We start from the raw sequence: 47,744 nt of genomic DNA, 5'->3' as shown, positions 1-47,744 counted from the left end.
CGACTGGACTGGACCCGATTTAAGTAGCCGTAGATGTAGATCTTCAGCAGCACAGCCGGGTGATACGACGGGCGGCCGGTAGCTGCTGGCGCCGCCTTCTCAAATCCGAGCAATGCCAGGTTGAGCTCGTCGACGAATGCGTCGATTATGCGCACCGGGTTGTCGTCGGCGATGAAGTCATCCAGGCATTCCGGGATCAACGCTACCTGCTGCCGGTCCTGACCTTCGATGAATCGGGGCATGTCGACTCCCGGGATCGAGATACCAAACTCTATCTAGATCACCGTAGCGGCGTCAAAGAGTTTTCACACAGCCTCGGTCGTAAGCGGCCATCGATGCCGCACAGCTTCCGACCGAAAGCTGCCGGTCAGCGGCGCCAAACAAGCTTTGTGAATGTGCCCCACGCTTCGTTATCTGTGCAGGGGACGGATGTACCGCCAATAAGCAAAACTTCTTGGCCGACGAACACGCGCTACCCTCATGCGCCGAACAGCTTACTTTGCGGCAACCAAGGGAGTGCCCAATGCTGCTACACCCAGCTCGACTGGCATGGAGAAGAGCGGGTAGGCTGGACGAAGCTCCACCCGCGCTCTTGAGTCGGCGATCACCGCTAGGACTTTGAAGACTTATGCTCGGGCTTCCCCTTGGTTTTCGTGCCTGCAAAGTCGTGTAGTTCTTTCTGGCTCATTGACTCATACATCGACTTGGCAGGTCCTTTAAGTTCTCCGACTTTCTTGTCGCCGCGCTTAGCAGCGAGCGCGATGCCGGCTGCCTGTTGCTGGGATTTTGATTTTGCTGGCATAAACTTTTCTCCGAAGGAAAATACCGGTTCACTTAACGCAATTGGTGGTCCGCAAATCTCGTGCCGATAACTGACATAGGTGCGAGACGATTTCACGTTCCCTCGACTCGTTTGACCGCGACACCATGAAGTCCGAACTCATGACGGCGCTGCGGCGAGTGACGCATTCCGTCGCAAATTCGCCACTTTTGGCGGGTGAGGCGTGCCAGGACGCGGTAGCGCCGTCATGCCGCCATCTTGTCACACAGGTTGGCGCACTCTTTACAAGCGCGCGCACAATCTTCCATTCCGTCGAGGCCTTCACAGCTGCGGGCGCAGTCTCGGCACAGGCGGGCGCATGGGCCACAGACCGCTTTATGGTTTTCCACCCGGGCCAGCATGACATGGGCGGCCGTGACGAGTCGGGCAGCGAGATGGCGACTGGAAAAGTCGAAGAACCCCGAGGTCGAGCACTTCACGCAGAAGACGATTGACGACCATACCCAGGGTAGGTCAGCAGCTCGAATCCCTGGCCAAGAGCGAGGGCCTTGAGCCGCCGAAGAATCCGCCCATGTACACCGCCAAGCTTAAGGCCCTGGGCCTGCGCGGATGAGATTGGCGCGGACGCGCATGAGGCAGTGGTAAAGCTATTTGAAGAGGTCTCGCCGCAAGTGCAGGATCCCGAGCCAAGCAGTTCGCGACCGAGACACTGCCTAACCTGCAGAACTATCTGCAGGCCGGCAAGGCGCTGCAGCAAAGCGTCTATGCGAAGAAGTAAGGGACTCTTCAGAGCCCGATCTGGCGCCGGCGTCCGCACCGGCGCCTGACCACTCAAGCAGGCCGGCCCGGCCGCCATTGGCGCAAGGCTGTCCGGCATGCCCCTTGCTGTACACCGGGTGGGCATGGCCCGCTTCCCCCTCGATCCGCATATTGGAGTGATCATGAGCCAGAAGACTTTGAAAGAACTGTTTATTCACGAACTGTCGGATGTCTACAGCGCCGAAAAGCAATTGACCCGTGCGTTGCCGAAGATGGCCCGCGCCGCTTCCGACCAGGCGCTGGCGGAAGCATTTACCACGCACCTTGAAGAGACGCGCGGACAGATCGAGCGTATCGACAAAATCGTTGAGGGCGCCGAGTTCCGTCTAAAGCGCATCAAGTGCGCCGCCATGGAAGGCTTGGTGGAGGAAGGCAAGGACGTCATAGAAGAGGTCGAAGAAGGGCCGGTGCGCGATGCCGCGCTGATTGCGGCGGCGCAGAAAGTGGAGCATTACGAAATCGCCAGCTATGGCACGCTTTGCACCTTTGCCAAGCAGTTGGGCGAGGCCGAGGCCTTGACGCTGTTGAAAGAAACCCTCGCTGAAGAAAAGGCCACCGACGAGAAACTGAGCATGCTAGCGCTACAGCAGACCAATGCCGAAGCGGTCAAGGCGGGCAAGGGCAAGTAATGCACTTCGCCTGCAGCCTTCCGGGCCGATATCGGCTCTGCGTCCCTTGGGGCGCAGTGCAGCTATCCAAAACGCGTGCCGCGGGCGGGTATTCGGGATCGCAGCATGAAACTTGCTGAAGAAACTTCTTCCCGCGCCCGCCCGGCTCGGTGAACCCACGCTGTGGGATCGCCCCTGCCGACCCGAAGCGCGCCGTCGCCGGCCGCCAGTTTCCTCCCGGCACGAACCCGAGGCTGTCAGGGGATCCCGACAACGCGACGACTGACTCACCGCCCGTCGACGTCCGGTCCTGAATAGCGTAACTGTCCCGGCGCATCCCAAAAAAAAGCCCGCCTTGCAGCGGGTGCATGAGCGGGGATCGCAGGCGACAGAGAGCCGCGTCTTATTACGGCTTCTGCACGTCATCGGCCGCATTCACCTGGCCGAGTTCCGTGCCCGTCACCGGATCACTGCTCGGATCAGAGGCGGTCCGTGCCGCCATCGCTTGCAGCGCCAGCACTTCGTCCTCCGTCAGGTTGACGTTTGGCATGCCGTCACCGTCGACGGACCCCTGTTCCTCGCGATCGGAGATGTACTCGAAGTTGGCGTCGCTGTTCCACGGACCGCGCATGTCGCCTTCGCCCTGTGACATGTTGAAGTACACCGAGGAAAAACGCGGGTCGCCAGGCAGCTTGCCGGGCGGGAAGTTCGGCTCCATCGAGTACAGCGCCTTTTCGAATGAGCGCTGGTGCGACACCTCGCGGGTCATCAGGAAGCCCAGCGCGTCCTTCACGCCGGGATCGTCGGTGGCGTTGATCAACCGTTCATAGATGATCTTGGCGCGCGCCTCGGCGGCGATGTTCGACCGCAGGTCCGCCGACGGATCGCCGATGGTATCGATATAGCCGGCAGTCCACAATTGGCCGCCCGAATTGACCAGTGCGGGTCCGCCACCGTAGAGCACCTGCGTGACGTGCGAGTCGTTGCCCGGACCGTTCAGGCGCCGGTAGATCTCGGCCTCGGATTCCGTGGCCTCGGACAATACGCCCTTGGCGCCCTTGTTCAGCATCGCTACCAGCGTGCCAATCACTTCCAGATGGCTCAGCTCTTCGGTCGCAATGTCCAGCAGCATGTCCTTGCGTCCGGGATCGTCCTCGGCAAGCGCCTGGGTGAAATAGCGACAGGCCGCCGCGAGTTCGCCCTGCGGGCCGCCAAACTGCTCCAGCAGCAGATTGGCAAGGCCTGGGTTGGTCTCGCTGACGCGAACCGTATATTGCAGTCGTTTGTTGTGTGCAAACATAACGTTCTCCTGATACCCGGTGCTCCACCGGGGTGCGTGGTGCGCGGCGCGTTCGCCTACGTGCCGTGCGGGGTGTGATTCAACGTTTGGCCTGGCTTTCCGGGTCCTCGGCGCGAAAGAGAAACTGACGCATGAGGCCCGGCATGTTGTGCTCAATCCACTCGGCCATGACGCGCATTTCCTGCAGGATGCATTCGCAGACAGCAGCCGTCTCCGCATCGCCGACGAACTTGGCGGCCTCCACCAGCTGGCTGTACGCCGCGATCTCGAGGTTCTCGAACGCGTAACTAAACATCGCGCCCGCCAAGATCTCGTCGCTGGCGAAGGCGCCCGAAAACCCCCTGGACCGTCGCCATCATCTTGCCGGTCAGATCCTTGAACATCGGCGTGTCGCCACAGAGCCGTTCGATGCAACTGCGTATCAGGCGTTGCTGCTCGCGCGTTTCGACGATGTGACGCTCGATCCGCCGCTCGACCTCGGGATAGGTCTCGATGCGGCCGGCCAGACGGTCAGCATAGGTTCTGCCTGCTCTTCCATCGCGTGTGCGTCGCGCAGCCAGTCCAATAGATGCTCGGCCGCGCTACTGGTATCACTTTTTTTCCATTGCATTCTCCTGAGAGTGTCGTCCTGATATGCGGTGGACGGCGAACCGACGCCGCAACAAACGTTCCTGGCGGGCATCGCGCGCGAGGCGTCATGCCGGCTTGAACACCATCAGGTAGAAGATGGCCAGAAACGCAACGAAGGCGACCGCGCCCAGTGCCACCCACCAGGCAAACCAGCGCCAGAACGGCGCGCGCAGTGGCGTGCCTGATTGGTCTGCCGCCGCGGCGGCATCGCGCATCAGCAACTGCAAACGCACCACGGGCAGCCAGCATGCGATGGCGACGACATACAGCCCCAACGACCAACCGACCCAAGGTGTGGACAGCGGCATCTGCATGAGGTGAACCAGATACAGGCCCGTGAGAGGTTGCAGCACGGCCGTGGTTGCGGTGAAGAGCCAGTCGGCCACCACCACCAGACGCGCCACGACGGCGATCACGTGAACGTCCCGACGCAGCACCACGCACAGCAGGTAAAACGCCGAGCCGATGCCTGTGCCGAACAGCAGCGTCGACGAAAGCACATGAATGAGCTTGAAGGTCAGGTATTCCATTCGCGTTTCCTGGACGTGACGGGTTCATGCACATACAGCAGCGCCAACGTTGCCAGCATCGGTAAATTTTTCGACAAAGGGCCGAAGGGATGCATCCAGAACTCGGGCAGCCGCACGGTGATGATCGCGGTGTAGCCCGCGATGAGAGTTGCCTGGGCAATCCACAGCCACTGCCGGGCGCGCCCGTGCAGCACGAGCGTCATCACGCCGAACGCCAGATCGAGCGTTGCGGCGCAGTACAGCGCGATGGGCGCAAGGATGACCGGCACGCCGGTCCGATGCAGCAGATCCAAGCTGGCCGCCACCGGATACAGGCCGAAGGAGACCGCGGCCGTCCACAGCCACACCAGCGCGATGCTGAATCGCAGCAGCGGCAGCGTGACAGCCAGACGCGCGCTCGCGCGTTCGCCGTCCAGGGCTGCGCGCGCGACGAAGCCGTCCGGCGCGCGAGGCGGGCGGCCGATCAGCGCGGAAAAGGGCGACGGGTCGGCGGTGTTGCCGCGCTCCAGCATGGACAAGGCCGTGGGATCGATCAGGGTGCCGGGCAGCATCGACGCCGCGGCGGCCAGGCCCTTCGCCATGAACATGGGGATCGGAACGATGCGTTGACGGGTGCTGATGCCCAATGCCCGCCGCAGCGCGGCCAGATAGTCGCGCAGCGTGATCGGCGCCGGTCCGCAGAATGAGATCGTGATGGGCGCTTGCGGCGGGTTGCGCAACAGCGCCAGCACGCCGGCGATCACATCGTCCAGATGCACGGGCTGCACCGCCTGGCGTCCGCCTCCGGCCAGCGGCAGCGCCGGCAGCACGCTAAGGCGATTGAATAGCGCGGCGCTCGCGCCGCCCGGGCCGTAAACCAGGGACGGCTGAACTATTGCCGCCGGCATGTTTGACAGCCGCAAAGCATCGTCCGCGGCGCGCTTGCTCAGGTGAAAGCCACTGGTTGCTCTAGCATCCGACCCCAACGCCGAGAACTGGATCACGAACTTGACGGCTTGCCGCTGCGCGGCGCGGAACAGGGCCTGCGGCGCGCATGTGTGGACGGCGGCAAAATCCCCGGTCCGCCGCTCGCGGAATATGCCGACGGTATTGATGACCGCGTCCACATCTTCAAGCAGCGACATCCAGTCGTCCTCGGACTGGGCTCGCCCGAAGTCCATGGGTATGAAAGTTGCGTCGGTTCCCGCGTTGGGAGGCGGCGGGTGCCGCACCGGGCACAGCAGCGTGTGTCCCTCGGCCAGCAAGGCGGGGACGAGGCTGCCCCCGATAAAACCGCTTGCGCCCGTCAACAAGATTTTCACGCCGATCCTCCCTGGCGTACGCGCACGTTCGCGCCGCCGTAGCGCTGCGGGGCGCCGCAAGCTCCGTGCCCGTCTCCTTCGATAAGGAATGCTCATGAACCTATGGCTCACTGCGTTGCGGGAGGGCGCCGTCAGTGGATCCGCCGCCAGCGTGCTGTCAACGCTGGTATTGGCGCTCGCCGGCCGCAGGCAAACCGCAAGCTGGACGGCGCCCACCAATTCGACCAGCCACTGGATATGGGGACGGCCGGCGTTGCACGCCGATGCGCCCACCTGGCGGCATACGGCCCTTGGCTATGCCATTCACCATTCCGCGGCGGTTTTCTGGGGCGTGCTGCACGCGCGTAGCACGCTAGGGATGCCCGCCACCTACCGGCCGGGGCCGGCGATCGTGGCCGGCCTGGCCGGTGCGGCGGTGGCCTGCTTTGTGGACTACCGCGCGACGCCGCAGCGCTTGACGCCGGGTTTCGAGCATCGCCTGAGCACCATGGACCTTGTGCTTGTCTATGGGGCGTTCGGCCTGGGGATTGCGCTGGGATCGCTGGCGTGGCGCGCACGCGAACGCCGCCGGGCGGGGACGGCCGACGCCCACGCCGCCGCGGGAGGGGCCAGGAATGGGGATTGCTGGCCATTCCCACAGCGCGATCCTCGCGTTGCCGACCGGGAGCACTCAATGAAACTGAAACTGAAACCGCTACGTGACCAGGTCATGGTCATCACCGGCGCGAGCAGCGGCATTGGCGCCGCAACGGCCAGGATGGCCGCGGAGCGCGGCGCGAAAGTCGTGCTGGTCGGACGTCAGCAGAACGCACTCAACGACGTGTTGAACGACATCGTGCGCGCGGGCGGCTCGGCGGTCAGCGTGACGGCCGACGTCGGTGTGCAGGACGATCACAACCGTATTCTCGAGCGCGCCATCGACAGCTACGGACGCGTCGACACCTGGGTCAACAACGCGGGCGTCTCGATCTTCGGCACGCTTGAATCGGTGCCCCTCGAAGACCAGCGCAAGCTGTTCGATACGGACTACTGGGGCGTGGTGTACGGATCCATGGTGGCGGTGCGGCATATGAAATCGTCCGGCGGCGCACTGATCAACGTGGGCAGCGAGGTGTCGGATCGTGCCGTGCCGCTGCAAGGGGCTTATTCGGCCGCCAAGCATGCGGTCAAGGGTTTCACGGACGCGCTGCGCATGGAGTTGCGGGAGGAAGGTGCGCCGGTCTCGGTCACGCTCATCAAGCCCGCCTCGGTAGCCACCGGCTTCACGTCGCACGCGCGCAACTACATGGACGTCCAGCCGGCCCTGCCGCCGCCGGTCTATGCGCCGGAAGCCGTGGCCGACGCCATTCTGCATGCGGCTGTACATCCGACGCGGGATTTGTACGTGGGCAGCGCCTCACGCGCCATTTCGACGCTGGGCCAGAACATGCCGTCGCTTGCAGATCGCATGGCGGGCTGGCTGTTCCGCCAGCAGCGCGGCGAGGCGGTGGCCGACGGTGGTTCGGACTCGCTGTATGAAGGCGGCGGATCGCATGCCGCTGAACCTCAATCCGGCCGCAAGAGTGTGTACACGAAGATGGCCATGCACCAGCCCAGCACTTCGCTCGTGGCGGCCGCCGTGGTGATAGGCGGCGCGGCGTGCTGGCTGTTGCGCGGGCGCCGCTGAGTTTCGAAGCGCGCACGGGTCCGGCGTCGGCCCCCTGCGCCGCGACATGGATAAAAACGTGACGGCGACATCAGCTCGACGCGCCGGCCTTCAACCACGCCGAGCATCCTGCCGGCACCACAGACCCGCTTACATACATGGCGCCAGAGGCGAAGAGGCCCAGCTTCTGCGCAGTCGGGATGGCGGTCATGACCCAGACTAGCCCTTGCGGGTCCGACCAGACGACACGTGCGTCCGTGTCGGCGAGCGCCTGGAACATCGCGCCGGCCGAGGCGCCCGGCCGCAGCGCGATCACGGTGGTGTCGGCGTCCGAGCGCAGCGGAAACAGGTTGACCATCCCGCCGGCCAGGACGGCGACGGCGAACAGGCTGGCGATGGTCTTGCCCGCGCCGCCATTGGGCGGCGGACGACGATGATGGCGGGTCCGCCAGCCGTACAGCAGAGGCGCCACGCCAAAGACGACAAACCACGCAAGATCCCAGACCAGAAGATTCTCGGCGTCCATCTTGATGCGATGGATGCCGGTGATCCAGTGCGAGAGCAGCGCGTCGGTGATGTGCCAGACGCCGAAGCCGATCCAGAAGTGGCCCCAGCGCGGACGGATCGGCGCACTGGACGACACGGCCGACCGGGCGCGAAAGAGCTCGATGAGTCCGGCGGCGGCAATGACGTACATGATGGCATGAAAGACCCCGTCCATGGCGACCTGGGCGCTCAGGGATCCGAGCGCCCCGGTCTGCACACCCGAGAGCAGGTGGTGCCATTGCAGGATCTGGTGAAGCAGGATGCCATCGAAGAAGCCGCCCATGGAAAAGCCCAGCAGGAAGCTGGCGCGCCGCAGGCGGCGGGGGGCGGCGGGGTCATCGGGCGGGCGAACGAGTTCCATGAGGGTTCCTTGTAGGGCGCCGCAATGGAGGCGGCTTGGCCGCGCGCAGGGACTTGCGTCCAGCCGCCGCACCCTCCGCATGTCCCATTCCTGCGGGGGGCGGCGGGAAAGACCGGCAAGGCCATCGCGCGAGCCAAGCGCGCGCGACAACCTCCAAGGCGCAACCCCGCCAGGCGGCTCCGCTTCGCGCTCAGGCGGGGGTGGGAACCGGATGCACGCCGTCCTGGCCACTGCGTTGGCCGTGGCCCACCTGCAGATCCCACAGCGCGCGCAGCGGCCCCCGCGCCGACAGCAGCTCGTCCAACGGGCCGTCCTCCACGATGCGGCCTGCGTCCACGACCACGATCCGGTCATACCGGGTGAGGGACGACAAGCGGTGCGCCACGGCCACGACTGTGCGGCTGCGCATCAGTTCGGCCAGCGCTTCCTTGATGAGCTGTTCGGAATAGCTGTCTAGCGCGGACGTGGCTTCGTCCAGCAGCAGGATGGGGGCGTCCTTCAGGAACGCGCGGGCGATGCCGATGCGCTGCCGTTCGCCGCCGGACAGCAGCGCGCCGCGCTCGCCGACGATGCTGGCGTAGCCTTCCGGCAGACGCTGGATGAACGGATCGCAATGGGCTTGGCGCGCGGCCGCGACGACCTCTTCCTCGGTGGCCTCGGGGCGGCCATAGCGGATGTTCTCCATGATGGTGCGGCGAAACAGGCTCACGTCCTGCGGCACAACCGAGATCGCGTCCTTCAGACTTTCAAGCGTGACCTCGCGGATGTCCTGGCCGCCGATCAGGATCCGGCCCTGCTGCGGCTCGTCCGAGCGCTGCAACAGCGACAGCAGCGTCGACTTTCCCGCGCCGGACGCGCCGACCAGCCCCACCTTCATGCCTGGCCGGATGGACAGCGTGACGCCGCGCAGCGCATGGCAGCCGTCCGGGTAGGAGTACTGGACGCCCTCGAAGACGATGGCGCCGGCGGGATCGCGCAGGGGCTGGGCACGGGGCACATCCGGCACAGAATGCGGCTGGCCCACCATCCGCAGCATTTCGGCAATCACGCCAAATTGCTGCGCGGTGCCCACCAGCGCCAGCGCCAGGTCGCGCGAGCCGTGCAGGATACGGAATGTCAATGCGCTCACCACCACGACGTCGCCGGGACTGGCGCGGCCCAGCTCCCACGCCCGCAGCACCCAGAACAGCATGGCGCCCGCCACGAGCCACAGGCAGGCGTCATGGATAACGCGCGCCTTTTCAACATACATCCAGCTTCTGCGCTGCGCGCGCGCTTCCTCGCCCAGCGCCTTTTCAAGCCGGGCGCGCTCGCGGGCCTGCGCGGAAAATGCCTGCACGGCCCAGATGTTCGAGATCGCGTCCACGATTTCCCCGCCCACATGGGCGGCCTGCTCGCCGTACTGCTGGTGCAAGCTGCGCCCGCGCGCGCCGAATGAGATGATGACGGCGGCCAATACCAGGACGAAACCCAGCAGCGCGGCCGCCATGCGCCAGTCCACGGTGCTGAGCACCACGACCGCGCCCAGGAAGTCGACGCAGGGCGGCACGATGCTCCAGACCATGGATCCGTAGATCGCGCCGGCGGCGCCCGCGGTCGCCGAGATGCGGTTGGCCAGTGCGCCCGAGTGATGCTGGCGGAAATAGCGGGTGGAATGGTGGCTGAGGTGCTCGAAGACTTCGACCCTGAGCGTGGCGCAGGCGGCAACGATGTTGCGGCAGCCCAGCCATCCGCCGCAACGCCACAGCGCGGCCTCGACGGCGATCAGCGCCAGGAACAGGCCAAGCGCCCACCACACCTGCACGGACGCGGCGGCGCCGACAGCCATGGCGTCCACGATGAGCTTCATGGCGTACTGCACGGTCACCGAGCACACGCCGGCCAGGCCGACAATCAGCCCCAGCAGGCCAAACGCCCATGGCCGCTGGCGCACATAGCGCCAGAGAAAGGCCGTGGGATGCGAGGGCAGGGCGGGCAGGTCGCGCATGGTCAATCTCCGTTGGCGGCCAGGGGCGCGGCAAGCAGACCGGCGGGGCCGCTGCCGGCGCGGGCGGCCTGCGCGCGCAGTTCGATTTCCAGCGGCGCGTAGACGCTGCGCCGGCCGTCCGCGGCAGGCGCGCTCAGCAGGCCGGTCGGGCAGTGGCGGTCGTCTTCCCAGCCGGGATAATCCGTGACGGGATACAGGCAGATCCCCCCCACGTCGACGCCGCGCGCCTGGGCCAGCGCCACCTGGCCGGCGACATAGCGCACCCAGCGCGTGCGCGCCACGCCTTCGGCGCCGGTCTCAGCGATGAATAGCGGTTTGCCGTAGCGGTGCGCGCAACCCTGCAGCAGCTGCGCCAGCGGCGTGTAGCGGGGGTCGGTCCAGTGCAGCGGCGCACTGCGGTGCAGCCACTGGTTGTGCGGGTAGTAGTTCAGGCCGATGACGTCCACATAGCGCTCGTCGCCGCCCAGGCCGGTGTGCGCCCGTCCGCACAGCATGTCGAGCGCCTCGAATTGCGCCTCGCTGGCCGCGGTCGCTTCATGGATGTCGCCCCGACTCGCGGGCCGGATGGCGATTAGCGGTTCCGCGCAGACCAGCCGCGCGCACGGTTCGGCTTCCAGGATCGCGTCGCTGGCCTGGATCGCCGCGCGCGCGAGCTGCCGCTTCAATTCGGGCCCGCGCCCCAGCGCGCACGGTCCGAAATGCGCCATGTCGCCGCCGGCCCAGCTCCAGTACGAGATTTCGTTGATCGGGCAGTACCAGGACGGCATATCGGTCTCTCCGGCAATCAACCGTGCGGCGGCGGCGGCGTATCGGGCGAACGCCTCGGGAAAGGCCGGCGACCAGATGTCCAGCCATGGCGGCCAGCCGTAATGGCACAGATCCCAGATCACCTCCACCCTGCTGTCGCGTGCCGCGCGCAGCAGCGGTAGGAGCGGGGACCAGTCGTAAACGTTGGCGGCCGGGCAGACGAGGTGCCAACGCACCCCGTCCCGCGCCGTCCGCAGCCCCAGCGCCGCGATCGCGGCGTAGTCCTGCGCCGCCCACTTCGCATGGCCCGTGGACTCAAGCAGGTCAAGCTGCCGGCCGTCCGGAAATCGATGGCAGGAGCATTCGAACCCCGCCTGCAGAAAGCTCTGAAAGCCCATGCGTCGATTCATTCGTCCACAAGCTCGCTGCGCGGTTCTGCCTGCCGGCTTGCCACCTCCTCGTAGGTGGTCAGCGCCTGCGCCACGACCTGGTCCATGTTGTAGTAGCGGTAGGTCGCCAGGCGGCCGACAAAGTGCACCCCCTCGCAAGCGTCCGCTAAGGCCTGATACCGGCGGAACAGCGCGGTGTTCTCGGGCCGCGGCACGGGGTAGTAGGGATCGCCCTGCGCGCTAGGGTACTCGTAGGTCACTGCCGTTTTCGCATGGTGCTGACCCGTCAGGTGCTTGTATTCAGTGATGCGGGTGTACGGCACGTCCTCTGCCGGGTAGTTGACCACGCCAACGGGTTGGTGCCATTCCTCGTCCAGCGTTTCGTGCCGGAACTTCAGCGACCGGTAGGGCAGGGGGCCGAAGCAGTAGCCGAAGTACTCGTCGATGGGCCCGGTGTAGATCAGTTCGTCGTAGATGAATGCCGATTTGGCCTCCTCGAAGTCCATGCCGAGCGCGAGCGAGATGTTCGGGTGATCCAGCATGCGCTCGAACATGTGCGTATACCCCTTGAGCGGCATGCATTGGTGGCGGTCGGTGAAGTAGCGGTCGTCCCGCGACAGCCGCGTGGGCACGCGTGCGGCGACGGAGCGATCGAGCTGCGAGGGGTCCAGACCCCATTGCTTGCGCGTGTAGCCGCGGAAGAACTTTTCGTACAGGGCGCGGCCAACCTGCGAAACGACGTAGTCCTCGGCGCTGGAGACCATCGACACCGGCTCGGCCACCGCCTGCAGGTACTGCTCGGCTTCGGCGGCGGTAAAGCACCGCCCGTTCAGGCGCTCGAGTGTCGTCAAGTTGATCGGCATTGGCACCAGCATGCGGTCCGTGCGCGCCAGAACCCGGTGTTCGTAGGGACGCCATTCTGTGAACCGGGACAGGTATTGCAGCACCTTGTCCGAGTTCGTGTGGAAGATGTGGGGTCCGTAGCGATGTACGAGCAGTCCGGCCTCGTTGTAGAAGTCGTATGCATTGCCGGCGATGTGCGGGCGGCGGTCCACCACCATGACGCGTTTGCCGCTGCCGCGGGCGAGGCGCTCCGCTAGCACGCTGCCGGCATAGCCCGCGCCGACGATCAGGCAGTCATAGTGATGCGGCGTGAGCCTGGCCGGCCGCCCTAGAGCGGCCGGCCCGTCGGGCGCGTGCCGCGCGCCGCGTGGCGAGCTTGTCCAGGCGCGGTTCATCGCGTCGCAGATGCCTTCCCAGCTGCGATCCCACGACATGCCTTCCAGGGCGCGGTCCGCATGCTGGGCCAACGCGACTGGATCCGCCGCGGCCTCCAGGGCGCGGGATATTGCATCGACAAAAGCCCGCGCGTCGGCGGCGATGTGCACGACGGGACAATCGCCATAGGTGCGCACGACGTCCGCGATCGGGGTGGAGACGACGGGCTTGCCCGCCGCCAGGTATTCCGGCGTCTTGGTGGGGCTGATGTAGCGCGTCGATTCGTTCATCGCGAAAGGCATCAGGGCGACATCCCAGCCTGCCAGGTAGTCGGGAAGCTGGTCATAGCCGCGCGAACCCAGGTAATGGATGTTGGGCGCCTGCGGCAGCGTCGCGGGGTCGATCTTGACCACGGGCCCGATCAGGACGAACTGCCATTCGGGCCGCATGCTGGCGGCCTGCGCGAGCAAGTCAGTGTCGAAGCGCTCGTCCAGCACGCCATAGAAACCTAGGCGCGGCGAGGCGATGGCGAGCAGGCCGCCAGGAATCGTGGCGGACGTCCTGGCACGCGCGAAATGCTGCCGGTCCACGCTGCTGGGAAACGCATGCACATTCGGATGCAGCCTGCGCTTGGCCTCGTACAGGCTGTGGCCGCCCGTGAAAACCACGTCGGCGTGCGCCAGCAGCTGGCGCTCCAGCGTGACGAGTTCAGGCGGCGCGCCGCGAAAGGCGGACAGTTCATCCATGCAGTCGTAGACGACCAGCCCGGCCTCCAGGTCTTCGGTGCAGGGCAGGCTCATCGGCGTGTAGTACCACAGGACCGGTGTGACGAGTCCGTGTTCGCGCACCAGTTGCGCGAGCAGGCGCCGTTGGTCCTGAAGCGCGCTTTCTCGCGCCACGTGCGGCGTGATGACGGTGACGCCATCCTCGTGCGTGGACTCCAGCCATCCGTGACGGGCGGCGGCTTCCCAGACGGGCTCCTCGATGTAGAACACGGCATGGCTGCGCGCAAAGCGCGTCATCAGGTGCTGGGGCCGCTGGTGCACGAAGTTCCAGCGCAGATGGGAAAAACACAGAATTGCAGGGCGCTCGCGCGCCAGCCATCCGTTCGCCGTGTGTGCTTCCTGCGCGGTGGGAGGGCGGGCGTGCGGCGCGCCGCCAATTGGAGAATTGACGGTACGCATGGGAACTCCAAAAAACGGATGGGATGGGTCCGGTGATGGGCAGCGGCTCGCGCCGGGGATCACACCGAGAGCGTGTGCCAGCACGTCGCAAGCTGCGTGCCGAAGCGCGCGACGCGCCAACCTGCGGTGCGGCCGCCGTTGCGCGCGGGGCACGGCTGCCCTTGGAGATTTTTCGCCCGACGTTGCAAGTTCTGCGTTCGTGCACGTCGCCTGGGCAAAGGCTTTGGGAAATCGGCCTCCCGCGGCATGGCAGTTGCTGCGCCACGCCTGATCGCCTGCTGCGGTCACGTCAAAGGAGATTCCGATGAAAGCACTTTGCTGGCACGGCAAACACGACATCCGCTACGACACGGTTCCTGATCCCGTGCTGGAACACCCGCGCGACGCCATCATCAAGGTGAGCGCGTGCGCGATCTGCGGATCCGACCTGCATCTGTTCGATGGTTTCATGCCCGGCATGAAATCCGGCGACATCATGGGCCACGAGTTCATGGGCGAAGTCGTGGAAGTCGGCGCCCAGGCGCAAAACCTGAAAATCGGCGACCGGGTGGTGATCCCGTTCACCATTACGTGCGGCGAATGCGACCAGTGCAAGAAAGGCAACTTCTCGGTCTGCGAGCGCACGAACCGCAATGCGGCGCAGGCGGCCAAAATGTTCGGTCACACGACGGCCGGGCTGTTCGGCTACACGCACCTGACGGGCGGCTATGCCGGCGGCCAGGCAGAATACGTGCGCGTACCGTTCGCCGATTCCACGCACGTGCAGGTGCCCGACGAACTGTCGGATGAGCAGGTGCTATTTCTGGGGGACATCCTGCCCACCGGGTGGCAGGCTGCCAAGCAGTGCGACATCGAGTCGACCGACACCGTCGCCGTCTGGGGTGGTGGGCCCGTGGGCCAGATGGCGATCCAGAGCGCCATTCTGCTTGGCGCCCGCCAGGTGATCTGCATTGAATCGGTGCCCGAGAGGCTCCAGATGGCGCGCGATTGCGGCGCCGTCACGATCAACTTCCAGGACGAAGACGTCGTGGAACGGTTGAAGGAACTGACTAGTGGCAAGGGGCCGGAGAAATGCATCGACGCCGTTGGTATGGAATCGCACGCCAGCAGTTCGATGGAGCATCTTTACGACCGCGTGAAGCAGGCCGTCGGGGCGGAGACGGACCGGCCCCACGTCCTGCGCGAAATGATGTATGTCTGCCGGCCCGCCGGCATCCTGTCCGTGCCCGGCGTGTATGGCGGGATGATCGACAAGATTCCGTTTGGCGCGTCGATGAACAAGGGGCTGACGTGGCGCATGGGCCAGACCCACGTGCGGCGCTGGACGGACGAGCTGCTCGATCTCATCGTGCAGGGCAAGATCGATCCGTCCTTTGTCATCACGCACCGCGCCAAGCTGGAGGCCGGGCCGGACCTGTACAAGACGTTCCGCGACAAGGAGGATCGCTGCATCAAGGTGGTGTTGACGCCCTGATTCCGCACTCCGGTCGCCGCTGGGCGGCCGGGCTGCGCGACGGGCGTTAGCGCGAGTCCGGGTGCAGGGTGTCGCACAAGGCGTCCAGTTCCCGCGTGACTTCGTGCCAGGACCAGCGGACGAGATCCACGGCGGCGCGCTCGGCAGGCGTGAAGCCGCCGCCGCCCGCAGCTTCCTGGACGGCTTCATCCAGGTGCGCAAAGGGCTCACCGGTACGGCACATGGGCGCTTCGGCGCCCTTGTCGCGGATGGCCCGGGCCAGCCCGTCGATCTGCTGCCGCGCCGCCAGCGCGACCGCGTGCAGCGCGGGACCGAGCCGGCGGCAGACGTTGTCGGTCAACGCCACGCCACCCACGCGTTCCATCAGCGGGACGGTCAGCCAGAGTTCCTCGATGCGATCCTGCAGGCGATGGGTCTGTGTGTCCCACCCGAAGAAATGCACGGGCAGCACGCGCGACTGGCGCGCCATGTCCTGGGCGCGCCAATGCGCACGCTCCAGGGCGGGCTTGTCGCGGGGCCGCGGCCGCGCCCGGCCCTCGTTCAGCGCCGCGGCCCATTCGACCAGCAGATCCCCATACAGCTGCAGCGAGGCGGCGAGGTTGTAACGCATGCTGTACCGGGCCGACAGCGGCAGCACGGCGAACGCGGCCACGATGCCGGCAATCGACCCCGCCACGATGGCCATGGTCTTGTTCAGCGCGCCCGCCAGGATGTCGGCGTCCGGCGTGACGGTCAGGATAGTCGCAGTGACCAGGCTGTAGCTCAGGGCCGGCCAACGTATCGACAGGCACGCGGCGGCCCCGACGCCGGCCACGATGCTCCACGGCGCGGGGATATTGGCGGCCGCGACAAGCGGCACGAGCGCGATACCCAGCGCCACGCCGATCATCGCGCCCAGGATGCGCGCGGCAGCCTCGCCCACGGTGCCTTCGACGGTGGCGCGCACCACGAACAGGGCCGAGAACGCGCCCCACGCCACGTCCGGCATCTGCCGCCAGGTCATCCAGCCGTAAGCCAGCAGCACGGCCGTGACTGTCTGCAGCGGCAGGCGGACGCTGTCCTGTCCGATCGCATTGCGGCAAGCGGCCACACGTTTCCGGAAATGGGAAAAAAGAGAATTCATTAGCAACTTGATCTCTGCCGACACGACGGCGCACGGGCGGGGCCCGCGGCCGCCTGAAACGGGAGCGCCCAGATGGAAGCGACCGCACGCGGACTGCACGTGCGGTCGCTCAAGGCCAGCGGGGCAAGAACGCTCAGGACTCGGACTTCTTGGGCCGGCCGTACGGATCCTTGCCCGCGGGCGCCTGCGACCCGCCGGCGGGATAGCCGGAATTGGTGTCGGGATTCTGGTTGACGTCCCCGGACGGAGGCCCGTCCTCGGTCGGCTGGCCCGTGAAACCGGTCTCGGCGCGGTCCACGTGGGGCGAAGGCGGCGGGTTGGGAGCGGGGGCAGGTTTGGAGTTGGGCATAAGCGGCTTCCTGTCGGATGTAGGGATTGCGCCGGACGGCGGGTCATCAGCCGGGTGAACGATCTCGGCGCGCACGGCTGAATCGCAAACGGCGTGCCTGCGCCGGTGCAGGTCCGAAGGGGTGGAAGCTGGGGCGGGTATGACGGGAAGCGCGGTAAAAATTTCCCGGGCCTGGCCGGGTTTACACGTCGCCCGAGGCGCAGACGAAGGCCAGCTTGTTGCCTTCCGGATCGCGGCAGTAGGCCGCGTAGAAGTCGGCAGCGTAGTGCGGGCGCAGGACCGCGTCATAGAACTGGACCTGGCAGTCCCAATCGCGGGCGCCAAGTTGAATGTGGGTATACGTGGGTGGGGGGAAGGTCCGGAACGCCAGGGGGCGCCCCGGGGCATCCCGTCATTAGCCAAGATTGTGATACTTGCGCCCGATCTCCATGGTGGCGCGGTAAAAGCCTTCCTTGCTGCCGCAGTCGTAACGCACGCCCTCGTATTGGAAGCCGTAGACGTTGCGCGACGCGAGCAGGGCAGCGATGCCGTCGGTCAACTGGATTTCGCCGCCCACGCCGGCCTGCGTGCTTTCGAGCAGACCGAATATCTCGGGCTCCAGGATGTACCGCCCGACCACGGCCAGGTCCGTTGGCGCGTCTTCAGGCTTGGGCTTTTCCACGATGCCCGTCAGGCTCAGGACGCCGTGCGCCTTGCGGGCGCCGGACACGATGCCGTACTGGTTGGTATGGGCTTTGGGAACCTGCTGGACGGCCAGGACGCTGCCCTCGAATTCGCGGGCGACCTTCATCATCTCGCCGATGACGGGGGCGTCGGCGTCGATCAGGTCGTCCGCAAGCAGGACGGCGAAGGGCTCGTTGCCGACGATGGTCGCCGCGCACAGCACCGCGTGGCCCAGGCCCAGCGCGGCCGGTTGGCGCGTGTAGACGCATTTGATGCTGTCCGGGATCACGTTGCGCACGGTTTCCAGCAGCGCCTTCTTGTTTTTGGCTTCCAGGTCGTATTCGAGTTCCGGCACGCGGTCGAAATGGTCTTCGATGGCGCGCTTGTTGCGCCCCGTGACGAAGATCAGCTCGGTGATGCCGGCCGCGACGGCTTCCTCGACGGCGTACTGGATCAAGGGCCGGTCGACGATGGGCAGCATTTCCTTGGGCATGGCCTTGGTGGCCGGAAGAAAGCGGGTGCCCAGGCCCGCGACGGGGAATACAGCTTTTCGTATGGGTTGCATTGCTAATGCCCTCTGTACCCGGGCGGCGCCAGGGATGGGCTGCCTATGAATGGGGTTTCCAGCAAATTCCGTGCCGTCTGATAATGCTGTAACAGAATTGGGGACGGCATGGGACATGGGCATACACCATCGAGAGGGCGAGTAGCACGACGGCGGACGGCCTATCCGGCGAGGATCACAGCCACCAGCCTCCCTTTGTTGATGACCGGTCGTCAATGGCTCTCTCCTCAGCGGTATGCACCGCGCATAGCAAGTAGCTTATCTCGACGGTTCGGTAATCTCGTGGGATCAAGGTCGAGGATAGCTACCGCACTCGGAGGCCAGTTTTCAGGACTTCAGGCCGTGCCAAGTCGTTCGCTGCTCGGTAGGTTCGACCTTGGCGAACTGCGGACGGAGTGACCTATGGTCGACAAACGAAAAGCCCTGGAAACCAGGGCTTTCGGACGACAACTGCTCTATTTCTTCCAGTCGGTGTGCAAACGTGGGCTTTGAGGCACGCACTTCTTAGAACTGGAGGGGGTGGGGGCCGTCTCAGCGGGACGGCGGGGAGCGGCACGCTGCTGAGCTTCGGTTTGAAATTTGCTCACCGGTGGCTCCTTTGGAGAAGCGGTTTTCATAATCATCACCTGTATGTCCATGAGCATGTAAACATCATCACAGGCCTGAATCGGACTAACGAGCTTCCTCGAGCGCCTGCGTCCGAAAGGCACACTGCGCGGTCCACTATCAGACGGGATACGCGGGCGGGTACGCCGTGCCTTGCAGTTTGCTAGCTGGCTAGCCAGCCAAGATATGATCGCACTTCCATGGTCCCGTGTCGCGTATGATCTGGAAGCTTGATTGCTATGTGATGCGGGAGGGCGGCCACCTTTGTCGCGCACCGAAAATTTGGGTGCTGGCTCGCACCACCGTCTGCAGAAAATTACCCCGGGTGCCCACCGGCCATCCTTTCGCCGGCAAGCGCATCCTGGCATCAAGGCTTAACGGAACGCCGCTTGCCGACAATTCTGCGTTTGCACTTTACGAGATCCACATGAACCCCCGGTATCCCCCCGGCGACCAATACAGAGTTTTGGTCGACTCCGTCGTCGACTACGCCATCATTCTGCTAAATGTCGACGGTTGAAGAACACATCGCTCATGTAGGCAGCTGGCGTAAACGGCTGGCTGTTCTCGACTGCCCTGTTCAATCCACCGCTTGGCCAGTCTGCGTCTTGAAGATCGTGATTTCCTCCATCAGCCATTGCCGAAATGCCTGCACCTGGGGTTTGTGCAGTGCTTCCGGCGAACAAGCGAGATAGTAGTGCCATGGGCTTTTGACTGCCACGTCAAACAGCCGCACCAGCTCACCCGTAGCAATCTCCTGCATCGCCACCACATGCCGCACCAGCGCAATGCCGTTCCCTGCCACGGCCGAGCGGATCAGCATCGACAGATCTTGAAAGCGAACGCCTCCGGTGGGCTCAGCAAGCGTCAGGTTCGCAGCCTGAAACCATGGCAGCCAGGGTTCATCCGAGCGCAATAGTTGCGCTGGTTTGAGCTGCCGTGGGGTGCTCGGCAGACGCCCCTGGTTGTAGCCAGGGCTGGCAACCGGGTAGTACGAGTCGCCCATCAGGCGCTCCACCGCCAGGCCGGGGTATTGGCCCTGACCAAAACGGATGCCCACGTCAATACCGTCGCGCACCAAGTCTTGCAGCCGTCCGCTGGTCTGCAAAACCAGCTCTGTGCTCGGGTTCTGTTCAATGAATTTGCCAAGTCGCGGGGCAAGCCAGCGCGCAGCAAACGAAGGGATGGACGACACGGTGAGTCGCTTTTGCCGCGTATCCTCGCGTATCGCTTGGGTAGCCTGCGCGATGTCTTGCAATGCACTGCGTACCGCTTGCGCGAACTGCGCGCCCTGCTGGGTGATCGTCAAACGCTTTCCATAGCGCGTAAACAGGGCGACCCCCAGGTCTTGCTCCAACGCCCTGACCTGATGGCTGACCGCGCCATGGGTGACATGGATTTCATCGGCAGCGCGGGAAAAGTTCTGATGCCGCGCGGCGGCCTCAAAGGCGCGCAAGGCCAGTAGATTGGGCAACTGGTGTAGATCTGACATAAGCTATGTGAATTTATTTGGCAAGGATGTCAAAGATAAATCGTTTTGCGAGCGGCGGCCGTACCCATAGACTTCACCTACGTTTTATATCTGGAGTTCGCCCATGCCGCAGAACATGCCGACTCTTTTTGTTGACCACCAGTTCACCAGCCCCTACGCGCTGTCCGTGTACGTCACCTTGCTTGAGAAAGGCATTGCGTTCTCCACTGAACGTCTTGACCTGGCTGCACGGCAACATCAGCAAGCCGCGTATCGTCAGCAGTCTCTGACGGCGCGGGTCCCCATGTTGGTGCACGAGGGTTTCACTTTGTCGGAGTCCAGCGCCATTAGCGAGTATCTGGAAGACGTCTTTGCACCGCCCGCGTATGCGGCAGTCTACCCACAAAACGCACACCTTCGCGCCCGTGCCCGACAGGTCCAGGCTTGGCTGCGCAGCGATCTCATGCCCATTCGCATCGAGCGGGGGACGGACACGGTGTTCATCCAGCCTACGGCGACGCCCTTGAGCGCCGCCGCCCAGGATGCTGCTGACAAACTGCTCCAAGTGGCCGAGCAACTGCTGCCCGCGCAGGCCGCAAACCTTTTTGGCAACTGGTGCATTGCGGATACCGATCTGGCGCTGATGCTCCACCGCCTGATCATGAACGGTGATGCCGTCCCTGAACGCCTCAAAGCCTACGCCGCCCAGCAGTGGCAGCGCCCAAGCGTGCAGCAGTGGGTGCAACAGCAGCGCGTTTGATCGCCGTTCAGTCAAGATTGCCTGCTGCCGGCGCCCTGTGGCGCGGCCAGCGCAGCGGTCAGCCCGAGGTGGACAGGCAGGGGCAAGAGACCTTTGACGAGGTTGCTGATACAGGCCCGCCATCGCCTGCACAAGCGCTGCGCCAAGGACAGGCAGGACAGCCTGATTTTCTCAGCGGCTCCATGCCGGTTGGAACTTTTAACCTGGCCGAAGTTGCCCGTGACAGTGAATGCGAAGCACGGCGATTGAACAGATTGCCGTTGGTCCTATTTAATGCGAATTTCCATGGCGGAGGGGGCCATGTGTGGCCGCCACGGGCGGGTGGATTCCAATCCGATGTCCAGCGCAGCGGTTTTTTCTTCCAGTCGGTCCACGATGCCCGCCAGCTTGCTGGCGTCGTTGGTATAGATCTCAGTCTGATGACGGGCGCGTGATATCGCTACGTAGTAGACGTCTCGTTGTGTGGTCCGGCTGAAGCTCTCCGCGTTGATAAGCGCGCGGTCGCACGTCAACCCTTGGGCGCTGTGGCTAGTCGTGGCATATGCGCGATCGAGGTGCAGCGGCTCGGTTGCAGCATCCAACGTGAGTCGGCGCCCGCCGCTACCGATCGTGACGGTAGTGGGGGTCACCGCCAGCACCTCGAAGCGGCCACCATTGACCAGGTCAAGCTTGGCATTGTTGCGCGTTATGCGCACCCAGTCACCTGCAGACAGCTCGGCCTGGACTGGCTCATATACGGAAAGTTTGGCAGCGCGCTCAGGATTGAACTGGGTGCGTTCCTGAGTGATGACGTGCTCCACCACCAGGTGATTGGGCTTGTCAGGCGCCGTGCCGATGACACGGTACATCTCTGTTTGGCGCAGCTTGCCCGCCTTGTAGTCCCGCTCCGGTTGGAGAATGTCGCCGGCGACGTAATACTTCGCGACCCGACGTTCGGCTTGGGTGGTGTCTCGACGCGTGAGCAGGGTGAAATCGAAGCCGCGCTCAGCCAAGCCCAGCGCTTGGTGAGTAGCTTCATTTAGTGCGTTGCGAGAATCGTTTGTGCCAGTGACGATAAGTGTTTCGCGCCTTTCCTCCGCATTGAACGCGGCATATTTGCGAGCGATGGCGTGATAGCGTGAGGCGTCGTCATCAATGGAATAGACCGCCTTTAGCTTTCGGTCCAGCACGCCGAGCGACGCGGAAGCGCGGCCACTCGCGGCTAGTTCCACCGCAGCTTTCAATACTGGCGACTTCTGGCGGATTATATCTCCCATGAGCGATGTCTCCATGCCGGCCACCTGTAGCTGATGAAACGGTCGCCCCGCTTCAATCGCCTTGGTCTGGCCGGTATCGCCAAGCATGACAACTCGAGCGCCGTCGGCTTCGGCCATTTTCATAAGACGTTCCATGATCCGGGCGGGAACCACACCGGCCTCGTCGATCACCAGTACAGTCTTGTCGTCTAGCGTGAAACGCTCCCTCTGCCGCGCTTCCAGCACGGAGGCTACTGTGCGCGCCTCCATGTTCAGCTCCCGCAGCGCCTGAATCTGCTTGCCATAGGAAGCCACGGCCTGAACGCGGTAGCCCGCCGCTTCCGCGGCCTCCTTGACTTGCGCGAGCATGTGAGACTTCCCAGTTCCGGCCAAACCTTGCACCCCGACGAAGCGATGCGGTGTACTCAGAATCAAACTGGCGGCGGCCAATTGCCCGGGCATGAGTTTTTTGCCCGCCATCGCAGTCTGAACCGCTTCCACCTGCAGGATCGGGGCGACCTGGTCACGACCTTCGCGCTCGATCTGCAAGATGCGTTTTTCACGTTCGCGAGCAGACTGCGTGGTGTAGCGCGCCCCTGTTACGACAAACTCGCCGCGCGCGATAGATTTTTGGACCTGGCCCTCAGCGCGCTTTCTGCCCATACCGGCCTCCACTAACGCGTCGACCATCTCCTTGCGCGACTTTGCGGGCGTATCACGGTCTTTCGCGTGTCGGTACTTTAGCGTGCCAAGAATGAGATGCCCCTTGACTAGGGACCGCTTTACTGCGCCTTTGAGATCAGCCAGTTTGATGCCAGTGCCGTGTGACCGATGCAGCGCCGTCTTGAGCATCTCCTTGCCGTCCATGACAGATTCACGTTCCGTATGGTGTTTGATCGCCCAGCGTAGGCATTCGTCGGCGAGCAGGGCTGATGCCGCCAGCGAAAGTTCCTCCTTCCCCTGCGCGCTGGCGGATTCATGACCATCGGCTCCAGTCTCCGGCGTGACGTTCGACTCCTTGCTGAGAGTTAGCTTCGGGTTGCTGAGGTCAATGCCAAGCTCAACGATCTGGCGCTCCCAGTCCTTCTGCAGTTCGTCGCGGGTGATGTCGGGCGCTTTGTCCAGGCGCGTCTTGAGTGCGATGGTTTGCTTCAGCGCGCGGCTCGCCGTCCCACGAGTCTCGCCAAGTGCCGCCAATTCGGCATTGATATCGTGAGATCGCTTTGAAAAGCCTTCGATATGAGCGCGAGAGATGTGGGCGAGCTCAAACGATTTGCCCTCGTAACGGATCTGGTGGCCAGCTTTCTCCAGCCCACTCGCCAGCTCGGCGTGGTACACGGATTCCAACATCGACTTCAGGCGATAGATTTCGTCATTCGAAATGGCCGCCCAGGTTCCATCGGCGCGTTGAGTGACGTTCATCAGCAGCGCGTGCGTGTGTAATTGGGGATCCGAGTATGCACCTTCCGTAGGCCTGGCCGTCTCATGGCGAAATTTCGCGATGGCTGCATTGCCGGTGCGCTCGGTCGTCGTGATTCCATTCTCGGTCTGGCGAGCGCGCAGGAGTTCTTGCTCCAGGAACACAAGCGCTTTGGTCACAGCCTGGTCGTGGGCTTCAATGACCGACGAGTCTTTCCCCGCCAGTGCCTGAATGCTGATGCTTTTCGGCGGGGAGAACGTCATGTCCAATGCCGAGCGTGCCTTCGCGTCCAGTCGTACTGAGCGGGACAGCGTCACGTCCGAGCCAAAATCGCCACGCAATGCGCGCAGAAACTCGTCCTGCTGGATGCTGCCCGCGAGGCCGAGGGCCTCTGCAGCTTTCCCCTGCCACTGCGCCGCAGTGCCGTCGCGGCTGTAGTAGTCATCCTTCTGGTCTGCGTAGTAGTGCGACGCCTTGTTGGCGGCACTGCGGTGGATGGTCTTGAGCGAAATCATCGGATGTTCCATGCGAGCGGCCGCCGGCGCTGCCGGCGACCTGGTGTTTGTTTACGCTGCTAGCGTCGGATCCTCGGGTAGATCGACTTGCGACCAGGCTTGGGGGCCGCCGGCGGACCCGCTGGTCATGCTTCGAGCGCCGCCGCGCCTCGCTTCGACAAAGGGTGCATTGCGGATGGCGAAGGTCCGGGGCTCGAGCACAAACTTTGAGATCGGCCGGTTGCCGGCGAAGGCGACCCACCCGGTAAGTTCAGGCAGCGTTTGTACCTGCGCCGGGGTGACGACGCGTTCGGTAGAGCGGACCATGCGTTCGCTCGTGTTGGGCGTCTTGCCGGGATTACGGCTATCGGTGTATTCCGGACGCGCGACCTCGTGTTCGCCGAGCGACTTGGACATGACCTCAGCGGTTTCAAAATCGGTCTTGGATCCGCCAAGCACCACCAGCGAGCGGAAACTGGCCCGTAGCGTTTGGGACATCTTCTCCCCGAAGATGTCGTCCATCTGTGACACCGACTGCAGGCCGGCGAGTGCCCGGCCGCCGTTCTTGCGACCCTTCGTCAAGAAGTCCTCCAGGCTGGCCATCTTCTCCATCGAACCCAGCTCATCGATGACGAGCCACCACCGACGCGCCTGATCTTCTGGCAGCGACAGCAGGGCCGAGCAAAACACGTCAACGAAGGCGGAGATAAGCGGCTTCATCGCCTCCTTCATGTCTTCGCGCCAGGTGATGTACAGACTGCCGGTGCCGTGTTCCATCCAGTCACGGATGCTGAACTTTCCAGCAGGCATCGTGACGTGTTCCGCGAGATACTTGGATAGGACGAAGCGCGCGCTGGTCAGGGCTTTGCTAGCCTCAGCGGAGCCGGCAAACAGAGACTCAGCTAGAGTGCCGGACAGGAAGGTCCGCAGATCCTTGTCCGAGGCGATTGTCGTCCAACGAAAGAGCTCTTCGATGGACGGAGTGCCCAGCTCGTTGAGCTTACGGGCCGTCTCACGCAGCAGGAGGCGAGCATAGCCGTTCCACTCTTCCGCGTTCGCGTCTTTACCCAGAGGCACAATGGACAGCGCCAAGCGCTTCCAGTCGTACTCCGCCCGAACCTCGTTGAAGAATGACCACCCCTCGGTACGCTGGTCATAGGGGTTGAGCAAAACATCGCTCTCCCGCCCGAATTTGCTGTAAAGGTCTCCGTTCGGATCTACTACGACCATGCGGTCGCCGCGTCGCAAGGCGGAATAGACCAGGTTGCGCAATAGCACCGACTTGCCGCTGCCCGTCGCTCCGTTCAGCAGGATGTGGAGATTCTCGATGCCCGTCGGCATCGGGACGCCAGCCACATCGATTTGCTCGCGGCCATTCTCCGAGCAAAGCTTCCGCAGCTTCTTGACGGGCACCGCCTCGGTCCCGCGAATATGCTTCCTGTACCCCGCACCGTCGAAGCCGTCTTTGGTCGAGTACTTTTTGAGGGTGAGGGAAAGCGCGAGCGCCAAGACCAATGCAATGATGGGCGCGGCGATCAGGGAGGGGTAGTCCGGCGTGGATACCACCCAATGTGACAGGACCGTCCAGGTTACGAGAGAGAAGGGAAGGCCTGAAATGACCTTGGCCGTGAGCAGCCAGGCGCAGAGCGGGAAAACGAGCAAGGCGAACTTGATGATTCGCCGGCGTATGTCGGGTGCCATGAAAGTCCTTTCGGAATAGAAGGAAGGCGTCTGAGGACGCCTTCTTGATTGCGGCTTGGGGCTAGTGGAGAGCCAGTGTCACGAGTGCGGCGCCAATTCCGCTTCCAATGAGTGCGCACACCCCGCACAGCACTCCAGCCCGCCACGCGGTCGCGGGCAACGCACGGGTTGCGACGCGAGTCGCGATACGGGCTTCGGACGTCGACTTAGCGAGGGTCCGGCTTGCCTCAAGAAGCGAGCGGGCGGCTTGACCGCCGGCATTTGCCGCCGCCTCCAGGCCCGCTTGGCGCACGGTGGAGGGCAGCGCATGCATCGCCTGGGAGATTGCCTCTTGGCGTGCCGTCAGCTGTTCCATCAGTCCTACAAGTTGCGCGCTCTCCTGCAGCATGTCGCGGTACAGAAGCTCCATCCTGCTGCGGGGGATGACGGACGAAGTGGCCGGGCCCTCGGGAGGTGTGGCGGTCACGGAGCCTCCTACAGGAAGAGTGCGCCGAACGCCTTGTCCAGCTGGCGGTCGACCGGACGCGCCAGCGACTGCAGGGCGTGCATGTCGCTCAGATGGCTGACGAGCCTCTCGTCGTCGCGGTCAGCCTCGCGCAGCTCCTGGCGATAGTCGCGCGGATCGGCGAGGATCTCCTTGATCGTGGTCCGCTTGTTGGCCAGCAGATCGAACACTTCGTTCTCGAAGATTGCCGCTTCAGGATTGGCGCGGAGATCGCCGGATTGCTTTGCGTAGCCAAAGATGGCAGCGAACTCCTCTCGGACGTCGGAATCGACGCGATTGAAAAGCACGCGCACGCGGTCTGCAGGCACCCCCATCTGTGCGAGAACCTGGATGGTCTTGATCGTCTCCCGTTGTGCTTTGCCCGAGGGGACCACCGGCAGGACGTAGTAGTCGATCTCCAGGTGCGCCTGGTCATACTTCACCAGCTCGGCCAGGAAGTCCTCGATGTTGGAGGCGCCGACGTCCACGATGGCAGCTTCGGCCATCAGCAACTTGCGAAAGAGCCGGCCGAACTGGCCGCCGCGCATTTGTTCAACAGCGAGACCCAGGTCAGCTGCGCTTTCATTGGTCGACTCGACCGCGATGATCTCGGCGTCCGGAATGCGGGGTGCTAGCAGGTGGCTGGTCGTGACGGTTTTGCCGACAGAGCCGGAGTAGTTGACGGTTGCGATTTTCATGGGTAATGCCTATTTTCTTCGGCCGATTTCGGCCAGTTCGTTGAGGTCAATAGGATCTGAAGCATTGCGAAGTCGAACCAAGTCGGCTTTGCTTTGAATGCTGCTAATTGGCGTTTGAGGTGACGCAGCGACCGGAATTTCTGAAACAGCAGACGCGCTGCCGGAATTCGCAAAGTTCGATGGTCGTGACGGCTGTTGTTGGCGCCGGCGCCAACGATGTAACGCCTGCCGTAGCGACGCGGGCTTCAACTGGACGTCGGCGCGGCTAAGTACTTCGAGAATCTTGGAATGCGAAACGCCTTGCCGCCTCAAATCGTCGATGAGAGGCAGAAGCGCCCGAAGTCGCGCTTGCGGATCAGCAACACGAAGGTCGTTTAGCTGCTGAACGGTGGTGGTTTGAGCGCAGTTCTGCGATAAGTGTTTCTTTTCCATGGTGAGTAGCTTCACCGTTGCTGGTGCTAGGCAGGTTTGTCTAGCGTTCGAGGGCGCCCGAAGTTTTTTCCACGCCCAGCTTCTGTAACGTGTTCACTTCGAGCGCAAGGGTGTCGACCTGGCGCACCAGGCCGACCTTGCCGCATGGGTAGCTGATCTCCACTTCCTTGCCCACGTATCGCTGGGGGTCGGAAATGGCCAGCGTGCCGATCCTGTGTTCGATTGCGATCTCATCACCAACGATCTGACACGCGATATCGCCACGGATCGAGACGATCTGCCCGCGATAGGTCGCGCCAATCTCTGCGGGCTGCACGGGAAGCGAGCCGTCCCAAAGGGCGTCTGCAATGTCGAGCTTTAGATCTGAGGCTGCGCCGTAATCTCGCAGGATCTGGGCGGCTAGGTCGGCGGACATGACGGAATAGGACCACCCCTCGGCGTCGCGAGCATCGTCGACCACGTACTGCTTGACGAGCACCTCGCCCATCTGGTCGATCGCAAGCACGCTGATGCTGGATCGATAAGCCGGGTCATGTGGGCCCGGGTGCCACAACTCGGCGCGGGCCTGCACAGGCACGCTGTCCTGCAGCGCGGTGTGCCTCTCGAGATGCGGATAGTCGTAGAAGCGTTCCGCGTCGATGTCGCGGACGGATCTTCCATCCCAGCGCTCGATTCTCTCCGCCGCGTCGCGTTCCAGTTCGTCTCGATGCGGATCGGCTGACAGGTCGCGGGACTCGGTGGCCGGCCCGAGCGAGGGGGCATGGACGAATCGCTCGCCCGTGCTGATGATCGAGATTTCGACCGGCTTGCGTACGCCGTCGGCGGAAGGGGCTCGCGGGCCGTTTGAAGGAGGCGCGCGATCGGACTGGGTGGGGCGAAATAACGCCTGGAGTTTGACTTTCAGGTCGGAGATTTTCATGGGATTTCCTCGTGAGGTGAAGGTGCACAGCGGTCCAGGCTGAGCACCGGCGTTCGGTCGGGTTGACATGAGCGGTGGTGCCCCTCCTGCTGGATGACCGGGGTTGAAGGAGGGGGAGCCGCGCCCGTGGGCGGGCGCGGGGGAACCGTTGCGGTTCCCCGGGGGGTCGGAAGCGCGGACGCCGTTAGGCGGCCGGCCAGGGGGGCAGCAGCCCCCGCGCTTGTGGGGCCTGCCGTTCCCCACCCGGCGGGATGCCCCGCCGGGAAGGGGACGGACCCTCTCTGTGGCACGCAGACACCGGCGTGGCCTCGGGAATTGGCAATGGTGGCGCGGGATTGGCGGCGTTCGGAGACAGGTCGTGGCGCTCAGGGCGGGGCGAGGCCAGCGGCCCGCAACGCCCCGGGGGAACGCCTTTCCCCCGCCCGGCGGCGCACCGCGCCGGCGGGGAGGGGGACTGAAGCTAGGGGTTCAGGCCGGCGCCGAAGGCGTCGGGGCGAAGGGAGCGCAGCGACCGGAGGGTAGGCGGATCGGCCTTCGCGATGAGCCAGCGCCTCGCGCGCGACTCTCTCTAAAACCTATAAAACCTATATATACCTATTGGGTACCGTTTTCGGTACTGGCAAAAATCCGTTTTCGGTACTGGCGATAGAAGAAATTGGGACGGGCAAAATCACTTTTCGGGCTAGGCCCAAAATTGGGATTGGTCCCGATACCGGGCCAGGCTGTGGAAAACTTTTATTGGGACGGCACGAGCCCAGCTGCATGAAAAACACGCGCCTTGAAATGGGGAGGCGGTTCATTCGGGGCCTGCTCCACCCCGAGCTTCTTGCCCGTGGCCACGATGCCAGTCCAACTGTCCTTCCAACTCTTGCCGGCCGCTTCGCGGGACTCACGCTCCCGGAAAACCCAGAGCCGCCACGACTCGAACCAGTCCGGCGACATACCCAGCTCGCCAGGCCTGGACCGCATGTAGGCGCTGAAGGTGGCGGCCATGGCGTCGATTTTTTCGTGCGTCCAGAGCGGCCGATGCTCCTGCGTCCAACTTCGCCACCGCTCCGGCAGTGTCCAGGTCTCCGGGAGCCTGGTCGGGCCGGCGCCGGCAGCGCGCGCTTCGGGCAGGCGCCTTCGGCCCTTCTTCCTGGCCGCCTTCGCTGCCTGGCGTTTGGGCATATGCGTCCCCGATGTGCAATTCGGAAGCCAGACGTCGGTCGGGCAGGGATCGCCCACCTCGGTCATGTCGCTCGCTACGGGCGGCCCCTCGGGCATCTCGTCGACGTGCGGTGGAAGCGCGTTGCGGAAAGAGACGGGCAGATTTTCAACTCCGAATTCATCCAGATCGCCCGGCTGTGGTCGGTACACAGTCGGCGGGTCGTCACCGACCGGCGCGGCCCCCGGTGCATCGTCGGCGCCGTGCTGCAGAGCCAAGTCTTGCTGCGCCGCCTGCGACTCTCCGCCGGCAACGGTGCAGGAGGTCGCAAGGTCGACCAGGGGCACCGCATTCGGGCACAAGCGATAAATGATACTGCTGCGATTGTCGCCGGCACGACGCCCCGTATCCTGTATCGCTCCCAGATCGCGAAGCCGGCCAAGCGCCTCGATCACCGTTTTGCGATTCAGGTGCGTGACCTTGGCCAGGTAATCGATCGACGCGAAGACTGTCCATTGCTCGGCATCGTAGCGGACGAGTTGCGCCAGGTTCAGCAACACGAGCTTGGATGAGGATTTCTGGACGTCGGCCATTCTGGCCCATTTGGATGCTTCGACGCTCATGTTCGTCCCTTGCGTTGCTTCGAGGTTTTGCCGGGTAAATGATCTTGCGGGTAAAGCACGCCGATCACGAGTCAGCCTCCAGCGATTCAGCAATGGAGCGGCGTGCGCGCAGGGGCAGGCCGTGTGCTTCATAGAACTCGCGGCGGGCCATCAGCCAAGCCTTGTAGGGCCACGCACGGCGCTTGCCCCAAGGGTAGGCCGCGCGAATGGCCAGGTGGGTTTCTTCCGTCGTATTCCCAGCCAGCTGGCAGCGGTCGTAAACGCTTTTCATGATCTTGTAGGCAGCGAGCACGCGAGCCTCGCGTGCACCGCTCTTTGAGGGCGCTTGGTTCATTTGATTTTCTTTGAGTGGGTTCGATGACGGACCAACTACAACGCGACTTGGTCGACTTGCTGATGCCGCTCATGCCTGTGCGCGAACTGCTGAGCGATGAGGAACACTCGGGTTCCGAAAGGCGGGGCGTGGCGCGGCGTTAGTTCGGCTGCACTGTTCCGGCGCATAAAGCGCTTCGCTGGGCGGCCTAGGCGAGCCTTTGAAGCGACGGGCTGTGCATTGATGCGGCCGGCATTTCGTAGCCGTTCATACGCCTCTTGGATGTCCTCACCGCGCCGCCTTGCGATGAACCAACACCCACCCATCAGCAGGCGTGTTGAAGTGTTGGCGTATTAGGCGGTGGACGGCGCGCTCGTAACAGCGCGAACGCGCGGGCGTGGTGAGCAATGCAGGAAGAATGGCGAGCATGCTGATAACGCCAACAAAGTTCTCCACCAATGCTCCGCCTGATGCGCGTGCTTGCCAGGCGGCTGACAATACATGCAAAAACGGCATGAGTTCATCGGGCAATGCAACTGCGATCAGCGCGAGCATCCAGAAGACAATCACTGGCACGAAGGTCATCAACTTTAGGGCCACGGTTATCGTCCATTTCAGGAAGGAAGCCAGTTGGTGGAACGCCACGCCGCTGTCGCGAAGGACATGCCTCAGGATGGCGGCGTATTCTGCATCGCGGATCGTCCCGACCGAGACACCATTCACCATGACCGTCCATTCGAAAGGCCGCGGTTGCGTAATCCGCAGCCCAAGCTGTCGGTCATAGTTCGCGGTGACGAAGTACGAGACGATGCTGAAAGTGGCCACGCATGCTCCGAATCCGCGCATCGGCAGGCCGCTAGCTAGGCCAATGATGAACACGAGCAGCAAGCTGAGCACGGCCGGGCTGCTCCAGAATACGAGGGAGTTCTTGATCTGTTTCAACATGGTCTTCTCCACAGCGAGCGAAGGCTCACTTGGTCCAGGAGGGGGTAAGGGATGAAAAGGTGCTCGACGTGGCGGCTCCGAGGGGCGATCAATACGTCAGCACCGCGCTATGTTTGGGCGGAGATCCGGTCTTGCCGCTCGATGGTCTGGATCGCGTCCATCAATCCGTCTACGAGCCGGCGCATATCAGCAACGGTAAGTGGTGCAGATCCAGTCGGCCAGCCAAGATCTTCGGCCCGCTCCACGGACAGACTGGCCGTTTTACTAGCGCCGCCCTCATGCCGTAGCCGCAGGACACCCGGGATACCCGACGGCGCCATAAACGACAACTTCACGTCGATGTTCTTGGTCATAGTGTGCGCGCTGGATTGAAATACACCTGCGTCAACTTGTACTCGGCGAAGTACAACGCAATATCCAGCGTTGAGAACAAGTAGCGCCGAATAGTCTCGATGTCCATCTGGTTTCCAGCCGTGGACTGCTTGACCAGCAGTGCGACGCGTTCGAATGTGTCGCGGGCACTGTTGGCGTGCGTGGTCGTGACAGATCCAGGATGGCCGGTATTGAGCGCGTTCAGATAGTCCCAGGCCTCTGGGCCACGCAGCTCGGACAGGAAGATCCGATCGGGCGAGCTGCGCATCGCCGCCTCGATGCACTCTGTCGCCGAAACCCTGCCGGCGCCTTTGCCGTAGATCATGTGCACCCGATTGGGATGGTTGGGCAGAAAGAGCTCATGCACGTCTTCGATTGTGAGGAGACGCTCGGAGGTGGGGACGCAATCGATCAGGCTGCGTGCAAACGTCGTCTTTCCCGAGCCGGTCTTGCCCGCGACAATGATGTTGCGGCATTGAAGCACTGCCCGCCGAAGAAACTGCAGGATGTCTCCTTCCTTCTTGAGGTCGAGCAGTTCCCTGTCGCGGTCGGTCAGATCGTCGAAGCGATCCATGGGGCCGCTCACATCGTCCCAGTTGGCGAATGCTCCCTCTGCGGCCAGCTCGTCCAGGCTCATCACGACACTGGTGTGCTTGCGAATGTTGACCGAGATCGTGCCCTCGATCACTGCAGGCGGCTGGGCAATCTGAGCGCGTTGACCATCCGGCAGCAGCAGGGACATGATCGGCGTGAAGTTGACGTTGTTGTAGCTGGCCATGGCGTTCACCAGCGCTTCCAGAAAGCTGAGCGTCAGCTTCGGATCGTGACGTTCGTGCCATCGCCCCTGGGATCGGTAAAGGATCACGCCAGGCCGGGTGATAGTGATCTCACGGACGGCGTCATCCGCCATGTAGCTAGCGACAGGGCGCATCATCTGGCGCAACGCGGTGTCGCGGCCGCCAGAGTCGATGGGCGATGCGTTGGAGGAGTCTTTCATAGGGAGTCCAATCAATGAGCGCAGGCCTGCCGAATCCGAGTGGTCAGACAGGCCTGGCTTGGAGATGAGCTAAAGAGCTGTCCGCCCGGCTGCGATACGCCGGCGAGAGCTCCACTACTGGGCGACGGACCTGAGCGTGTAGACGGAACTGAAGTCGAGGTCGCGGGCCACATATATTCCCAGCCGACCAGCCTGGTTGCGATAGAGCGTCGGCGGGATGTTGATGGTGTTGTCCAACACCGTGGTCACGGCATTCGTTGCGGCGTCGCCCGTGGTGTTGAATTGCACCTGGCCGTTGTCGCTGCTGCCACGTGATGTCGCCCACGTGCCCACATCGCTGATCAAGCTGATCATGATGGCTCCACCGAATCGCTCAGCGAAGTGCGTGTCGATGAAGCCGTCCAGGCCCGCCTCGCCCAGCGGGCCAGTTCCCGGAGAGTCGAGATGAATGACGACACCTTTGGGCGTTTCGAGGCGCGACCACACAACGCCGACACGCGGCTGGCCTTGCGCCAATACGCCTTGCTGGTAGCCGATGAATCTCGTCCCCTTGTCGATCAGAACCACGCGGCCGCTGGTCGAGCGGATATCATGCGGCGCGTAGCAAGCGAGCATTCCGGCTTGCGCAGTGACGAGCTTGGTTTCCTGGATGCAATCGATCATTGAGCCCTGGGTGATCAGCATGTCCCGGTTGCCGATCAGGCCAGCGTGCGACGCTGATAGTTTCATGGGCGTGAGCTTGCCGGCCATCGGCCCACTATCCGCTTCGCGAGGCGCAGGTTGGGGCGACCCTTGCCGGTCGGCCGACTTGCTGCCGTCATCCTTGGATCCTCTCAGGCCGCTCGTCAGGCGCCGCTGCATGACTGGATCGACCACTACCGCATCGGCCAAATTGGACAAGGCCCCCTTCTGTTCCGTTGGGGGGGCCGCTCCGGGCACGGTCGGCGCCGCAAGTGATGGCTCCGGCGGGGCCGGTGGCGGAGGTGGCGGATCTGGCCTGAGCTTCAGACCAGGAAGCACATTCTCGATCTTGTCTTGCATCGCGGGTGCGGCTCCTTGGGCGGCAGGCGTATTGAATGCCCGCCAACCCATCGTGCCAATCACCATGATCGCCATGAAGGTCAGGAGCCACATAAAGGCTTTCGCGCCCTGTTGCATGGGCTTGGCAGTGCCCGACAGGTCCGGACGGCCGCGGCCTTGAAGCTCCGCCTGGTGTTCCTCGATTTCGGACACGGCGTCAATGGTTTGACCGGGTTTTTTCCGCCTTTTGAAGAACTTCATGGCGCAGTTTCCTCACGAATGACACGCTCAACTTGTGGCGAGACGGTGCCGGTGGCCAAGCTGCGTGCAACGGGCGGGCCGTCGTTGTGAACGGCCAAGACCTGGTTGCCCACGCGCAAGTGCCATCGCTTGGCGACCCGATGGAGCACCACGGTCTGCTCGTCCTCCATATGACGGTTTACGATCACTTCTTGTCCGTCGGCATCCACGAAATAGATCGCAGGCAGATCCTGGCCAGGAGCAAAGCGAAGCCAAGTCTGCGCACCGTCATCCCACGCGGCCGTCGGCGCCAGGCTTGTGTCGCCGCTCATCGAGTAGGCCTGCCAGTTGATCGCGACGTCGGCGGTGGCCAGATCGCGTTGCACACGGTCGCGCTCTTCTTGGGCGGCGGACTTTGCCTGCTCCAGTTCGGGATAGCGCAGCACCACACGAAATACGCCGCCGCTCTTGCGGGCCTTCTCATACTTCAGCAGGAACGAGTAGTTCCGTTTGGTGGTGATGTAGAGAAGGTTCGTGTCGGCTTGCTCAACGATGGGTTTGAGCAGGAGATGCTTGCCGATCTGCTGAAAATCATACGCAGCCGAATCGCCAAAGGCGTGGGTCACATAGTCCTCGTCGTCGTTGAGCTGGATCTGGGTCGCGACGCCAAGGGTGGTGTCGACCTGAATGACGTCGGCGGCGTCATAGTCCGTCCAGCGGATTCGCTGATCCTTGGGCGAAGTTGCAGGTCTGTCAAGCGACCAGGCGGGCGCTGCGGCCGCGCAAAGCGCGACCGACAGCACCGCCACGGCCAAGGGCCTGAAGCGGATGTTCATCGGGCGTGTCCCATCTCGAGGTTGCTTTCACGCTGGCGCGACTGCTGGTGCGAGTGTTGATGGTCCATTCCCATCTCTGCCTGCTTGTCGTGGTCTGCGTCGCGCACCAGGCCCACGCCACCCACTGCCTTGAAGGGGTAGCTGATGGCGAGCGCATCTTCCTTGCCGGTCATCTCGAAGGACCGGTTCAGCGTGTTGCGAGCGTGGACGATGAGGTCGCCCGTGTCGTTGTCACGCTGAATCAAGCAGTTGGGCGTGGTTCCCACGATCGGACCCTTGTACTCGCGCCCGTCTTCGGGTTGGCGGATCTGTCGGTCTTGCTCGCCGTACAACTCCACCGGCCGACGCGCTTCGCGAATTCGCTCCTCGAAGTGCTTGCCGATGCGGTCGGCGGCCATCACAGCCGTGGGCAGACGCAGGTTCGCATCCTTGTGAAGATGGTCCTTGCACAAGCGTGCGGCGCCGTACAGGTCGCTCTTCGCGTAGCGCTCGATGTCGCGCAGCAGGGCAGTGCGCTGTGCGTTGTCCATGCGGCCCACTTCTTCGAGGCGGCGGGCGAGTTCGTTGATTTGTGCTTTTTGCATGACGATTACCTCAGCGTTTCGACAGCGGTTGAGTAGGAGATGACCTGAAAGCCCAACGGGTTGTCACGGATCACGCTTTCCGACATGGGCGTATTGACGAACCGATAGGCGAGGGTGGCGATGAACTGCTCGGAATTCGGCGACCGATTGGGGCCGATCTCGCTTCGTGTAAAGCGAACCGTGGCGGTCTGGTTGGGGCCGGGGGTGATCGAGCGAACGCTGATCGCCAGGCGCGTGTATTCGCCATACTTTTTGTCGAGGGCTTCGCGACCCGTTCTCGGGTCGTCCTCGAACTTTGAGTGGTACTGTTTCTGCACGTCCGGCGAACTGAACAACCCACATCGGTCGTACATGTTCTGCAGGGTGCGCCAGTCGTAGCCTTCGCAGGACAACACGTACTGCGTGACGAAGTAGCGTGCGAGCCGAGGTCCATAGTCCTCCTGTGCGTCGCCGAGCTGGGACACGTTTTCGACCTCACCGGTCGCATCGTTGACCCGCACGACGTAGGGCGGTTGAGGCGTGTAGCTCATCAGCAGCGCGGTCAGCGCGCCGACCGCCATGAACGCCAGTACGAATGCGGCTGTCGTGACGCGCCACGCTTTCGATCTGGACGACAGGATTTCCGTCAGAAGGTCCCGGTCCAGGCTCCGGTTTCGGTCAAGTTCTTGCTGAAGCGAGAGCTTCGGGTCGTCAAAGGACATGGTGGTCCTCCGATTTCCGGGCGAGAAGATGGGGCCGCACGTTTCGTGCGGGCGCAAATGGGCGAGCCGCGGCGAGCGCGGCCGAATTGGCGTGCTTCATGGGTTCTCCGAAGAGATAAGGGGATTTAAATCAGAGAAGGCTGGCTAAGGCGCAGCACAAAGAGAAAGGCACAGCGATTGCTGTGCCTTGGAGACGTCAGGGATCCACCGGGCGGAACGGCCGGTGCGTTACGGCGTTATTGCCGCATATTGCGGGTCATGGCTTCAGACGACCGCTTAGCTTGTTTGCGGAGATGCTCTTTGCGCCAATCCCAATCGTTCTTCGAAGTCGGGGTGGACATCCCGAGCAAAAACAACTGAGACGGCCACTTGAAGCAAAGGTACCAAAGCGGCCTGAGAATCCAGGTCCAGGTCGCCTTCGCAAGGCTCATCCATTGGAACGCGGATATCGGTTGCGTCGCTGGAATGCTGCTCGTTGCCGACAACGGGACATCACTTCCCATCAGCGGATTCTGCGAAAGAGCTTTGCCAAGTGGCTTTAGGGGGTCCATCTAGATCCTCGTTCTAATAATTGGTAGAAGGGATGGCGTATCTAGCTATCTTAGCCAATCTTGCCGATGAAGGGAACAGAGATTCCTCCCCCAGAGCCGGCGCCCGTAATTGCGGTGGCCACGACCGATACCTGCTCCAACATAAATTTCGAGCACATCATAAAAAACACGATTGCGGTCAGCATGGAAAAAATATTGATTTGGTCGGCTTTCGATAGGTCGATCAACCCTTGCTGGAGTTGTCCGAACATGCCCATGATGAACATAAAAACCACCATGAAGAGGCCCGCATATATCGCGTAATAGACGGCCTGCCCCACCCAGTTGCTAAAGAAATGCTTCGTTGGCTCGAATAGAAGTGCCAATATACATATAGGCCCTAAGACCACTACCAGGCCCATTCCAACCTTCACCGTGATGAGCACGAGCATGCCAATGGCGCTCATTACTGCCGAGATGATCGTAATGATGACGGAGACAACCACAAAGACAAATGCCTGCGCGATCTTCTTGATACCGCCTGGTGCGCGCTCTTGCAACCGAGTGCCGATCTCAGCGCCGTTGTTCGCCGCATCGTCCATCATCTCGGATGGGGTTTTGACGGTGCCGGTGAACAGCTGAGCAACGGACGTGGGCAGATCCAGCATGACACTGACGATCTCTTTCTGATAGAGCCCCCCTGCGCCCGCGATCGACACAATGATGACTATGTTGACCACCCGCCGTAGGGCGGTGAGCACCGGAGTTTGAATAGCACCCGAGCAGATGAGCCAGCCGTACCAGAGCAGCGAAACCGAAAGGCAAACCGATACGAGCGGCAAGATTTTCACCGTGACCGAAGCGACCATGGGCGTGATGACATTTGTCAGCATCGTGGTTACCGACTGGTCAATCCAGTTCGCGATGCCACCGAGTCCGACCAAGCTAACCCCGGTGGCGGCCATCACCGTGCTCCTGGAAGAGGGGCTCGAATTGCGCTGATGCTAAAGGAGCTGTCCGCGAGCTTCTGGGCTTGCTGCTCCATCAGGGCTTGCTCGGCCTCGATCTGGCGGGTGAGCATGTCGGCCCGCGTCTGATCAGCCTGAATGTTCGCCTGCTCGACCAGCAGGCGGGCCTGTAGATCAGCGATCGCCTTTGGATCCTGTGTCTGATTGATCTTGGCCTGCAGCTGGTCCACCTGCTTGACCCGGGCGGTCATCGCCTTTTGTGTCTGCTCCATCATCGCCTGACTGCGAACCGCGAGCTTTTCGGCACGAGCGTCCAGGTTCTTCTTGTCCTGCTCGTAGTTGCCCGTCAACCGTTCTTCACGCTCGATGCGCTCCACCACGTCCGAGATTGCGCCCAGCCCGCCGTTGGAGGCGCGCAAAATTTCCCGGGCGTCCGCCGGCAACGCGTCGCGGATCGCCGGGTTGTTCAGAATGTCGCCCAAGTTCCGAGTGCCAGTGAGGGATTCCAGCTGGCGCTTTTGGCTTTCGAGCTGGCCCTTGAGGACTTCGATCTGCTCGGCGTACTTGGCCAGCGTCTCGACGTGCTTGATTGCCCGGTCGGCGATGCTGGCGGCATCCACCACGGGGATGCCGCTCGCGTGGGCAGTCGCAAGGGAGTTGGTAAGAAGGACAACAGTCAGGGCGGTGGTAATCCGGGCGCGCCAGGCGCGGCTCGGGCGACGGTTGACGTTATGCGTCTGGGACATTTTCAGCTCCTTGTCGCCTCTTGGGCGAGTTTGAGGTAGTGGGGCAGCCAGAGGGCTGGGTCTTCGCCATGCTTGGCGATCGCCCCTTCTGCGATTTCGGCCAGGTCCTCGGATCCGGCGAACACCAGCAGCGCCTCGGGACATGATGAGAGGTCAAGTTCGGCGGTGACGGCAGACTCGTTTTGTTTGACAACGAACTGGCGGCTGAAGGGCGGCAGGTCCTTGACCATCTTGAACACCGCGGGCGATAGCTTGAATCCCTCGACGTACTCCTCGGCGGTCGCCTTGGGATTCTCAAGAAACATCGCCGTTGCGGATTGCTGAATGAGCGAGCGTCCCACTGGGTTCTCCAGGATTGCAGCGGGCTCCTGGGTGGCGAAGACGAGCACGCCGTTCTTCTTGCGGACCGTGCGGCTGGCGTCCTGCATCGACGCCTGGAAGTACGGCACTTTCAGCGGGTGTTGCACCTCGTCAAAGATCAGGGCGATACGTCGGCCGTCCATCATCTGGTCAGTCCGGTAGAGCAGGTACGTGATTGCCGCATCCCGGATTGGCCCTTGTTCGAGAAACTCCGTCAGGTCAAAGCCAAAGAGGTCATTGACGGCCAGGTCAAGCTCGTCTTTCGGGTTATCGAACAGCCAGCCGTTTTCGCTTCCTGCGCACCAGCGCTTGAGACGGTCCTTCAGGCTGAGCTGCCCATCCGGGGCCGGCGCCGAAGGCAAGAACTGCAGCAGGGTGGAAAGGCCCCGGTCCGCCAAGTCGATGTGGGTGACCAGGTGGTCGATTGCCTCTGCGATCTGCTTTTGCTCGGAACTGCTGGGCGGCTCGTCGCCCCTGGCGCCCAACTGGCGGGTCATGCTCGCCATGAATGCGACGTTGGAGGCGTTGGGCGGCAGCTGCAGGTAGTTCCAACCGGTTCTAACGCCCAGGCGCAGCGGGAAATACTTACCGCCCATCGCCATGACCGTCACTTGCATCCCGCGATCCTTGTCAAAGACGACGCCCGTGTAATTAAACTTGCGTGCCTGAGTGATCAGATGACCCAGAAGAACGGTCTTGCCAGCGCCTGACTGCCCGATGATGGACGTGTTGCCAAGGCGGCGTTTGCCGGTATCGTCCACGTCCTCCAGCGAGGCGTGAAAGTTTAGGTAATAGGGCGTGCCGCCCGTCGTCTTCAGCATCGTCACCGCCGGCCCCCAAGGGTTGCCCGCAGGCTTTCCGAAGAGGTAGTTGTGCATCGATGAGAAGCTCAGGAAGTTCAACGAGGTAATTGGCGCCGGACGCGGGCGCCATTTCCAGTTTCCTGGTAGTTGTGCCGCCCACGCCGCCATGGAGGAGCGATCACATAGTTTTCCAATGATCTCCTCGTCGGCCAGCGCGCCGCTGATGCTCGCCGCGGCCCGAAGGGCTCCCTCGCTGTCATCGCCAAACACTTGAATCGTCGCGTGATGATCACCCATGACAAACCGACCCGCCTGCAATTCATCGCGAGCCTTGTGCAGGTCCGCGATCTGAGACGAGGAATAGTCTCCCGAATCTTCTAGCCACTTGATCTGGCGTGACAGCGCTTTGAGGCCATCGGCCTTCGACATCGCACCGAACGACTGCGACAGCACAAACTCGTGCGGCTGGTTGAGCAGGCAGTTCAGGTGGCCCGCTCTGGTGTTGTTGGAGTACTCGCGCAGTTCCAGCATCACGTAGCGGCGCGTCCAATCGGGCCCCCGCATCTCGGCGAGTTCGCCATGCGTGGAGAAGAATTGACGGCTGGTAGGCAGATAGTTGTACAGGCGCGCGTTCACCAGCGGGACGGGCTGCATCTTGCCGTTAAGCAGAAATCCGAGGAATTCAGCCGGCTCCGAGAACCGCGACTTTCGGCGTGTTGCCTCCTCCCCGCCCGTGTCGTACGGAGATTCCCGTTCCACAATGGACAGCAGCTCGGGTGAATAGCGCTTGAGCGACCCGCGGAGCTTGCGGTTGACGTCGTCCAACTGCTCGATAGCCTGGTTCTGCCACGCAAGCGCCGAGCGCGCGGTGCGTTTTTCGAACTTGGACAGAAAGCGCAAGGCAGGATCGATCTGCGCCCGCATGATCACGGTCAGGTACATCTCATTGATCATCGGCGGCTTGCCGGCGAAGACCTTGCGATACGCAGCGTCGTGATCGCGAGAGAACTGGTCCGGATACTCACTTTCGGGGTACTCGAAGACCCGGCGCCGGACCAGGTGCGACCACATCCCGAAACCGGTCGGGAAGCCGCGGAACACGTTGTTCAATTCCTCGATCCAGCGGTAGTGCTCTTCGTCGCTGTAGCCTTGGAAAGTGCGCCCATCGATTCGCCATACCGAGAGGTATTCCCAGTCGCGGGTTGCAATGATGTTCGGCGTGACGTGATGCGAGTAGGGGACAAATGTGCTGACCGGCGGTTCATACGCCGGCAGCGCCACGATGGATTGTTGTGTCATCGGTCGTGAACTCCAAGCCAACGGGCCCAGGGGCGCCGGCGGCTGTAGGGTGTGGGCGTAAGAGAGATCGCGCCCCAAAAACGCTTGTTCTTAGCTACGAACTTGGTTTTGACCCAAAGCTCCCAGATCCAGAAGGCCCGGTCATCATTGCGGCTGAGGATGGCCATCACGGGATACAGGACGGGAAAGAGCAGCCAGCCCCAGATGGGGATGAACGAGGCAGCGGTGGCGGTCAAGAAGACCAAGCCCGCAAATGCGCGGGTGGGAACCCCGCCGGGAACTGTCGCTACGCGGGTCGCCCCTTTGAACAAAGGAAAGCGGTTGGGCGGGACCTGTGATGCGACCGCGGCTGGCGCCGTTGGGGCAGGCGCTTTGGCCTTCTGCTTCGGTGCGGTGGCCATGGCTAGAAGACCAGAGCGATGATGCCGCCGGCGATGGCGCCGGCAAAGACCATACCCACCGCCCATTGATATGCAGTCTCCTTCCGAATTACATCGAAGGAGTAGAGGATGCCGATGATGCCTGCAGAAATGAGACCGATGACGGGGATGATGAGCCAAAGCCAGTCTTTCAAGGCTTGCACCGCCTTGGTGCCTTTCTCGAGCTGGGCCATAGCCAGCTCAGGTTGCAGCATGAGGAGCACGGCCAGGGTGGCATATGCCAGCGCGGTGAGCATGCGGCTGCTCTTGGACGACGTGTTGATGTGGGAGGAAGACGAAGCGACAAACATGTGGAACTCCATTGGGCGTGGCCCTCCGGCCGACGGGCGGGAAGGCGTTTGTTGAGGCAGATGAGAAAGGGCCAGTGTTTAGCGGCTAAACACCGTTGAGGGGTACGCGGCTACTGCGTAGGCTGGCGTGATGGCAAGGTCGGTACTGGACGCCCGAATACCGCGTCAGTCTGGGGCGAGAAGGCATCATTGCGCCGAGTGCCGAAGGCATCTCTGCGGGGCGCTTGGAATGCATCTGGCTTGGATGGCTTGGGCGGCACCGAGCTGTCTGCTTTCTTTTGGGCGTCGGTCATTGCGCCAGCATTCTTTACGATGGCCGGCACCGGCAGGCCTGCGCCAGCGATGACCTTGCCTACATAGCCGTTGCTGAAACCCGAGGTCAGGTTGCCCGTGTTGTAGCAGCTGAACGCCGCATACAGCGCGTTCTGTCCTGCTCCGTGGAGCTTGGCGGCACGTTTGTAGCAATCGACCAGAACCCGCTGAGCGGAGGCCAGGTTGACGCACGGATCAAAAATCGACTCCGGCGTTACGCCAAGCCACTTCCAGTTGCGCACGTTGATCTGGCCATAGCCGACGTCGAAGTCGACACCCTGCGCGATGAGATCACGCACCGCCTGCACTGCCTCGTCTTTTGACTTCGGGCGGATGCTGCGATGCGGCTTGGAATTGACTCCGATGGCCAGGGGATTAAAGCCAGACTCATGCCGCACCACGGCACTCAGCGTGCTGATATGCACGTCCGGGGCGCATTGCCGGGCGAGTGTGGGAAAGTCCATGGTCAGTTCCCGACCATGCCGAAGCCGGTCCCTTGGCCGTTCTGCTCGCGCTCCTTGCGTTCGGCAAGCTCCTTCTCGTACTTGGCGAGCTCTCGGTCATAGTCCTTCGCTTCGACCCAGTAGCCACGTTCTTCCGGGGTCCCCACATACCGAGGCAGGTCGTCGTCGAACGCGGTGTACTCGTGCGAGCTGTATGCGTTGCAATAGCCGGGGCGCTTGTTGTTGATGATTGGGTAGCCGTCGTCGGTAGTTCCCCGCCAGACGCCCAGGGCAGAGTTCAAAGAGACTGCATCGCAGCGCCCGGCACCTTGCGAAATTGCGCGAACGAGGTCGCTCATCTCTTTTGAGTCCCCCGACGCCGGGCACAGCGATAGGAAATCCTGTCGGGCATTCAGGGTGTCAGAAAGTTTCTTCTTCTGAATTCCGAAGTAGCGAGAAAGGGATGGTGCGCATTCGCTGGGACGCGAACCACTGGAGAGGCACAGAATCGCTTCGCACGCGAGGCGCGTGTCGCCCGTGAGTTCGTCCGCAGCGATGGCTGTTCCAAGAGCCGCCGCGTACGACGCGCCCATGACAAGGAGCGCCACCAGGCGCCGCAGGATATGCATGATTATCTCCTCAGATCAGTGGCAGATGTCGTAGCTGCCGACGTCGATGACATTGTTCTTCTCGCGCGTTTCCGTGGTGACGGTGCATCCGTTGACGGATGTGATGTTGACCACGCGCGTTGCGCCAACGCAGTAATCGCCATCCCCACCCGTGCTGCTGTCGCAGCTGCCGTACAGCTCCGCGGTGCGGTTGCCGTTTGAAAGCTGGCAGTGCCCGAAGGAGCCGCTCTCGCCGCCCTTGGTAACCGACTCCCCGGGCCCCATCAAGAGGCCGAACCAGATGGGTGACGTCGAGTTCCCGCTGCCGGACGTGGTGCCCGAAGCATAGGTGCAATTCAACGTGGCGGTAGGTCGATGGATGGTGACGCCGAAGCGAGTTCCGTAATTGACCTGCATGGCTTTCGCCAGGTTTGGGGGGAGAGTGGAAGTGTTGTTGGTTTCCCCCGATTCCGCACCGTTCGCCGCTGCGATCAACGAGTCCACCACACCGGACAGGCGAGATGCAGTGCACGCATCCTGCCAGGGTCCCCACGGCTCATACGCGACGTCGTAGGCGTTCGCCTGCAGGATATACGCTGTCCGATATCGGGTACGACTTCCGGTGAACCCGGCCGGGCAGGCGGCCGATTCGGGTTGGGATTCAGCCCGTCGGCAGCCGCCGTAGGTGGTATGCCAGGCATAGCCGGTCACGCATCCACCCGGCGGCAGCGGTGCACCCTGGGTGACCAGGATGTTCATGTGGGTGAGATCCGTTTTGAGCTGCACGTCTGCCTGCTTGCCAGTCGGATCCGCAGCGGCTGCGGCGTGGCTTGAGATCAGGAGCGCGGCCAGGGCGAGCGTGCGCCTGCCCCAGCACTTGAGAGTGTGGAAATTCATGCTTGCCTCAGAGGTAATGAGTGCGCCCAGATCGGACGCACAAAGCGGGCGGGCTGCTTAGTTCCTGCAGCCCTGGATGACAGCCGCGCGCGCGTTTGCGCCGGCCGGAGAGATAACGACACGGTCTCCGGCGATGGCCACGGTCTGACCTACGCGCACGTAGCTGGAGCCTGAGTTCTGAAAGCTTCCTGCAAAGGTCCCGTTCACGGCGACAGCGCCGGCGGCATTGACCGACCCGGACCCTTGGATGGACCCCCCCACCGAGCCCCCAACGTTGACGTCGCTACCCGTGACGGTGACGTCCAGGGATTGGACCGACGCATACCGCCACGGCGTCTGACCAGCCGGGCAGGAAAGCGCTGGGATCGCTGCATCGCTGGGCAGATTGCTGTAGACGCCTGTGATCACGTGCCCGAAGGGCGTGAACCAAACGCCGCCAGTGCAGACCGCCAGCATCTTATTGGCCGTGGAGGCATAAAGACCCTCCACCGCACACGCCGCGCCTGACGCGACTGACGTGTTCAGCAGCAGACCCTTGTTGCTCTGGATAGTCTCCCCAACGGTGAGCGTGTTGTGAAGCGTGACTGGCCGAGTTTCTCCATGCCGCACAAACTGGCCGAAGGGTGTGGCGTCCAGGCTTGCAGCGATGACTGCGTGCCCAGGTTGCGTGCCGAAATCGAACCAGGCACGCGGAATGTCCATCAGGGGGCCGCGTACATTTGTCGATCCGCGGGCGTCGTGGCCACCGTAGCCTTCAGCGGCCAGGACCACCTTGCTCAGGAGGGTTGGATCGAAGACGCCACGGCTGCCGACAGGTGATGTGCATTCGGAGTTTTGCCGGAGGCTTCTCGCTGCGCTGATGGGATGGCAAACATAGACAAAGGCGCTGGTACGGCAATCAGCGCCTGGGCAGGCGCCCTGTCGGACCAAAATGAACCGCGCTACGTCTCCCAGGCTCGGGTATCGCGGGATGGTCGCCGGCAGCAGCCCGAGCGCCGTGAGGTCGGACAGCCCGCCCCGCGCCACTTGGGCGCCTCCCACGCTGGTCCAGGCTAGAGCTGGAAATGTGGGGTACGAGCCATCGGGCAGACCAGCGAGGTTTTCGCCGCGCATCCACGCCTCGTGCTTTAACTGCAGATCGACTACCGCGCCCCGGATTTGCATCAGGAAACGTCCGGTCGCCTCTGCGGCGCTTTCGTCGGCCTTGCGCCTGACTTCCTTCGCCGCGAATACAGCCAGCAACATCACGAGCAGTAGGGCAACCGTGACCTCGACGAGGGTGAAGCCTACCTGTGTGCGCGCCCGGTGGGTCGGCGGTGATTGAAATGATTGCATTTGGTCGCCTCCGTTGAGAGCCCGTCCGGGCGTGCTGGTGGCACGCCCCTCACGCTGTCCCGGGGGAATCAACGTGTGGCGAAGACGAACGTATTGTTGTCACCGTTCACGCACAGGTCCTGAGCAGTCACCGCGTTGAAGGAGCCGGATTCGTTGTTCGCGCCCAGTGTCTTCGCAACCGTGCCATTGACGCTGATCATCTCGGAGACTCCGTTCATGATCGAAGCGAGAACCGGGCAGGCACGGTGGTTCACGTTGGTGACCGTCAAGGAGAACGCACTTCCGGCCGCACCGCCGCCAAGCGCGGTCGGGGCGATGGTGACAGTGCCGTTCGACCCGACTCCGGTGCCGCCCAGCCGGTGGGCCACTGTGCTGCCCGTGACCTTGAAGACAGTGGAGTCACGCATCGAGGGCGCCAGGTTCTGCGCGTTGTTGATGGATGCGTACGGTGTTGCGGTATCACCTTCACCCATGATCCTGGCGGTTGACATGAACCGCTGCAGCTCACCCGCTGCTGCGGGCACCCGGCCTTGAATGAAGTATCCCTTGATGGATGGATAGTTGACTACTACCAGGAAAATCACGATGGCAATTACGGCGCCGACCTCGATCAAGGACCAGCCGCCTTGGCGGCGCAAGTTATTGGAAGGCGCACGCTGTATGGCACGGCGATTTGCAATGTTCGGTTGTTGCATTGTGAGTTCCGATTAATTCCGTTGAGTTTGTATGAATCGCGCGGCGACGGTCTTTCGCTCATCAGGACATCGCGTCGATCATGATCGCGTTGCGCATGTCCATGATCACGCTCTGGTGCCAGAAGAAGAGGCCTGCCATGACGATGACAGCGCCAAGAAGGGCCACCCATCGAAGGGCTTTGGCACGGCCTTCTACTCGCTTGAGAATGGTTGTTTCCATTCGCGCTCGTGTCTTCTGCAGACCGGCGTCTAGGCCAAGTGTGTTCGTGAGGTCTTCGAGGTACCAATAGATCTCGCGATCTAGCAGCCCCACGTCAAAGATCTCTGCGCCTTTTTTCGCGTCGTCGAGCCGAAGCTGGATAGCCTGAAGCCGGCGGGTAAGCCAGCGGGACGCCCCAGGTAACTGCATTTCGATCGCGTGGCGGATCTGCATGACCTTGCCCGCACGGGGCTTGACGGCCGTCGCTGCAGTGCTCACCACAGCGATGGCTTGAACATCCCTGTAAAGCCGATACGGCCCCCACTTGTCGAGCCACCGGCGTAGCGGGTTGTCCATATAGGGAAATGAGAGGTAGACGGCAACGCCGAGGGCAATCGATACCAACCACAATCGGATGCCCTTGTCTCGTATCCACTGCGCCATGTCGAAGAACGCCTGGGTAGACGGAGTGAGTAGCTCAAACCGTATGTCTGGCATGGCATCCTGCAGCATCGGCGCGGTGAGGTAGGGGACTGCGAGCATCACCATGGCCCACACCAGCAGCAGCATTAGGGCGGCCACCGCCAACGTTCCGACGAGGATTGACCTGAGCTGGGCCGTCACCCGCACGACGGCGGCCATGTCGCGCAGCCCGCCAGCGAAGACCGCTTGCCCTTGGGTTTGCAGCGAGACGAATTCCGCTACCTCTCGCGGGGGAAGCGTCCGGTGAAGCGTCCTGCCAAGCTCGCCCGTTTCGACAATTCGGTGCGCCCAGTAAGCCGACAGGACACCGCGAGCGCTTTTGCCGTACCGCTGCGCGTCAGCCTCAAGAATGCTGAGGAACGTCCTGCGGCCCTGGGTGTCCTCCGTCATGTCCGCCAAGTACTCGTACCAGTCCGCGCGGGCACGCGCGAATCTGCTGGCGGCTTGGCCGATCCGCGTGAAGTAGAAGGGTATCTTCATCCCCTTTTCCTTTGGCGTAGAAGTGTTGCGTACGCCGTGAAGTGGGGCTCAATGTCCCTGGGGTCAATCATGCCTTGGCTCATCTTGTAGACGGCGCATTCCATCGTGGACTTGCCCTGCATATCGGGGTCGTCGTACCGCGCGGTGCGCTGGCTCGCGAAGATCTCTCTTAGCCGGATCTCGTCGCCGCTGGTAATGGCGCGAAGGGCGTCGGGGTCGCTGGCGGGCTCGAAAAGCTCAGCCACTGCCGTGCGTCCCGCGTAGCCGAAGAGCTCGGGAATCCCTTTCTTGCGACAGTGTTCGCACCCGAGCGAATTTCTGATCCGGAGTGCATTGCTGCCAAAGTCGTAAAGGGTTTCGATGTCCGCCAAATACTGCTGCCAGATGCTTCGGTCACGTTTGACGCCCATACGGTCTTCGGCTCCGTCGAGGAGCGCCGCCGCTGGAAGGGCGCAGCTGCATAGCTTGGGCATCAGGGCCTGGTGAACGAGCAACTTCAGTACGCCAGGGGTTCCGAGCGTGCTGCGTGGTATCCCGATCTCGCTGGAGGCAAAGCGCTGCGGGATGGCGAGCGCGCTTCCCACGTGCGTGGTGCAATAGAGATTGCTGCCCGAGAGCACGATGTCTTGAAACGCGGC

45 protein-coding genes and 1 pseudogene (1 of these 46 only partly in view) are annotated in these 47,744 nt (G+C 62.8%); 6 read left to right on the top strand and 40 right to left on the bottom strand.

Annotated features, from left to right (window positions below):
- Positions 1-242, bottom strand: a 242-nt coding sequence (locus tag BMW75_RS23480) for a transposase (protein ID WP_139208590.1), incomplete at its 3' end; no start/stop codon positions are given.
- Positions 243-610: 368 nt separating this feature from the next.
- Complete coding sequence (locus BMW75_RS23475; RefSeq protein WP_081259841.1) at positions 611-802, bottom strand: DUF3008 family protein; 192 nt, start codon at positions 800-802, stop codon at positions 611-613.
- Positions 803-1,271: 469 nt separating this feature from the next.
- On the opposite strand from BMW75_RS23475, the gene BMW75_RS29895 reads away from it, so the two are divergent.
- Positions 1,272-1,394, top strand: a complete 123-nt coding sequence (locus BMW75_RS29895) for a hypothetical protein (protein WP_256381726.1) — start codon at positions 1,272-1,274, stop codon at positions 1,392-1,394.
- A 328-nt stretch (positions 1,395-1,722) separates the two neighbouring features.
- A complete protein-coding gene (locus BMW75_RS23470) occupies positions 1,723-2,229 on the top strand; it encodes a YciE/YciF ferroxidase family protein (RefSeq protein ID WP_092582075.1) in 507 nt (168 codons plus the stop codon).
- Between the two features lie 385 nt (positions 2,230-2,614).
- Here the strand turns inward: BMW75_RS23470 and BMW75_RS23465 are convergent, their stop codons facing one another.
- From BMW75_RS23465 to BMW75_RS23450, 4 genes and pseudogenes are all read right to left on the bottom strand, one after another.
- Entirely contained in the window at positions 2,615-3,508 is an 894-nt protein-coding gene (locus BMW75_RS23465) for a manganese catalase family protein (RefSeq protein WP_092582074.1), read from the bottom strand.
- Positions 3,509-3,587: 79 nt separating this feature from the next.
- A pseudogene (locus tag BMW75_RS23460) lies at positions 3,588-4,118 on the bottom strand (ferritin-like domain-containing protein).
- A gap of 85 nt (positions 4,119-4,203) precedes the next feature.
- Positions 4,204-4,668, bottom strand: a complete 465-nt coding sequence (locus BMW75_RS23455) for a DUF2269 family protein (protein WP_092582073.1) — start codon at positions 4,666-4,668, stop codon at positions 4,204-4,206.
- Positions 4,656-5,969 carry an SDR family oxidoreductase gene (locus tag BMW75_RS23450; RefSeq protein ID WP_092582072.1) on the bottom strand — a complete coding sequence of 438 codons (1,314 nt, stop codon included), beginning with the start codon at positions 5,967-5,969 and terminating at the stop codon, positions 4,656-4,658. Before BMW75_RS23450 ends, BMW75_RS23455 begins: the two co-directional genes overlap by 13 nt.
- A 94-nt stretch (positions 5,970-6,063) precedes the next feature.
- Between BMW75_RS23450 and BMW75_RS30010 the strand changes: the two genes are divergently transcribed.
- Positions 6,064-7,635 carry an SDR family oxidoreductase gene (locus BMW75_RS30010; protein WP_371467537.1) on the top strand — a complete coding sequence of 524 codons (1,572 nt, stop codon included), beginning with the start codon at positions 6,064-6,066 and terminating at the stop codon, positions 7,633-7,635.
- Between the two features lie 70 nt (positions 7,636-7,705).
- Here BMW75_RS30010 and BMW75_RS23440 read toward each other — a convergent pair whose 3' ends face one another.
- The 4 genes from BMW75_RS23440 to glf form a co-directional block, all read right to left on the bottom strand.
- Positions 7,706-8,521: a DUF2243 domain-containing protein gene (locus tag BMW75_RS23440; RefSeq protein WP_092582071.1), complete on the bottom strand. Its 816-nt coding sequence runs from the start codon at positions 8,519-8,521 to the stop codon at positions 7,706-7,708.
- 190 nt (positions 8,522-8,711) lie between these two features.
- The gene (locus BMW75_RS23435) at positions 8,712-10,508 is read right to left on the bottom strand and encodes an ABC transporter ATP-binding protein (protein WP_092582070.1); all 1,797 of its coding nucleotides are present in this window, start codon (positions 10,506-10,508) and stop codon (positions 8,712-8,714) included.
- Between the two features lie 2 nt (positions 10,509-10,510).
- The gene (locus BMW75_RS23430) at positions 10,511-11,665 is read right to left on the bottom strand and encodes a beta-glucosidase (protein WP_175493253.1); all 1,155 of its coding nucleotides are present in this window, start codon (positions 11,663-11,665) and stop codon (positions 10,511-10,513) included.
- Positions 11,662-14,046: a UDP-galactopyranose mutase gene (glf, locus tag BMW75_RS30005; RefSeq protein ID WP_175493252.1), complete on the bottom strand. Its 2,385-nt coding sequence runs from the start codon at positions 14,044-14,046 to the stop codon at positions 11,662-11,664. Before glf ends, BMW75_RS23430 begins: the two co-directional genes overlap by 4 nt.
- Positions 14,047-14,350: 304 nt before the next feature.
- Between glf and BMW75_RS23420 the strand changes: the two genes are divergently transcribed.
- Positions 14,351-15,520: a zinc-dependent alcohol dehydrogenase gene (locus tag BMW75_RS23420; RefSeq protein ID WP_092582068.1), complete on the top strand. Its 1,170-nt coding sequence runs from the start codon at positions 14,351-14,353 to the stop codon at positions 15,518-15,520.
- 46 nt (positions 15,521-15,566) lie between these two features.
- Here BMW75_RS23420 and BMW75_RS23415 read toward each other — a convergent pair whose 3' ends face one another.
- The 3 genes from BMW75_RS23415 to galU all read right to left on the bottom strand — a co-directional run bounded on the left by BMW75_RS23415 (position 15,567) and on the right by galU (position 18,220).
- Positions 15,567-16,610: an FUSC family protein gene (locus BMW75_RS23415; protein ID WP_254792108.1), complete on the bottom strand. Its 1,044-nt coding sequence runs from the start codon at positions 16,608-16,610 to the stop codon at positions 15,567-15,569.
- A 166-nt stretch (positions 16,611-16,776) separates the two neighbouring features.
- Entirely contained in the window at positions 16,777-16,992 is a 216-nt protein-coding gene (locus BMW75_RS23410; RefSeq protein WP_092582067.1) for a hypothetical protein, read from the bottom strand.
- 394 nt (positions 16,993-17,386) lie between these two features.
- Positions 17,387-18,220, bottom strand: a complete 834-nt coding sequence (galU, locus tag BMW75_RS23400) for a UTP--glucose-1-phosphate uridylyltransferase GalU (protein WP_092582066.1) — start codon at positions 18,218-18,220, stop codon at positions 17,387-17,389.
- Between the two features lie 823 nt (positions 18,221-19,043).
- On the opposite strand from galU, the gene BMW75_RS29275 reads away from it, so the two are divergent.
- On the top strand, positions 19,044-19,346 hold the full coding sequence (locus BMW75_RS29275) for a hypothetical protein (RefSeq protein ID WP_139208589.1): 303 nt from the start codon (positions 19,044-19,046) through the stop codon (positions 19,344-19,346).
- Positions 19,347-19,406: 60 nt separating this feature from the next.
- On the opposite strand, the gene gcvA is transcribed toward BMW75_RS29275, so the two are convergent.
- A complete protein-coding gene (gene gcvA / locus BMW75_RS23395) occupies positions 19,407-20,300 on the bottom strand; it encodes a transcriptional regulator GcvA (RefSeq protein ID WP_371467535.1) in 894 nt (297 codons plus the stop codon).
- A gap of 121 nt (positions 20,301-20,421) precedes the next feature.
- On the opposite strand from gcvA, the gene yfcF reads away from it, so the two are divergent.
- Entirely contained in the window at positions 20,422-21,057 is a 636-nt protein-coding gene (yfcF, locus tag BMW75_RS23390; RefSeq protein ID WP_092582064.1) for a glutathione transferase, read from the top strand.
- Between the two features lie 266 nt (positions 21,058-21,323).
- Here the strand turns inward: yfcF and mobF are convergent, their stop codons facing one another.
- The 26 genes from mobF to BMW75_RS23260 all read right to left on the bottom strand — a co-directional run.
- Positions 21,324-24,227: a MobF family relaxase gene (gene mobF / locus BMW75_RS23385; protein ID WP_092582063.1), complete on the bottom strand. Its 2,904-nt coding sequence runs from the start codon at positions 24,225-24,227 to the stop codon at positions 21,324-21,326.
- Positions 24,228-24,278: 51 nt separating this feature from the next.
- A complete protein-coding gene (locus BMW75_RS23380) occupies positions 24,279-25,907 on the bottom strand; it encodes a type IV secretion system DNA-binding domain-containing protein (RefSeq protein WP_092582062.1) in 1,629 nt (542 codons plus the stop codon).
- A 474-nt stretch (positions 25,908-26,381) separates the two neighbouring features.
- Positions 26,382-27,089 carry a StbB family protein gene (gene stbB, locus BMW75_RS23370; protein WP_092582060.1) on the bottom strand — a complete coding sequence of 236 codons (708 nt, stop codon included), beginning with the start codon at positions 27,087-27,089 and terminating at the stop codon, positions 26,382-26,384.
- 9 nt (positions 27,090-27,098) lie between these two features.
- Entirely contained in the window at positions 27,099-27,521 is a 423-nt protein-coding gene (locus BMW75_RS29270) for a hypothetical protein (protein WP_139208588.1), read from the bottom strand.
- A gap of 40 nt (positions 27,522-27,561) precedes the next feature.
- A complete protein-coding gene (locus BMW75_RS23365) occupies positions 27,562-28,440 on the bottom strand; it encodes a KfrB domain-containing protein (protein WP_092582059.1) in 879 nt (292 codons plus the stop codon).
- Positions 28,441-29,175: 735 nt separating this feature from the next.
- Positions 29,176-30,210 (bottom strand): helix-turn-helix domain-containing protein, encoded by a 1,035-nt coding sequence (locus tag BMW75_RS23360; RefSeq protein ID WP_139208587.1) that lies wholly within the window; start codon positions 30,208-30,210, stop codon positions 29,176-29,178.
- 64 nt (positions 30,211-30,274) lie between these two features.
- A complete protein-coding gene (locus BMW75_RS23355; protein ID WP_139208586.1) occupies positions 30,275-30,544 on the bottom strand; it encodes a hypothetical protein in 270 nt (89 codons plus the stop codon).
- Positions 30,545-30,811: 267 nt separating this feature from the next.
- On the bottom strand, positions 30,812-31,468 hold the full coding sequence (locus BMW75_RS23350) for a hypothetical protein (RefSeq protein ID WP_092582056.1): 657 nt from the start codon (positions 31,466-31,468) through the stop codon (positions 30,812-30,814).
- Between the two features lie 107 nt (positions 31,469-31,575).
- Positions 31,576-31,821, bottom strand: a complete 246-nt coding sequence (locus BMW75_RS23345; protein WP_092582055.1) for a hypothetical protein — start codon at positions 31,819-31,821, stop codon at positions 31,576-31,578.
- Positions 31,818-32,837, bottom strand: a complete 1,020-nt coding sequence (gene virB11 / locus BMW75_RS23340) for a P-type DNA transfer ATPase VirB11 (RefSeq protein ID WP_092582054.1) — start codon at positions 32,835-32,837, stop codon at positions 31,818-31,820. The genes BMW75_RS23345 and virB11 overlap by 4 nt, the downstream gene beginning before the upstream one ends.
- A 114-nt stretch (positions 32,838-32,951) precedes the next feature.
- Complete coding sequence (virB10, locus tag BMW75_RS23335; protein WP_092582053.1) at positions 32,952-34,118, bottom strand: type IV secretion system protein VirB10; 1,167 nt, start codon at positions 34,116-34,118, stop codon at positions 32,952-32,954.
- Positions 34,115-34,933, bottom strand: a complete 819-nt coding sequence (locus tag BMW75_RS23330) for a TrbG/VirB9 family P-type conjugative transfer protein (RefSeq protein ID WP_092582052.1) — start codon at positions 34,931-34,933, stop codon at positions 34,115-34,117. The genes virB10 and BMW75_RS23330 overlap by 4 nt, the downstream gene beginning before the upstream one ends.
- The gene (locus tag BMW75_RS23325; RefSeq protein ID WP_057287162.1) at positions 34,930-35,517 is read right to left on the bottom strand and encodes a hypothetical protein; all 588 of its coding nucleotides are present in this window, start codon (positions 35,515-35,517) and stop codon (positions 34,930-34,932) included. Before BMW75_RS23325 ends, BMW75_RS23330 begins: the two co-directional genes overlap by 4 nt.
- A gap of 5 nt (positions 35,518-35,522) precedes the next feature.
- Positions 35,523-36,218, bottom strand: a complete 696-nt coding sequence (locus BMW75_RS23320; protein WP_092582051.1) for a VirB8 family type IV secretion system protein — start codon at positions 36,216-36,218, stop codon at positions 35,523-35,525.
- Positions 36,219-36,819: 601 nt separating this feature from the next.
- The gene (locus BMW75_RS23315) at positions 36,820-37,713 is read right to left on the bottom strand and encodes a TrbL/VirB6 family protein (protein WP_092582050.1); all 894 of its coding nucleotides are present in this window, start codon (positions 37,711-37,713) and stop codon (positions 36,820-36,822) included.
- Entirely contained in the window at positions 37,713-38,462 is a 750-nt protein-coding gene (virB5, locus tag BMW75_RS23310) for a P-type DNA transfer protein VirB5 (RefSeq protein ID WP_092582049.1), read from the bottom strand. Before virB5 ends, BMW75_RS23315 begins: the two co-directional genes overlap by 1 nt.
- A 2-nt stretch (positions 38,463-38,464) precedes the next feature.
- Complete coding sequence (locus BMW75_RS23305; RefSeq protein ID WP_092582048.1) at positions 38,465-40,924, bottom strand: VirB4 family type IV secretion/conjugal transfer ATPase; 2,460 nt, start codon at positions 40,922-40,924, stop codon at positions 38,465-38,467.
- Positions 40,921-41,325, bottom strand: a complete 405-nt coding sequence (locus tag BMW75_RS30000) for a VirB3 family type IV secretion system protein (protein ID WP_092582047.1) — start codon at positions 41,323-41,325, stop codon at positions 40,921-40,923. Before BMW75_RS30000 ends, BMW75_RS23305 begins: the two co-directional genes overlap by 4 nt.
- 2 nt (positions 41,326-41,327) lie before the next feature.
- A complete protein-coding gene (locus BMW75_RS23295; protein ID WP_139208585.1) occupies positions 41,328-41,654 on the bottom strand; it encodes a TrbC/VirB2 family protein in 327 nt (108 codons plus the stop codon).
- Positions 41,655-41,764: 110 nt separating this feature from the next.
- Positions 41,765-42,430 (bottom strand): lytic transglycosylase domain-containing protein, encoded by a 666-nt coding sequence (locus BMW75_RS23290; RefSeq protein ID WP_092582045.1) that lies wholly within the window; start codon positions 42,428-42,430, stop codon positions 41,765-41,767.
- 2 nt (positions 42,431-42,432) lie between these two features.
- Positions 42,433-43,038 carry a TrbM/KikA/MpfK family conjugal transfer protein gene (locus BMW75_RS23285; RefSeq protein ID WP_175493251.1) on the bottom strand — a complete coding sequence of 202 codons (606 nt, stop codon included), beginning with the start codon at positions 43,036-43,038 and terminating at the stop codon, positions 42,433-42,435.
- Positions 43,039-43,053: 15 nt separating this feature from the next.
- Entirely contained in the window at positions 43,054-43,914 is an 861-nt protein-coding gene (locus tag BMW75_RS29265) for a hypothetical protein (RefSeq protein WP_139208584.1), read from the bottom strand.
- Positions 43,915-43,971: 57 nt separating this feature from the next.
- Positions 43,972-45,249 carry a hypothetical protein gene (locus BMW75_RS23275; protein WP_092582043.1) on the bottom strand — a complete coding sequence of 426 codons (1,278 nt, stop codon included), beginning with the start codon at positions 45,247-45,249 and terminating at the stop codon, positions 43,972-43,974.
- Between the two features lie 68 nt (positions 45,250-45,317).
- A complete protein-coding gene (locus BMW75_RS23270; RefSeq protein ID WP_092582042.1) occupies positions 45,318-45,944 on the bottom strand; it encodes a pilus assembly FimT family protein in 627 nt (208 codons plus the stop codon).
- Positions 45,945-46,005: 61 nt separating this feature from the next.
- Positions 46,006-47,106, bottom strand: coding sequence for a hypothetical protein (locus BMW75_RS23265; RefSeq protein ID WP_092582041.1), 1,101 nt, complete (start codon positions 47,104-47,106; stop codon positions 46,006-46,008).
- Positions 47,103-47,744, bottom strand: partial view of an ATPase, T2SS/T4P/T4SS family gene (locus tag BMW75_RS23260; protein WP_092582040.1) — the final stretch only. Its footprint extends 1,152 nt past the window's final position; 642 of the gene's 1,794 nt are visible here — the last part of the coding sequence; its start codon lies beyond the right edge, outside the window; the stop codon is at positions 47,103-47,105. The genes BMW75_RS23265 and BMW75_RS23260 overlap by 4 nt, the downstream gene beginning before the upstream one ends.

The sequence above is a fragment of the Achromobacter sp. NFACC18-2 genome, assembly GCF_900108985.1.
GTDB lineage: Bacteria > Pseudomonadota > Gammaproteobacteria > Burkholderiales > Burkholderiaceae_B > Achromobacter.
This window is presented reverse-complemented; position numbering and strand designations above follow the sequence as displayed.

Excerpts from the sequence above, each read along its gene's own strand:
- BMW75_RS23440 (WP_092582071.1), bottom strand. The coding sequence starts at position 8,521 with ATGGAACTCGTTCGCCCGCCCGATGACCCCGCCGCCCCCCGCCGCCTG.
- BMW75_RS30000 (WP_092582047.1), bottom strand. The coding sequence starts at position 41,325 with ATGGCCACCGCACCGAAGCAGAAGGCCAAAGCGCCTGCCCCAACGGCG.
- virB10 (WP_092582053.1), bottom strand. The coding sequence starts at position 34,118 with ATGAAGTTCTTCAAAAGGCGGAAAAAACCCGGTCAAACCATTGACGCC.
- BMW75_RS23360 (WP_139208587.1), bottom strand. The coding sequence starts at position 30,210 with ATGAGCGTCGAAGCATCCAAATGGGCCAGAATGGCCGACGTCCAGAAA.
- BMW75_RS23325 (WP_057287162.1), bottom strand. The coding sequence starts at position 35,517 with ATGCAAAAAGCACAAATCAACGAACTCGCCCGCCGCCTCGAAGAAGTG.
- BMW75_RS23265 (WP_092582041.1), bottom strand. The coding sequence starts at position 47,106 with ATGAAGATACCCTTCTACTTCACGCGGATCGGCCAAGCCGCCAGCAGA.
- BMW75_RS23305 (WP_092582048.1), bottom strand. The coding sequence starts at position 40,924 with ATGACACAACAATCCATCGTGGCGCTGCCGGCGTATGAACCGCCGGTC.
- BMW75_RS23420 (WP_092582068.1), top strand. The coding sequence starts at position 14,351 with ATGAAAGCACTTTGCTGGCACGGCAAACACGACATCCGCTACGACACG.
- virB11 (WP_092582054.1), bottom strand. The coding sequence starts at position 32,837 with ATGAAAGACTCCTCCAACGCATCGCCCATCGACTCTGGCGGCCGCGAC.
- BMW75_RS23355 (WP_139208586.1), bottom strand. The coding sequence starts at position 30,544 with ATGAACCAAGCGCCCTCAAAGAGCGGTGCACGCGAGGCTCGCGTGCTC.
- BMW75_RS23330 (WP_092582052.1), bottom strand. The coding sequence starts at position 34,933 with ATGAACATCCGCTTCAGGCCCTTGGCCGTGGCGGTGCTGTCGGTCGCG.
- BMW75_RS23475 (WP_081259841.1), bottom strand. The coding sequence starts at position 802 with ATGCCAGCAAAATCAAAATCCCAGCAACAGGCAGCCGGCATCGCGCTC.
- BMW75_RS23435 (WP_092582070.1), bottom strand. The coding sequence starts at position 10,508 with ATGCGCGACCTGCCCGCCCTGCCCTCGCATCCCACGGCCTTTCTCTGG.
- BMW75_RS23285 (WP_175493251.1), bottom strand. The coding sequence starts at position 43,038 with ATGCATATCCTGCGGCGCCTGGTGGCGCTCCTTGTCATGGGCGCGTCG.
- BMW75_RS30010 (WP_371467537.1), top strand. The coding sequence starts at position 6,064 with ATGAACCTATGGCTCACTGCGTTGCGGGAGGGCGCCGTCAGTGGATCC.
- BMW75_RS23365 (WP_092582059.1), bottom strand. The coding sequence starts at position 28,440 with ATGAAAATCTCCGACCTGAAAGTCAAACTCCAGGCGTTATTTCGCCCC.
- BMW75_RS23350 (WP_092582056.1), bottom strand. The coding sequence starts at position 31,468 with ATGTTGAAACAGATCAAGAACTCCCTCGTATTCTGGAGCAGCCCGGCC.
- BMW75_RS23320 (WP_092582051.1), bottom strand. The coding sequence starts at position 36,218 with ATGTCCTTTGACGACCCGAAGCTCTCGCTTCAGCAAGAACTTGACCGA.
- BMW75_RS23290 (WP_092582045.1), bottom strand. The coding sequence starts at position 42,430 with ATGGACTTTCCCACACTCGCCCGGCAATGCGCCCCGGACGTGCATATC.
- BMW75_RS23345 (WP_092582055.1), bottom strand. The coding sequence starts at position 31,821 with ATGACCAAGAACATCGACGTGAAGTTGTCGTTTATGGCGCCGTCGGGT.
- BMW75_RS23410 (WP_092582067.1), bottom strand. The coding sequence starts at position 16,992 with ATGCCCAACTCCAAACCTGCCCCCGCTCCCAACCCGCCGCCTTCGCCC.
- BMW75_RS29275 (WP_139208589.1), top strand. The coding sequence starts at position 19,044 with ATGATCTGGAAGCTTGATTGCTATGTGATGCGGGAGGGCGGCCACCTT.
- BMW75_RS23270 (WP_092582042.1), bottom strand. The coding sequence starts at position 45,944 with ATGCAACAACCGAACATTGCAAATCGCCGTGCCATACAGCGTGCGCCT.
- BMW75_RS29265 (WP_139208584.1), bottom strand. The coding sequence starts at position 43,914 with ATGAATTTCCACACTCTCAAGTGCTGGGGCAGGCGCACGCTCGCCCTG.
- BMW75_RS23380 (WP_092582062.1), bottom strand. The coding sequence starts at position 25,907 with ATGGCACCCGACATACGCCGGCGAATCATCAAGTTCGCCTTGCTCGTT.
- BMW75_RS23275 (WP_092582043.1), bottom strand. The coding sequence starts at position 45,249 with ATGCAATCATTTCAATCACCGCCGACCCACCGGGCGCGCACACAGGTA.
- galU (WP_092582066.1), bottom strand. The coding sequence starts at position 18,220 with ATGCAACCCATACGAAAAGCTGTATTCCCCGTCGCGGGCCTGGGCACC.
- BMW75_RS23295 (WP_139208585.1), bottom strand. The coding sequence starts at position 41,654 with ATGTTTGTCGCTTCGTCTTCCTCCCACATCAACACGTCGTCCAAGAGC.
- BMW75_RS23470 (WP_092582075.1), top strand. The coding sequence starts at position 1,723 with ATGAGCCAGAAGACTTTGAAAGAACTGTTTATTCACGAACTGTCGGAT.
- yfcF (WP_092582064.1), top strand. The coding sequence starts at position 20,422 with ATGCCGCAGAACATGCCGACTCTTTTTGTTGACCACCAGTTCACCAGC.
- BMW75_RS23315 (WP_092582050.1), bottom strand. The coding sequence starts at position 37,713 with ATGGCCGCCACCGGGGTTAGCTTGGTCGGACTCGGTGGCATCGCGAAC.
- virB5 (WP_092582049.1), bottom strand. The coding sequence starts at position 38,462 with ATGTCCCAGACGCATAACGTCAACCGTCGCCCGAGCCGCGCCTGGCGC.
- stbB (WP_092582060.1), bottom strand. The coding sequence starts at position 27,089 with ATGAAAATCGCAACCGTCAACTACTCCGGCTCTGTCGGCAAAACCGTC.
- BMW75_RS29270 (WP_139208588.1), bottom strand. The coding sequence starts at position 27,521 with ATGGAAAAGAAACACTTATCGCAGAACTGCGCTCAAACCACCACCGTT.
- glf (WP_175493252.1), bottom strand. The coding sequence starts at position 14,046 with ATGCGTACCGTCAATTCTCCAATTGGCGGCGCGCCGCACGCCCGCCCT.
- BMW75_RS23465 (WP_092582074.1), bottom strand. The coding sequence starts at position 3,508 with ATGTTTGCACACAACAAACGACTGCAATATACGGTTCGCGTCAGCGAG.
- BMW75_RS23430 (WP_175493253.1), bottom strand. The coding sequence starts at position 11,665 with ATGAATCGACGCATGGGCTTTCAGAGCTTTCTGCAGGCGGGGTTCGAA.
- BMW75_RS23455 (WP_092582073.1), bottom strand. The coding sequence starts at position 4,668 with ATGGAATACCTGACCTTCAAGCTCATTCATGTGCTTTCGTCGACGCTG.
- mobF (WP_092582063.1), bottom strand. The coding sequence starts at position 24,227 with ATGATTTCGCTCAAGACCATCCACCGCAGTGCCGCCAACAAGGCGTCG.